Raw genomic sequence first — 53,648 nt, 5'->3', positions numbered from 1 at the left:
GTTTTTGAAGCTCTCTTGGATCTTGCAGGTTGTCTTTGGTGGCCAAAACGGGTTGTTGTTGTCTGGTAAAACCCGAAGATAAATGTCTTTTAACTGGATTTTCGATTTTATCAGAATAACCGAGCATTCGCATCCACTTAAGAATTTTCCCATGTTCTGTAGATTGACCCGTGTACTTGTTCCAAATCTCAACTTTAGAGTAATTCCCCGAAAGATATTCTTTGATCATTTCTTCCCGCTCAGCCCAACTCAGAGACCCTATTCCTCTCGTCTTTTTTTCTTTTTGTCGTTTCATAGTAGTTTACCTGGTGTAAACTCAATTCAGGACAAGTCACTGGGCTGGAGCCCCCTCGAATGGGCCTTCCCCCCAGAAGCCCTGTAGGATGCCGTAAAGCGCACCTCCGGGGCCAAATTCCAAGTCTACGAGCAGCCCGATATTCTCCAGCCCGATGCCGGAAGCCAGTTCCGTGGGAGTCAACGACTCCATCGTGAATGAAAAGACCTTGCTGTCTTCCGGAATGTGGGGAATTGGCCCGGCTTGACCGATGTAGACGGTGTTACCTTTCAATGCCAACCCGATCGGGACCACGTTGCCGAAGGCCACCAGCTCGCTGATCCCGCCGTCAAGGTCGACCTGCAGTACGCGGTTATGATGGCCATCGGTGACAATAAAGCCATCTTGATAAGTCTGTATTGCATACTGGAAGCCGGTCGCAACGAAAATATCCGTCTCCGGCGGATTGGCTTCTGACCAAGTGCCAAGATCAGCAATTACAGTAAAGCTGTTCGGTCCGTCCATCCGGTAGATGCCGACGATGTCGTCGCCTCCAAGATCCCAGGCAACGCCTGTAACCAAGGCGTATGCAGTCCCGCCGAGGAAGGCTACATCTACCACCCCGCTCCCTTGGTAGTAAGGATCAGGGTTTCTGGCCGGCAGGCCGCTGGCGAAAAGGCTGGTTTTGCCGCTCTTGCGGTCAACTCGCCAAATGCTGCCTGTGAGCGGCGCGGTGACATACAGATCAGAGCCGGGACCGATGGCACTACCCTGTAGCTCATCCAGGCCCGTGACCAATAGTTGGGTATTGATCTGACTTTGCTTTAATTGGTAAGCCAGATCTGGCTCACCATTTAAATCTACGAGATTGTTGATGCAGCCTCCCAAGCTACCAATAAGGATAATTGAGAGCGCAAGCGAAGTGACTACGCCGAAGAGATTTCTTGTCGGGGCCAGCTGTGGGTTAGATTGTTTTAGCATAATGGTTTTTTTATGGTTTAACTACATTAAAAATTAAAAAAAGACACCCGTGTGAGTGATGTTCGAGAATGTCGCGACGTAAGTGGTTTGTAAAGGAGCTTCAACAGCATTGTGTCTGGTTTTCCGTCCAATAGTGGAAAGACTTTTTTTGTGAGCCCTGGATTTATCAAGGGAAAGATTAGCGGTAAAAGTTATAAAGGAGCTAAGTCGAAGATCGAAATAAAAAATGCGATCCACCGGAAAGCCAAGACCTAATAGTCTTATTATCAATAAGATATAAAGTTAGTATAAATATCTGAACCTGAAAGAGGAAAGTTTAGTATGATTCAATAATAGTCACGGGAAAAATATTACGTCCTATTGATATCATCTAAAAGCCAATTTAAACGCCGCTACAAAAGATGATGGATAGTGTCAAGTTACTGTTTTGAGTAGAGTGGTTTTTTGGATCTAAGGGATGCTTTTTTCTCTTTAGTAGGTCTGGTTCTTCCTGAATCAATCTGATATCAGCATGTTGGTTTTGGTGTTCCATTGGAAAGAAAACATTGATTTACTTCAAAAAAAAAGGTCAAATTATCTTCGTCAAACGGAGTCAATGAAAGTATTGGAAACAGCAAAAAGAAAAACAATATCGTATACTTCGTACGGCTCGCACACCTCGTATTGTACGAATTGTCCGAGGATTGAAATTCGAAACCTTTCAATCGAATTTCAATTTGTTGATGCAAATTAACCTGTTCCCCTATTTGCCTCCTTTAACACGTAAATATCTAAAAATCAACGTTATAATATCGTCCTGTTCTTGCTACTTGGTAACTCCGAACAATTTTAACATTGTTCGGAGGTTTTTGTTTTTCAGGGGTTTCGATTTCGCAGTTTGATCGAACCCGATACTGTTAGGCTTTTTTTCAATCCGCTATTTTCAGCGACTGAATTAGCTCATTTTTAAATTCATACTGATACCTCAACACAATTGGACTACCGGGAAAAGTCCCTGAGATTTCAGCCTTCAAGATCTGTTCTTGTTCTGAAAATTCAAGCGGTTTCATCTTAGCCTGATATTCCCTGTTGGCTTTTTCGATCCACTTTTTGATTTCTTTTTTTCCGTGGTGCGTTTTCCCTTCGTCAAAAACTACGGCTGTTTCTGTAAAACAATCCGCATATGCTGTGCCGTCGAAATTGTTCTGAGCTTTTACAAGCTCCATGAGTACTGGTGGTAAGTTCATTGTGATTATTGTTTTGGTTAAAATTAAACCCGGATTTTGCGTTAGGTTTCGTTATGAGGACAGTAATCGCAATAAAATCAGGCTGTTTGGAGACTGAGGCATAGCACCGCTATGGTGAAGTCGAAAACAGTAACGTAGTAACTGATTTTGAAGCAATTACTGTCCGTAATAGAATTGCTAATGCATAATGCGGGTTAAATTGTTGGAATTGTTCCTCCGTCGATGACATACTCTGTTCCGGTCAAATAGCTGGCTCTTGGGGATACCAAAAAGCCGACAAATTCTGCGATATCTTTGGGTTGGGCAGGTCTTCCGATCGGAATTCCGCCTAACCCATCCATCACACTTTGAGTAGCCTCCTCGAGGGTCACATTCGAGCTTTTGGCTATTCGCTCCATCATTGCTTTTGAAGCCGTGGTGTTAATCCAACCCGGTGAGACCGTCAGGACACGAACGCCTTTTGGTGCAACCTCATTTGATAGGGCTTTGCTGTAGTTGATCAGACCTGCCTTGGCAGCAGCATAAGGAAGGGTAGAATCGTAAAGAGGCAATCTGCCCTGAATGGACGCGATGTGAATAATGACTCCGCTCCTCTGTTTGATCATCTGTGGCAAAAAGCCTCTGTCCAACCGAACCGGTGCGAGCAAATTGGTCTGAAGGGAGTGTATCCATTCCTCCTCAGACAAGGCGGCAAAGCCACCAGCTTTCGTTTCAGAACCGCCGAGGTTGTTTACTAAAATATCCAGTCCGCCAAATGTCGCCAATACTTCTTCTACCACTTTTTGGGTCCCTTCTGGTCTGCTTAGGTCCGCCGAAATGAAGTGAGTCCGCTCATTTGATTTTTCAGGGGCGTTTCTCGCGGTGATAATGACGGTAGCGCCGGCTTTTACCAATCGCTCTGCAATCGCTTTTCCGGCACCCTTCGTGCCTCCTGTGACCAGGGTTATTTTGCCTGATAATTCGTTGTTGAAATCGAAATGCTGCTCCATAAATGAATTTGTTTTGTGCAAATTTTGGTCTTATGTGCAGTGTAAACAAGTACGGTAAATCGATTCATATAGGGATAAATTTTTCCCCTATAGTCCATTTTGGTACATATGCCTACATTTAAACCATGAAGGATAGAAAGATTCCCCTAAACCTGAACTGTGGCCTTGATCTGGCTGGAGAAGTGCTTTTCGGCAAATGGAAAATACGTTTGCTTTGGTTTATCAATGAGGGTCATAAACGCCCGAGCGAACTCCAGCGCAAAATCCCAGATGCTTCCCGGCGGGTCTTGAACATTCAGTTGAAAGAACTGGAAGAGCATGGATTGGTGTCAAAAGTCATCTATCCGGTGGTGCCTCCAAAAGTGGAATATTCGCTGACGGATTTTGGGAAAACCCTGATTCCGGTAATCTCAGCCTTGGGCAATTGGGGGGACCAATATGAGGTACTTTTGAGGGCTCGCATCTTGGGTGAAATGGACACTTGATTTTCCAAGAAAGGCTAAAACACACGAAGTCGATGGCCCTCCGTGTGTTTATTGATTTACGCTTATTGCAAAACTGGATTAAAGTTCAATTCACCAGTAATCGACTGTGGACTGCAGATTATGATTTAGCGAACTTCTCCAACTCCAGATTGAATTTCTCGGCCTCTTCTACAAATAGCGCATGACCGCTATTTTCAAATCGGATGATGTACGAGTTTTTGATTCCCTGATTGAGTTCCTCGGCAAATGGGAAGGGACACAATTTGTCCTGAGTACCATGGAAGATCGCCACCGGTATTTCAATCTTTGCAAGTTCGGGGCGCAAGTCAAGATCCAATAAGGCTTTGATGGATTCTGTCATGGCATAAGGAGAGGATTCCAGATTGATGTCTTCCAGCCATTTTTCCACGTTCTTGGAAATATTACCTTCTTTAGCGGGGAATGCAGCTCCAAATCCGGCAATTAAATCCTGTCTGGCGGTCATGGTTTGTCCGACTAGTCCGTTGGCATCCGCTTCCGAAATCCCGTGTGGAGCCCCGTCTCTTTGCTTCCAGGAAGGTGCAGCGGCTCCGAACAAAGCTAGCTTGCTAATATGGGCAGCCTTGTATTTTGTCACATAGTGTATAACAACCGCCCCGCCCATAGAAAAGCCACCCAAAACGGCATTTTCAATTTTCAGTGTTTCCAACACCACTTTGATATCATCCGAAAAGACATCAAAGTCATACCTTCCATAAGGTTTGTCCGATTTTCCAAAGCCCCGCAGCGTAATTCCAATGACCCGGAAACCTTTCCGACTTAAATATTGGTACTAGTACTCATACATCGCATCGCTCAGGGGCCAGCCGTGGATCAAAACGATGGGTTGTCCTTCGCCAAGGTCGGTCACATGAAGTTTGACACCTTTTTCCACTTCGATGTACTCAGCCCGTCCGGCTGAGGCTTGGGGTCTTTTGGTTTGCGCCAGGAGGCTGGTGGTAAATAGAGCAGCAAGTATTCCGATTGCAAAAATTGTCTTTTTCATAGTGCTGTTGTTTTTAGCGGTCAGGATTCAAGGGTAGTTTGGCCGAGAGTGAAGCGAAAGATCTATGGCTTACCCAGCTGCCTTTCGCTTCATTTTTCACTTTTTTTATGAGTTGATGAATTCAAGAATATCAGCGTTGATCGTAGCTGCTTCGGTGGTTGGCATACCGTGGGAGAAACCCGGATAGATGATCAGTTTTCCGTTTTGAAGCAATTCAGCAGCTTTGACGGCCGTGGTTTTATAAGGAACTATCTGATCGTCGTCGCCATGTAAGACAAGCACCGGAACGGTTACACTTTTTAAATCCTCCGTGAAATCTGTTTCAGAAAACACCCGAATACAGTCGTATTGAGCTTTGATGCCGCCCATCATTCCCTGTCTCCACCAATTGTCCTGGATACCTTTTTTCACATCGGCACCTTCACGGTTGTAGCCAAAGAATGGGAAAGTGATGTCTTGATAAAATTGTGCTCTGTTGTGCTGCGTGTTGTGTCGGATGTCATCAAATACAGCCAATGGCACTCCTTCAGGATTGTTTTCGTCAGCAATCATATACGGCGTGATGGCACTGATCAAAACTACTTTCGCAACACGGTCATTGCCGTGGTTGGCAGCATATCTGATGGCTTCGCCACCACCGGTGGAGTGGCCAACGTGAATCACATTTTTCAGGTCCAAGTGTGCCACCAGTTCCGCTACATCGGCTGCATAGGTATCCATGTCATTTCCCTGAAAGGTTTGTGTGGAGCGACCATGGCCGCGTCGGTCATGTGCAATGACTCTAAAACCCTTTTCCAAAAAGAACATCATCTGCGCATCCCAATCGTCTGCCGTCAGGGGCCATCCATGGTGAAAGAAGATCGGCTGACCGCTTCCCAAATCTTTGAAATAAATCTCTGTTCCGTCTTTTACTGTGAGCTTGTTCATGGTTTTAAGTTTTTTTGTTGTGAGTAATAATTTGATGAAGCAAAGTTGGGGTGAATAGCGAGGGGCATCAATGGACGGATTTCTCCTTGAATTGCACTTTTTTCCCTTTCTTAAAAATGAGCCTCCCAATTCCCTCTTTCGCTAGTCAGGCTGTAGAGTTAAATAGAAAAAGCACGACCGAGTGGCCGTGCTTTTAGCTTTAACTTAGGGCTGTGATTATTCTCAGAATTGCTTCCGGAATGAAAGGGGAGACAGGCCGGTATGTTTTTGAAAAAAGCGGACGAAATAAGCGTCATCCTCATAATTTAGGCTGAAGGCGATTTCTTTGACAGTCATCTGGGTATGGGCCAGGAGGCGTTTGCTCTCCAGGATTATCCGGTCCTTGATAATGTCATTCGGGGTGCTTTTACTGATCAGCCCGATTTTCTTGCTCAGGTTTTTGGGAGTCACAAACAACAACTCGGCATAGTCAGCTACGGTGTGGTGTGTTTTGTAGTGTTGCTCCACCAATTTGCTGAACCTTCTCAAAAACTGCACATCCGATTGTTGATTCGTATCCGCCAGCTGGTGTTGTTGTTTCCAAATCCGGGTGGACTTGAGGATAATCAGCTTCAATAGAATCCGAAGCATCTCCTCCGTACTGAGGTCCTCACTTTTCATTTCCAATTGAATCTCCTGAATGATTTTCTGAATATCCTTGGATTGGCCTTCGTCCAAGGCGATAAATGGAATCTCAAAGACATTGTTGTACAAGATGCCATCGCAGGCGACCTCCTGATCGTGGATTTCGACGCAGTAGAAATCCCTGTTGAAATAGATCAACTGACCATCCACAGTCTCGCAGGGTTTTACAATCACCCGTGGATTGATAAACAGCAATGCATCCGTTTCCATCCTGAACTCCTTAAAATCAACCTGGATGATTGCTTCCTTCGGGATAAATAGAATTTTGATATGGTCGGCGAGGGAGGCTAGCAATCCTTCTTCAATCGCTTTCTTGCTGAAAGTCAGATTTCCAAATTGCTTGAATGAAAATTCTTTGAGCATGTTTCTAATTCGGGAAAATGAGTGGTTTGGCGTAACGTTCAAATTTAAATCAATGCGAAGGATTGAGGTAGATCAGGCTCCTTAATTCTTTCGGGATTTTATAAACTTTCCCGAAAATTCGGCCAATCGAAATTCATTTTCACCTTGTAGGGATGCTAGTGAAACCGCCCAATTGGACATGACAACTCGCTAAACGGGAACGTCTAAGAAGTCCACGGCCTATTGCGTTATTTTCGGTATGACCCAATCAAGGATCGACATATGGATCGAGGCAGGCTATAAGCTTCTGGCCAAAGAGGGCTTGGAGGGACTCAAGATAGAACGCCTTGCTAGGGTCCTTAACCTTAACAAATCTGGCTTTTATTACTATTTCGGAACCTTGGACTCCTTTGTAAAACAGCTGATTGAACACCATGTCGGTATGGCGAAAGCCATAGCAGAGGAAATTGCGATCTGTGACGACATCGACCCCGACCTCTTACTCTTGGTGATTAAGCATAAGATTTTTTTCCTCGCCGAATCTCAATTGTTGGTGAAAAACAGGCAGGTCGACTTGGACGCAGACGAGGCCGGCAAGATCATCAATGACGGTGTACGCTCCTTATGGGCTAAGATCACCGGGGAGCCCAATGATCCCAGAGTTTCATCTGCCTTGTTGAGTATGATTCGTCATTTTTTGTACGCACGTATTGACGAACGAAATCTGACCTACGAATTCATCCATCAATTGTCTGTCGAGACCAAAGAGGTGTTTGCCCAGATCAACTTGGGAAGAGACATCTCTTCTCCTGACAACAAAGCAGAAAGTTCTTCGAGGTAATTTCCGCCCCAGCCCGCTGATTTCATGCATTTGACACCCAAGTTAAGTTCTGAACGCTTCCGTCTAAATTTCGTCGGTGACAGGCACTAGCTTCACCGCTTCACTTCGAACAAACTCTTACTCCCATGAAAAAGATTCACCTCTTGTTTGTTGTCGGCTGTATTTTTTATGGTTGCCAGCAATCGGATCAAAAAGCGGAAACCCCGCCTGTTGCCGGTGAGCTTGACCGCACGGTACTTCCTATCAGGGAGCCAGTTCGGCAGACCTACACTGAGCTCGATGCACGGAATGTGACAGCTCCTGAGCGCTTTCAGGTAAAGGCGCCAAAAGATGCGCCCAATGTGGTGGTGATCTTGATCGATGATATCGGATTTGGGGCTTCCGATCACTTCGGCGGACCGATCGCGATGCCTGTTCTGGATCGGCTTGGCAAAAACGGAATTAGCTACAACCGGTTTCACACCACGGCACTGTGCTCACCCACGCGGGTTGCCTTGCTTACCGGATACAATCACCACAGCAATAATGCGGGTTCAATTATGGAAACCGGTACTTCCTTTCCGGGAAATACGGGTGTGCGGCCACAGAGTATTACTCCCATGGCGGAGGTACTTCGTCAAAATGGCTTTAGTACTGCCGCATTTGGCAAATACCACGAGACACCACCGTGGGAAATTTCGGTGTCCGGCTCCCTGGACCGCTGGCCGACTCATTCCGGATTCGACAAGTTCTACGGCTTCATCGGCGGAGAAACCAATCAATGGGCTCCCTTGGTCTATGACGGGACCACGCAGGTCGAACTCCCGGAAGATCCGAACTATCACTTCACAACTGATATGACCAACAATGCGATCAGCTGGGTAAGCTTCCAGCAGGCATTGACGCCGGACAAGCCGTTCTTCGTTTATTTTGCTACCGGCGCCAGCCACGCTCCGCACCATGCTCCCAAGGAATGGATAGACAAGTACAAAGGAAAGTTTGACGGTGGATGGGACAAGATGAGAGAGGAGACCCTAGAGCGTCAGATAGCACTTGGTATTGTTCCTCCGGGCACCAAGCTTGCTCCAAAGCCTGCTGATATCAAAGACTGGGAGACGCTCTCAGCAGATGAAAAGAAATTGTTTACGCGACAGATGGAGGCATACGCAGGCTTCTCTGCCCATACAGACCATGAGATCGGGCGTCTGGTTTCGGCTATCGAGGAGCTTGGTGAACTGGACAATACGCTGATCCTGTATGTGGTTGGTGACAACGGCACCAGCGCAGAAGGCCAGATGAACGGGATGTTTAATGAAATGTCATTCTTCAATGGTGTTCCGGAAACGGTCGAAGAAATGCTGAAGCATTACGATGAGTGGGGAAGCGAAAGCACCTATCCCCACATGGCCGCCGGATGGGCAGTAGCCTTGAATTCACCTTTTCAGTGGACAAAGCAAGTTGCTTCGGATTTCGGAGGAACCCGCAACGGTCTGGTGGCTCATTGGCCAAAAGGCATAAAAGCAAAAGGAGAAGTCCGTTCCCAGTTTACCCATGCTATCGACATCGCGCCGACTGTATTTGAAGTAGCGAATATTCCCGCTCCGAAGACAGTCAACGGCATTGCGCAGGATCCCATCGAGGGAACCAGCTTTGCTTATTCCTTCGACGATGCGGCAGCAAAGGAAAGACACACCGTCCAGTATTTTGAGATGTTTGGCAACCGCGCGATCTACGCCGACGGCTGGTATGCCAGGACAATCCACAGACCGGCATGGAAGCCAACACCTACCCAACCGCTGCTGGACGATCCATGGGAACTGTACAACACTAACGAAGACTTCAGCCTCGCCAACAATCTTGCGGAGCAAAATCCAGACAAGCTAAAGGAACTCCAGGACTTGTTTATGAAAGAAGGAGAAAAGTACCACGTGTTGCCCATCGATGACCGTCTGATGGAGAGAATGGTTGCTTCAAATGTCGGACGGCCTACTGTCATGGACGGAAGGACTTCGCTTACGCTGGGTGCAGGGATGAAGGGCATGGGCCCCGATATATTTATCAATACGCTCAACAAATCCTATACGATCACGGCAGAGATCGACGTCTCAGCTGACGGCAATGGGGTCATTGTCTGCCAAGGCGGGAGATTTGGTGGGTTTTCCCTGTATGTCAAGGCGGGCAAGCCGGCATTTAGCTATAATTATTTGGGGCAACAGAGCTATCACATTACCCCTTCGCAATCCATTAAGCCCGGCAAGCATACGGTCGTATTTGAATTTAAATATGACGGAGGGGGAGTAGGAAAAGGAGGACTTGGGACGCTATTGGTGGATGGTGCGAAGGTTGGTGAGGGACGCATTGAAAAAACCCAGGGCAGTATCTACTCCGTGGATGACTTGGCGGATGTGGGTACTGATGAGGGAACCAAGGTCGCTGACTACGGAGCATCGGCCAAGTTTAATGGCAAACTCGGCAAGGTGACGATCAAGACAGAGTAGCCAGTCGGGAAATGATCCCAATTTATGCCCCGCGGCTTCACGTTGCGGGGCATTTTGATTTTTAAAGAAACCACTCCGAAATGTGATTGAGCTTCATTTACGTTCTCCTGCCGTTTGTATAATCAATAGCGCCTCTCGCACATTGGTTTCTGACGTTGGTAAGAATAAGTACATCCTGGGGAGCTTGAAGCTTTTCAAGTTAAAATCTCTGGACGGCACCGTTTATTTTTAAAAAATAAACATATCTTCCTGTAAATTTTTCCTCCCATGGCAAAGGCAAAAAATGCAACGATCTGGACCGAAGCGGGCTATGAATTGTTTGCGCGTGAGGGCTTTGAGGCCATCCAGATTGAAAAGCTTGCCAGGTTACTACAGCTTAACAAATCAGGGTTCTACCATTATTTCGGTGATCTGGAGGTTTTTTTGGACGAGCTGCTCAGATTACACAGACAGAAGGCTAATCACTATTTGGCCGATATTCGCGAGGTCAAGACGATAGATCCCGAGTATTTTCAAATTGTAGTGAAGCACAAAGTGCCTGTGATGTTTCACATGCATCTTTTCCGGACCAAAAATAAGCCGGAGTTTACCGCACTAGCCCAAACGATTGACGAAGAGGAAGAGATAATCATGGGAGAACTCTGGACTGCTTATCTTGGATTTAAGGGTAGTTCGGAGGCGGCGATACGATATTTCAATCTGGTTCGCGATATGATAAATGCCCGCATGAGCTTTCAAAATCTTGATGTCGAATTCTTGAGAGTGGGTGTTACCGAGGCGAAACTAATCATTCAGAATTTGGCATTAATCCACGCAGAGGCCGAAACTGGCCAGATGCAGTTCTAAACAAAAGTCACTTTCCTCACCAACTGGATGCCAGACGCAGTGATAACAGCAAAAAACTCAATGTTGTGGCTTGAAGCGGGCTATGAACTCTTTGCAAATGAAGGGAGACAGGGTATCCAGATCGAACGACTGGCCAGGATAATTCAGCTGAACAAATCAGGATTTTACCACTACTTCTCTGATTTAGAGAGTTTCTGTGGAGAACTCGTCAAGTTACATGAGGAAAAGGTAGATCAATTTTTATTGGCTATTTCCAAAATCACAAAACTGGACCCTGATTACCTGCTGTTACTGGTGGAAAACGCCAGCATGGTGATGTTTCAGGTGCAACTCGTCCGGGACAAAGGCAATCGCTCATTTTATCAGGCAAGCCAGTTAATAGATCAGAAAATCAACAGCGCCTTAAGCCAGATATGGGGTGATTTCCTGGAGCTTGATGCAGACGCTGATCTGACGCTACGGTACTACACGATTGTACGCGACATGTTTTACGTCAGGGTCAGTTTTCAAAATCTTGACTATCAATTCTTACACAACATTGCTGCAGACGCCAAAAAGCTGGTCGCTCAGATGAGACTGCATCAATCCAAATTTCAAAGCCTTTAATTAGGACACTCTGGAGAGGGGCCTGCACCGATTTCTTTTTGCTGGACTTGTAGACGATCCCGTTTAAAATCTAACTGAGTAGGCGATTAGCTTTATCCGTCCAGATATTGCAGCACTTCGTTACAGCGGCAATTCCAGAAAATTTCCAAACCCACTCTAAGTAAATTAACATGAGAAGATTCCTTGCATTTTCATTTTTATGCATGTCAACAATAGCCTGCTCCAGCAAGCAAGAAGAAATCGAAAGGGAAAATATAGCCATCATCGAAAAGTATATCCAAGCTGTACAAAGCAAAGACACCGAGACGATGAGCGAGCTGCTGGCCGATGATTACATCGGGTACGGCCCTTCCTACTTTGACTCTACCAACAAGGAACAGGCGATCGCCAGTTGGAAAGATGTGGCGGAGAACCTATATGACAAGATTGAATATACCCGGACCGTCAACATCGCTGAAAAAGTCACCGAAGGTCCCAACCAGGGGGACTTTGTTTCCGACTGGGCCACCTTAAAAATCACTTATATGGATGGACGCGGGCCTGTGTTTTTGACCATCAATGCTGTCTACCGGCTAGAAGATGGGAAGATCAACCTAAGCCGTAGCTTTTACAACGAAGCGGATGTAATGCGGCAACTGGGTTACGAATGCTACGCACCCGAGTGATGGCGGTGATGTAAGCCCACCAGAAAAATTAAAATACAGGCAAATCAAGGCGAATGTCGGGATGGCCTTTAAAAATCAAACGATAAAATACATGCAAAAAATAGTTACAATCGCTCTGTTATTGTCATCCGGTCTCGCCTTTGGACAGGCCCCGGCCACGACGCCACATACTTCCTTTGCAAAAAGTCTGGGGATGTATGTCTTTCCGGCTAAAGATCAGGATCAGGCCACACAGGACAAGGACGATGCGGATTGCTACAAATGGGCAGTGGAGCAGTCGGGTGTCGATCCCCTAAATCCCACAAAAGTGGAGGCTGAGAAAGTCGATACCGCACCGGATGGAACGGCCGTCGTGGGTGCCGCCAGAGGTGCAGCTGCCGGAGTTGCCATAGGTGCCATTGCGGGTGACGCGGGCAAGGGTGCTGCGATCGGTGCAGTGGCTGGAGGGCTCGCGGGACGTCGGGCCAAAACCGTGGGTGACGCGCAGCAGCAAAAGGCCAACAATCAGGCTGCCTCACAAGCACAGACCGCGATGACCGACAGCTTTAAGAAAGCCTTTACAGCCTGCCTCGAAGGAAAGGGCTACACGGTTAAGTAGGAGTTCGGTTCCATACAGGGCAGCGGATCAATCCTGCAATCTCTGAAATCCCCGCAGACAGTTTCAGGAAAAGGGACTCGAAGTTAGCCTAGGACCGCTGACGGCAGGGCATGTCGGCAGTTTTGAGTCAGTCCGAAATTCGATAAATCTCATCAAATGGAAACAACTTTTAGACGGCTACTCTTAAGGACATTCTGCCTCCTCGCCTTGGGTATTCTTGCACCGCCTTTTCTCCTTGCTCAGGAAGTCGAGTCCAGCGAAGATACTGTCTGCGTCCAGCGGGACGTGGCCGATGCCATTAGAGGGGCATTAAACAGACCTCCAAAAGCTGACTCCACCGACTCCGGTTCTTTGCTCCTGATACCAATCATTGGCTCCAATCCGGCCACCGGCTTTATGCTGGGGGTTGGCGTCCAGTACGGCTTTAAAATGCCCGGCGATCAGACCAATTTTTCGATGCTCTCCGGGAGTGTCCAATTCACCTCCAAAAACCAAAAAATATTTCTTCTGAAGAACAATGTCTACACCAAAAACAACAACATCTTCTTTACAGGCGACTGGCGTTACCTGATATTTTCACAACCTACCTATGGGCTGGGTACCAACGCTCCCCAAGACGGAATCCTCGATTACCAATATAACCTGGGAGGTTTGGATACTTCGGTTGATTCACTGGCCCAACCCATGAATTATAACTTTATCCGGATACACCAGTCCGCTTCGTTCAGGATCTTGAGGCAACATCCTGGACTCTATGTGGGTCTGGGCTATGCACTGGATCACTATTCCAAGATCGAAGATCTGAAACTTCGCCTGGAACCCGGAGACTCGGTTATCACCAGTCACTACGGGTACAACACGCGCTATCAATTCAATACGGATAAGTATTACATATCGACCTTTAATCTGAATTTTATCTGGGATACCCGGGACAATATGATCAATCCGTATACCGGTCATTTTTTGATGCTCTCCTGGAGAGGTGGACCCAAGATGCTGGGCAACAAGGTTCCCGCAAGCTTCTTTTTTGCAGAATGGCGAAGCTTTCATTCGTTGTCAAAAAGAAATCCCCGGCATCTTCTGGCTTTTTGGTTGACGGGAGATTTTGGAAAGGCTGGAAAGTTTCCTTACATGATCCTACCTGCCACCTCCTATGATCAGCGCAGCCGTAGCGCAAGGGGCTACTCTCAGGGCCGTTTTCGGGGAAATAATCTGGTGTATGGGGAGGCAGAGTATCGTTTTCCGATTTCACAGTGCGGTGGCGTATGGGGCGGTGTTTTGTTTGTAAATGCCACCACGGCCAGCAATCCGGTGTCATCAGTGAAGCTTTTCGAATATGTCAAGCCGGGGTATGGTCTCGGGTTGCGTATGATGGTGGACAAGAAAACGCGCACCAACCTCGCCATTGATTTTGGATTTGGGGACAAATCTTCAGGCTTCTATCTGGCAGCCACGGAGACATTTTAAACCCAAAAGCTGCAATGAAATTATATATGTTATTCTAAGCTTGAACGCTGACTAGGTACTAGGCTCATGTTTTAGTGCTGTGCCTTTTTGTAGGAAGTTTAGGTAAGTTATCATTGGCCGAAATTTGTCAACGTGAGACTGATTTTTATCAGTTTTCTTGCGCTTATTTTATCTTCTTTTTGCAAACATTCGCTGTTTCGATTTCAACTTCTTTTTGCACTGATCCATGAAAAAATATTACCTATAAGGTTAAATAAAAATATGATAGTAATTCCTTATCATAGTATATAAATCCACAACCAAAACTACATTTTTATGTCCAACACAAAATCCACTTCCTCTCTCCTGGTCTTGGGGATTGCTGCTGTCCTACTAGACTCATGCAATCCGAAACCGGCCGAAACCACCGCCGACACCGCCGCTGTGGCGGACACCGTCAAAACAGCTCCCGCCTCCGCGCGTCCAGTCCATTGGGGCTATGCAGGCGAAGAAGGCCCAGCTGCTTGGGCAAGCCTAAGTCCCACCTACGCGCTCTGCGGCGAAGGCAAGGGACAATCCCCCATCAACATCGCAAAGACAGATGTCAAGGGTGGGGCAAACTGGAAAGTTGACTACAAGACCACCTCGTTACGAATCGCTCACAATGAGCACATGGATGACATCATCGACAATGGCCATACCATCCAGGTGACGGTAGACGAGGGAAGCACTTTTTCATTTGGTGACAAAGCATACGACCTGAAACAGTTTCACTTTCATACGCCAAGCGAGCATACGATAGATGGCAAAAACCTGCCGATGGAGATGCACTTGGTGCACCAGGGTGAGGATGGCAGTTTGGCGGTCGTCAGCGTCTTGTTTGAAGAAGGCAAGGTTGCCAACGAGAATTTCACCAAGATCATCGCCAATCTTCCCAATGCAAAGGGCGAGAATAAGCACATCACTGATGCCAACCTGGAGTTAAAAGCGCACCTGCCAAAAGACAACTTCGGTTACCATTACATCGGATCATTGACCACTCCGCCTTGCAGCGAAGGAGTACAATGGCTGGTATTGCGTGACAGGGTCTCATTGACTGCGGATCAGATCGCTGCGTTCTCTTCACGCATCGGACCAAACAACAGACCTACGCAGGACCTGAATGAGCGGACTGTCGAAGTGGATGATCTCGTAGGGCAGGTAAATCAATAAATTCCTATGAAATCTGTCATTATCCTTGCACTGACACTGATCGTGTGCGTGCAGGCAAGCGGCCAAGAGGCGGCAAAGGCTCCCGAAGAAGTACCGCCAGGCTGGTGGGCCATTCCCAAGACCTCCACGCGCTTTAAGATCGGTGGATACGTGAAGCTTGACCTCATACATGATTTCAATCCGATCGGGTCGCCGGACTATTTTGATGTATCGACCATCCCAACTGATGGATCAAAGGGAGAATCTACACACCTGCATGCGAAGGAATCACGCGTTTACTTGGATTTTCGTTCGCCCTCCAAAGTGGGTGAACTCCGTGCATACGTAGAAGGGGATTTTTATGGTACCAGCGGGGCATTTCGTCTGCGCCATGCCTTTGTGGAGATCAACAACGGAAAATGGCTCGCCGGGCAATGGTGGTCGAATTTCATGGACGAAACCATCATTCCGCCCACGCTTGACTTCGAAAAACCGGCTGCCTACGCTTTTGCTCGGCATGCCATGTTCCGTTGGAAGCAGGCGCTATCCAAAGACAGCTACCTCGCTATTGCCGTCGAGGAACCTAATACCAGAGCACAAACTCCTTCCGAACCCGGAAAATTTGAAAGTCCCCTGCCGGACCTGACCGCCCGATATCGGGTGACCAAAGATTGGGGACACGTTCAGGTGTCCGGGTTTGCCGCGCAACTGCGCTATCGTTATAGCGCCGGAGGATCAGACCAAGTGTCGCTTTTTGGCGGAAACGTCTCTGGGCAGTTTAATTTTCTCAAGAAAGACAAGGTCATCTATCAGGTGGTCTATGGCCCGGGTGTTGGCCGGTTCCGCGGGGGGTATTCGGCCGGTTTGGACGCAAATGGCAATCTGGAAGCCATCACCGATATGGGAGCTACGATCGGCATTCAGCATTTTTGGAACGACAGCTTTTCATCGCTTGCGGTGTACAACCAAGGCTCCAACGGCACTACCGACGGGCAGCCGTCTACCGACATCTCCCAGATGAATTACATGGCCGTCAATCTGCTTTGGCATTTCGTTGACAATGCTTTCGTGGGTTTGGAGTATCTGCGGGGAACCCGTGAGGATATCGATGAAACCGAGGGCACAGCCAACAGGCTTCAGTTTAGCGTCAAGTACACGTTTAACTGATGAAAAATTGGGATTCTTAGCCAAGTGATCTGGATAAGCGCTGCCAAGATGTTAATTTAGGAACATCGATTTCCGATCATTTGTCGCCTAAAACACGAATCATGACGCAGCTTTTCCAAAATCTCTTTGCATACAATTATCAGATCAATCAGGCCCTCGGCGACCGATTCAAGTCCTATGATTACCAGCTTGATCCGGAGATCATCAGACTTGCAAACCACCTGCTGAATGCACATCAGATCTGGTTGGACAGGATCGATGGAAGGAGTTCGTTAAAAAGCCCCTGGGACGATTTTCCCATTGAGACTTTTGCCTTTAGGAATCAGGAGCTCCATAGCCGGACTATGGAGCTGCCTGAATCCAGGGATCTCGAAGAAATTATCTCATTTAAGACTTTTGCGGGAATTCGGTTTGAAAAGAAACTCTCCGACATCTTGATCCATGTGGTCAACCATTCCACCTACCACCGCGGCCAGCTTGCGCTACTGATGCGAGGCCACGGCCTAGAGCCAGTTTCGTCGGATTATATCCACTGGGCGACCATCTGAGACGATGCTTAGTGGGAGTATGGACGCTTTGAGATTCGATAATTTTGCCTTCCACCCTCGAAATCGGAGGATTTGAGCCTGTAATCCTAATACCTGGAGAACAGGCTCCGAAAGCTAAGATTCAACTTGTTCATTACAGAGAATAGCTACCTCAAATATCATTTGCCTTCTCGCTCGTTTCTCTGATTTGTAAAGGCCTTTTGGTCACCTTCAAATCTCTGAAATAACCGATGGTGCCGATGTCCACGTAGAGTCCGACAAAACCTTTCTTGGTTTTACCCAGCATCTTATCCACGATAAAAGAAGAATGCTTCAGGTCATTGATGTAAAGCTCTGCCGTCTCTCCATTCACTTCAATCCGCATAGTGAACCACTCATCTAAGGCTACCGGGGCCGAACCTTCGTAGCGAAAAGGTGCGATCTTCCGTAAGGTGTCAAATTTGTAATCCGGATAGGAGAAATACTGCACCGTGTGATTTCTACGAAGTTGGTTGTCAGATCTGCCTACCTTGGGGCGGACATAGATGCTTTCAAAGGCAGAATCATCTTCCTGTACCCTAAAATACAGTCCAATGAACCCTGCAATTCCTGAATAGGGGGCAGGGACTTTCAGCTGGCTGTACATTTTGACCTCGATCGTCCCGTTTTCGAAGTCCTCCAGACCGAGTAGTCGGGCATAGTGTGGCTCATCGACGGTGGCCTCTACTCGGGTGGAATCAAACGGGATAGCATTCAGATCCCGTTCGATTCTCAGGGCTTTTTTGCCTTGAAAATCCACGATCTCACCCGTCACATTGTGCAGTTCAAACTCGTGGTTTTTGAGTTTTAGTCCTTGGGCGCTCGCACTAAAGGAGATGATTGCCAAGAGAAGAAGACTGGACAGTTTTTTCATTTGGATGATTTGTTAAAAGGTTAAAACAACTTCTCTTGGGGAGGAGTCGCACCGGCCAGTCGGATGTAGACCGTCGTCTGACCTCTGTGGTGGGTCTGGTGCTCAAAGCATTTTTCCAGAGCTGTACCTTTAGTCATTTCAAATTGTCCAAACAGAGTGGTGTTTTCGGCCAGTTTCTCAGGAGTCATGGTTTTGACATTGCTGATCACAAAGTCATACCCCGCCATCACGAGCTTGATGACGTTTTCTTTGCTTTGGTCTTCGGCTTTTTCAGAAGCTCCCATCCCGACTGGACTTGCAGCACCCGTGGCTGCAGATGCAAAGCCGTAATTGCCGTCGGTCAGGTGGAGCATCTGCTGGGCAAAGGTCCGCATTTCAGGTGTCGGCTTCAGGCTGTACTTGTCGGCCGGCATGGCTTCCAGGTATTCCAGTGTGTAGGCTTTGGCACGCTCCCAGTCTTTGACCAGGTCGTCGACGGAAGACTGGGCCTGTGCGGAAGTTCCCAATACAAGTAGGGTTAGGATAGAAAGTAAGATTTTCATGATGTTGGTGTTTAGAATTGTGGATACAAAGTTGAAGCCTTCCACAGCTTAACACCCTTAATCTACCTTAAGAAATAATCCTAACTATCCCGAAGGTCCTTTCTGATTTTGCTCAGAAACTCTGGCGTTATTCCCAGATAAGAGGCGACCTGAGTATTGGGCAGGCGGTTTTTTAGATGGGGATACTGTTCCAAAAAAGCCAAATAACGTTGCTCTGCGGTCGAGCTGAAATTCTGAAGTACCCTATTCTGAAGTTCGATGTATTTGTATTCGATCATCACCTTAAAAATCCGGTTGATCTTGGGGATATTGTTAAACAGTTCATACAAGCCAAGTTGAGGAATCCGGAGCACTTCGGAAGGTTCTAGGGCTTCGATATTCAACTGGCTGGTTTTTTGGCTGTAAAAACTTCCGATATCCGCTATCCAGTCCTTCTCTGACGCAAACTGGATGTTGTGCTCGAAGCCTTTGTCATCCACGCCAAACATCCGAAAGCAACCCGAAACCACAAAAAAGTAATCCTTGCAGACCTCTCCGGCCGTCAGAAGTTTGTGCTTTCGCTTGACCGTCTGGGGAACAAACTGCTCCTCAATCCTGTCTTTTTCCTCCTGCTTTAATGGAATAAAACTTTCCAGATGCAGTATAAGAGCAGATACTTTCATCTCTGATGTGGTGATTTTCGGAAAAGTAAGCAATCCTTAGACAAGAGTAAAAAACGATTTCAGGAGCGAAAAGCCGATCGGTTCCTTTTTAGCAAAAACCAAGAAGTGTTAAATGAAGATGTGGGTTAGGATTTTTAACTAAATGAATGGCAATGGTTTGACCGGTTTCTTTTTACTTCTATCAAAAATTGAGAACCAAAAGCTCAAGCAATTACTCCAAAGTAAGAACCTGTCAGTAGGGGTAGCGGCTGGTTCAGTTGTCCTACCCCTGGGAGATTGACGATGAAATCCAAAAAGAGCCCCTCAACTCATACTATCTAATGACTAATTTTTCTAAAATCCGCAGGATCATCCAAGTGTTTCATCAGTACGGCATCAGACTTTCCGGAGAAAGGAAATTCGATAATCTTTATCATGATCTGAAGATGGAACCGGTCTTTGTGATGGGATTGATCTTCGAACTGGAGCTGGCATCCCAGGTATACCTCAATGATGAAGACGTTTATTCGGTTCAGGAGCCCATCCAGATCATCGATAAGTTATTGTGAATGGAATAAGGTGCTGGTAACTTCAAAACCAACCGCATTGTGGTAGTACACGGCGAGGTTGTTGACTGGCAATTTCCTTTGCAGCAAAGGCGCTGCTGCGTTGGGGTTCCGCCATACCATCGTCATACATACGTCACATATACGTTGGGTTTTGTCCATATTTTCCCCCGAATGCTTTATTTTCCTTTGTTTCCAAATAGTCCACTTTGGGTCTGCCGACGTGGTTGGTGAGCATGTGGAACCATGAAACGCCAGGCTACCCACCTGACGTACCTTCGGCACGCGTTCCGTCAGTCAATTCATTCCGCCGCAACTCCCCCTTGAATTGTAATATTCAAAAGGAAGAAGAATCCTCTTCAAAGGGGCCAGGCTGCAGGAGGACAAACCGTAAGGAAACAGCCCGGTGGGCTGTTTTAGGTTTGGGCCAGGCTGCAGGAGGACAAACCGTAAGGAAACAGCCCGGTGGGCTGTTTTAGGTTTGGGCCAGGCTGCAGGGTAGGTGTGCAACAACCACTTTCTCCGTACCTCGGCATCAACAGCCAGCTACCCATGATATCCCTGCGCCGAGGTTGAAAATAAATTCATCTATTTTCCCAGGGTTGCGCCCTGGGCTATTCACAGTTGGACTCCTTCAGAGTCCGAATTTCAGTATCTACTAGAATTCTCCAACAGCTTCAGTCGACAACGTGAGAACTGACAACAGCGGCAGCCGACAACACTTAGCCCTTAACACCAAGCGCTACCCGCCAACAGCTTCGGCCGACAACCCGACGACGCGCAGCAGACGACCACCAACCTCCAATCTCCCTTCACTATACCCCATAGATACCTCCACGATACTCCCTAGATACTTGCATGATACCCCGTAGATACCCCGTAGATACCCCCATGATACCCCGTACATACCTGCATGATACTTGCATGTAGCTTGCACTTTTGTCCACGGATTCCACAATTCCAGTTCACCTTGCTCCTCGCCATTTGCCCTATCATAGGATTTGCAATCCTACAACCAAAAAATCCCTTCCAACTTCCCGCTCCTTACACCTGTACTGAGCTCGGTTGGTGAGCGTGTCGAACCATGTCGAAGTATCGGCATCGACCGCCTTTTCCAAGCTGTACTTCTGCGTCGAGGTCAATTGCCTTTTACCTTTTTTACCGTGGGCTACATGGTTCCCGAGCCTGTCCGCAACGAGCTTGTCGAAGTGTCGAGGGATGGCTACAAAGATTCCGCACCTACGGCGCTTTTTCCGCACTCGACAACGCTATACCTTGACAACAGCCTGACGGATAACAGTGCTCACCACATCCCGCATTCGTGCTGAGCCCCGTCGAAACATCTAACTTCGGTCATCCAACTACAGCTTCAGCGGACAACTCGACAACTGGACTCAATTTTCCAATTTTTCAATCTTTCAATTTTCCAATTCACCAACCCAACAACAGCGCAGCCTAAAAGCGGCACCAAAGCACCATCAAAGCAGCATCAAAGTAGCATCAAAGCTACATATAGTCTAGGTTTTGGATCACCGCGGCATTCATGTCAAGTCCACAGAATCCATAGATTCCACAGAGTCCATAGATTCCACAAAATCCACAGAATCCACGTTCGGTTTGATTTTCACTTTCCAGTCTTCAGATTTGTCATGTTTCACCAAAAAACAAATGGTACATGGAAAACAATCAACTTTCTAACACGACTACACGACAACAGCTCCGTGGACAACCTGACAACAATTACATCGGTCATCCAGCATCCGTCATCCCACATTTTAAACTCTTGTGTTGAGCTGAGTCGAAACACTAAACTCCCACCTCTAATTGGGAAACACAAAAGCAAGAACAGTCCGCAGACCCCAGTCGGCTTTGGACCCGGAAGGACCGCTCAGTGGAATCATCGGCATGATCGCCAACTGCACCGCCTGATTACCAAGCTTGGTCACTGCACTCACCGAGGGCGCATTTAAGGTGATCGTCGTGGTATTGCCCTCCCAATTTTGGGTAATTTCAAAATTGGCTCCAAGGCCCGCACCGCTTTTAAAGCTCTTGTTGAAAAAGGCCTGGATGTAAAACTGGCTCACGTCCGCACGGTCTGAGTTGCCTGCGACAGACCAGATCTGGTTTGCGATAAAGCCGATCGTCTTGCCTTCAAACTGCTTCAACATCAAGGCTGAAGGGCCAATTCCAAATTTTTCCGTCCCCAAAAATTCATTGGTGGCGGTCGGAACCAGAAACGCCGGACCGGCTCCCCAGGTAAAAGCTTTGCTGTGTTTGGGAGAGAAAAAAGCCGTAATGGTCGCATCACTCACCCCAAACTCACTGCTGTTTTCTTTGGTAACGTCGCGTTGATCCACGATGGGCACAATGAAGCGGGTGATCAGGTTCAGATCTTCGCTGATGGAGAAAGGGATCACCGGCTGCACGTTGATGACATACTTCGACCCATTATACGGCCCTATCCCATAAGTCATATTGTTTTGAAGTGGGACGCTGATCAGACTCGCCACCGGGTTGGCCAATTTGTCCGACAATTCCTGTGCGTTGGCCGCTGAAGCGGCCGATTCTTCCTGCGCATGAAGGACGGTGGAGGTCGTTGCGGAAATCAGAAACAGAAAAAACGCTGGTTTAAAGATTGATCTTTTATACATATGCCTTGGTTTAGTTTTAAAACAAAAATTTCAACTCACTGTTCGGAGTATTTTGAGGCTTTTGCCTTCTGTTTAATGAAAACCCGCCCGGTTTAGTCATGGGAAATCTTGCTTCACCTTTCGATGTCAACCAGTATCCAACTCGGCGAAACCACGAATCCCGCTTTTCCGGATGGGCTCAGGCTATTGGCTTCGTCGGAAAGAATTTGGTCCAAAGTATCAGCCAACAAACGGGCTATTAGAATTGAAAAGGCTTAAGCCTATCTATTTTTTCCGCATAAACGGCGCGCTGATCTATTATCTAAAGAGCTTAGGCTCCTAAATAAAGCTAAAGTCAGAGAACAGGATATTTTTTTCATAACCAATCGTATTTGAGATGGGTGATTTTTTTTTAATTCTCGTTTGCAAACACTTCCTTCCAGTCATCATTCATATCCACGATAAGCCAGTTGTATTTTGAGGCATCATCCAAACCTCTTTCCAGATGACCGATAGGTGAAGTTCTGTCGTAAGCCCATTCGCGGACTGAATCCGTATGGTGGACAATCATTCCAAAACGTGGATATCCTGATGCGGTCGTGGTCCATTGCAGCATTTCATAATCCCCGTCAGAATTACCCGCGGTGAATACCGGACGCTTGCCGATTTGGTTATAGATACCTACAGGTTTGCCTTTTCCATCATTCATCAAATCCAATTCAGCTTGGCGGACGATCCGGGGCGTATCATTTACCACTTCGTAGGTTGATCGCATCACAGTGCCGATGACCTGCTCACAGGGGATTCCATAGGTCTTCTCGGTCCAGGCACACATAAACCCTTCCTCTCCCCCGGAGACGATAAATGTTTTGTATTCATTTGCCCTTAGATATTTGAGCAACTCCAGCATGGGCTGGAAGATCATCTCTGTGTAGGGACGGTCAAATTTCTGATGCTTTGCTGTGGCTATCCATCTTTTGGTTTCGGCCTCGAACTCCTCGCTACTCATCCCAGTCTGTGTGGCTGCAACAAGTTGCATCAGGGCTTTTTCCCCTCCGGCCAGGGCAGACTTCATGTCACCTTTCAAAATAAAACTGAAAGGCTCCTGATCTTTCCATTCCGGATGTTGCGGAGCCAGCTCCTTAATCCGGTCAAGAGCGAAGATGAATTGGAAATACATGGGCTGCTCGCTCCAAAGTGTTCCGTCATTATCGAAGCAGGCAATGCGGTCGGTGACGGGAATAAAATCAGCAGATCCTTGGGTTGTGGTCTTTGTCACAAAATCAACGATGGCTTTTTTGGAGGCTCCTTCATTCTAGGAATGGAGTGGATCTGTTGCGACGTTGGTTGAGTCGGCAGCTGCAGTTTCAGATGAATCTGATCGTTGGCACGACATCATTACGAATAGTAATAAGAAACTGGAGATAAGTGTGGATAGAATTTTCATAGCAATTTGATTATGTGTAAACCCCTATTCTATTTCACTTCTTCAAAATCCCCTGGCTTCCAGCTTCCATCAAATGCAGCTTCTTCCGGCCCGTAGATACGTATGTATACAAACCATCCTTTGCCAGGTATGGTCTTGATCCATTGTTTTTCCTTTCCGGCAGGAACAGTGGGGCCAAAATACAAGTCTACTGAAGGATCATTTTCAAAATCTTTCAATTCAAACATGGAACGCAACGCAGCAAAACCCTGATCGGTATCAATCTGGCTTCTTGTGTCTGAATCATAGACAGTAACAGACCAAAACAACTTGCCTGGCACGGGTTGTGGAATCGTAAGCTTATATGTTTTTGCACCATCAACATAAGCACCTGTGTTATCGCGCAGTCCTAACCAGTAAAGCGAACCAAAGCCAGCTTGCCTCCTGAACATAGCTGGGGAAGCTCCAATAGCCTGGTAAAACCAAACTTCTCTTGCGTCAAGATCAACATAAAACGGTGCATCAAAGTCTCCGTTCTCCGGTCTGAGACCTACCCATTCCCACTGCCGATCATTCCATACAACACGATCCGGTCTGCGATCAGCAAAAGACTGAACACGCATTTGACTGTTAGCCATCTTTGCGGCTTTTTCAAGAATACCTTTCATGCGCGCATCGGGATTAAATGGTTGCCCTTTTGCAATGCCTAGCGCAGCTAGTTCTCCGTAGTAGGCACGATAACCTTCATACGCAGGCTCGCGATCGATGACTTGATGAAGCACTTCCCAATATTTGAAGTTGGTTTCCCAATTTAACGGTGTAGTATTCTGAGGCTTTCCTGTCAGGTCAAGCCAATGAATGGAAGAAGCGCTTGCAGGAGAATTCAGCGGATAAAATTTTATTGTTTTGATCCGCTCCATAGCGCCTGTGACATCTCCCTCCACCGGCAATGAACGTATGCCAACGGTTAGATTGTTGGAAGAAGCTTTCCATACATGATACCCGTTTGGAATTTTCCCGGTGTAACCCGGAGGAAGAATTATATGCTTTCCACCTTTTCCAGCGTCCGGTCCAGGTATACCCATATCGGCAACCCATCGTTGGTTGACATCCATGGCCACTACAATCAGTGGGCCTGCAGGAATGTCGATCACAAATGGACCGGCAGATAGATCCAGTAAGATGGGACCATATGGTGTATCCGAATTTAATGTGTATCCGATTTGCTGAGGCTTCGTATCAAGTGTACCAGAAACTGTATTGGGTAGTACCTTCAATTCGGCATTACCGCGAATGAGTCCTTCTCCCGAAACTGTAGGATAGAAAAACTTATATGTCTGGATCGCCCGATTGAGGTCAGCATCATCGTAGGCTTTTTGAATGGTTTCCTGTGTTGGATAACCGTTAATGAACTCATAGGTTGACGTGGTATCTTTGTCTTTTTCTGAGACTTCTTTGTCAACAGTTGTGTTTTGATTGCAAGCTGCGAGCAAAACACACGCACCAAGTAAAATGAAATTTGCTTTCATAGGACACACATAATTTTTTATTTCAATTCCACGGTAATTTTTTCAATTTTTCCCGGATAGGTAAAAGGAAGCTTGTATGTGAAGTCCACCGCAGAGCCAACGTCAGTTCCTACGTCCAGACCTTCAGAGATTGAAAATTGGATGGGAATGGTTTTTTCCAGCCGACCGCTGGCTACCTTCGTGCCGTTGGCCGTCATGGTTATCGTTCCGCCCTTACCCATGCCTCCTCCATCGTATACAAAATCAACTACGAGTTTTACTTTGCCCGATGGCAAGGCCTCTTTACCGGTAAAGGTGAACCGTTCAGCAGCTAAAAAATTGTAAACAAAAACAGGCTTGCCTTCACGTAGGTAAACTCCATAACCGCCTTCCAGCCCACCATGTGTAACAATCATTCCACTTTGCTTTCCTGACACTTCGAAGTCTGCTGTGATAGTCCAGGATTTATTGATCATGTTGGGAGATGCGGCATCCGGCAATCCAACAGTACCCGGAAAGTATGTCATTGTTTTGCGATTGCCCATCAGTGTTGGACGTCCCATCGCTTCGGCATTGAACCGGACTGTTCCTCGCCAGTCGAGCGGTAGTACATTATACCTGGCAGCTTCTGCCCACCACAGATCCTGCAACTCTCTTAACTTCTCAGGATTTTCTGATGCCAAATCTTTTGATTGAGAAAAATCTTCCTCAATGTTATACAGCTCCCACTTCTGCTTATCCGGATCGAATTCACTGCGGTTGGGGTTCCATGGGGCAAATGACGGTGCTGAAGCCATCCAACCCTGGTGATAGATTCCCCGATTTAATGCCAACTCAAAATACTGGGTAGTACGGGTGGGCTTAGCCTGGGCGTTGGTCATGGATTCAAGGAAACTTTGACCTTCAATAGGTTTTTGTTGAATACCGTTAAGAACATAGGGCGCAGTAATGCCAGCTGCTTCGTACAGCGTTGGCACAATGTCAATCGTGTGAATGAAGGGATCACGGATGCCACCTTTCTCTTTGATTTTTGCGGGCCATGAGATGATCATGGGATTACGTGTACCTCCAAAATGGCTTGCAACCTGTTTGGTCCATTGGAAAGGTGTGTTCATGGCATGGGCCCAGGCACTTGGGAAATGATTGAAATGCTTGGGTCCCCCCAATTCATCAATCACCTTCAAATTATCCTGCCATTTTTCAAGGAAGCCGTTGAAGAAAAGGTTTTCGTTCAATGATCCCTCCAGACCGCCCTCAGCACTCGACCCGTTATCTCCTGCGATGTAGATAATAATCGTATTGTCAGCGTCAGGTAATTGCTTAACGGCATCGATGATCCTGCCCATTTCATAATCGCAGTGTGCGCCATACGCTGCAAAAACCTCCATCATGTGGGCGTATAACCTTTTCTGATCTGCATTGAGTGATTCCCATGCAGGCAATCCTGGAGAGCGTTCGGTCAATACTGTATTTTCAGGGATTACACCCAGTTTTTTCTGTTGCTCAAATGTTACTTCCCTGTACTTATCCCATCCTTCATCGAACTTCCCTTTGAATTTTTTTATCCAGGATTCAGGTGCATGATGTGGCGCATGCGTAGCACCTGGAGCAATGTACAGGAAATAAGGTCTGTCAGGTGCTATACTTTTCACTTGACGCACCCAGGCAATAGCCTTGTCAGAAATATCTGTGGTAAGATGATAATTTGGATCTGTAGATGCCGGGACGAGATTGTGATTTTCATACAAAACCGGATTCCAGTGGTTCATGTCACCGGCGTTGAATCCATAAAAGTAATCGAAGCCAAGGCCATTTGCCCAGCGGTCAAATGGACCGGCCTGACTCAGTTCCCAAGTAGGCGTGTTGTGATTCTTACCAATCCATGCAGTCATGTAACCATTCTGACGCAGCACTTCTGCTATTGTACCGGTATTTTTTGGAAGCACACAGGTGTATCCGTCATATCCGGTCGCGGCTTCCGTAATCCCTGCAAAAGAAGTAGAGTGGTGGTTGCGTCCGGTGATCAGGGCAGCGCGGGTCGGAGAACATAATGCAGTGGTGTGAAATCTGTTATAGCGCAGCCCTTCTGCAGCAAGCTTGTCCATTGTCGGGGATGGAACACCACCGCCAAATGTGCTGAACTGACCAAAACCAGCATCATCAAGCAATATCATAACTATGTTTGGAGCCCCTTTGGGTGCTTCAATAGGTCTAGGAAATTGTGCAGGATCAGAATCCAGATATGTTCTTCCTACATTTCCTTTAAAATGAAAATCCGGTCTTGGCAATACTTCAGGTGTGCCTTTTTTATCCTGGGCATTGAGCTGGCATTGTTCAAACAACAGCGATAGAAGAAACAGGACCTTAACTATTCGAAAAGTTTTCATGAATCTGTTATTAAAATGAATACCATTTGAAAGATTTAGTGTCTTTGAGATTTCACCTCAAAGACACAAATTTCATTTAACGATCAAATTAATTCTGCTTTTTAGAATCTTCCTTTTTCTGAGCGGGAGCAGGTTTCTGCTCTTGTAGTAACATCGGGAAGTGTTCCTTGATTTCTTCCTTCACTTGGTTCCTTTTTAGCACCTCTTCGATGATGACGGCAGGATTGAAGCTGGGTGGATAGGATCGGGAGGGAAATTCCTGAAGAGAAGCGGCAAACTCCCCAACGGCCTCCATTCCCATATAAACTTGCGGCACGTGATTCATCAACCAGTCCCAATACGTATTGGAAGTAATGTCAGCACGCTCAAAAGGATCCTGCATCAGGTTGTAGAGCTTGGTCAAACGTAACTCGGTGAAGGGTTCTGCCCATAGTCCCATAGTGCCTAGCATACGTTGCTCTGCAAAACTCATCTTCCATTCACCCTGGCGCAAAGCCACTAACAAAGCATCATCATCCGTATAAAAAAAGGTTGAGCGGGCGCTCTTTACTTTATTGCTTGTTCCAATTGTGCCACTGACACTGGTCAGGAATTTCGATTGATCATAGCCGTCTAGGTGTACTTTATAATTGATGCCGTTAGCAGTGTAGCCGGTTTTTAGCTTGTTTACCATATCCGGTTCACCGGCTATTGAAGTAAGAGTGGGTATCCAGTCGTTATGGCTCATCAATTCATTTGTTACTGTGCCGGCCTTGATATGTCCGGGCCAGCGTGCCAAGCACGGAACCCGGAATGCACCTTCCCAGTTGGTATTCTTTTCAGAACGGAAGGGGGTCATGGCGCCATCGGGCCAGGTATTCATATGCGGTCCGTTGTCGGAAGAGTACACCACAATGGTATTGTCTGCTATCCCCAAATCATCGAGGGCTTTCAAAAGTTGCCCAACAGTCAAATCATGTTCAATCATGCCATCCAGGTATTCACTGTCGCCATATCCATATTTTCCCCGATTTTCTTCTCTCACGTGTGTACGTAAATGCATACGGGTTCCATTCCACCAAACAAAGAAGGGCTTGCCTGCGGCATGTTGTCTTTTAATGAAATCTATAGCTGCAGCTGAGGTTTCATCGTCAATAGTTTCCATGCGCTTTTTTGTTAAGGCGCCTGTATCTTCTATTTTTTGCTTGCCTACTTTGCCAAAGCGAGGGTCTTCTGTTGGATCATCCACATTGGTAGCGACAGTTTTCAACACACCGCGAGGACCCCATTTTGCTTTGAACGCAGGATCTTTGGGATAGTCCGGCAATTCAGGTTCCTCCTCAGCATTGAGATGGTAGAGGTTACCGAAAAACTCGTCGAAGCCATTCACTGTCGGCAGGGATTCGTTTCGGTCTCCCAAATGGTTTTTGCCAAATTGACCTGTGGCATACCCCAAGTTCTTCATGAGTCCACCGATTGAGGGATCCAATTGGTTCATACCCATTGGCGCTCCCGGGAACCCAACTTTGGTGAGACCGGATCGGATTCCGTGCTGGCCCGTTAGGAATGCTGCCCGGCCCGCGGTACAACTTTGTTCTCCATAATAGTGGAGAAACCGTATGCCCTCTTCTGCAATACGGTCGATATTTGGAGTGGTATAGCCCATCAACCCATCACTGTATGCGCTGATGTTGCTGATGCCGATGTCATCACCCCAGATGACGAGGACGTTGGGCTTTTCCTGTGCGAAGACAGCCCCGATGGTGGGAAATAGCATTCCCACGACGGCGATAGCATTTAAAAACTTCTTGTTCATAAAAAGAGGTGTTGGTTAGATTCGATAAAGATAAACAGTGTATGAATTTTAATTATAAAAATTGGTCTCTCATAGTCTGTTGCTGTATATTTTTGGTTTAGCGAAGAAAAAATGTTCAGAAAATAGGAAATAAACCAAGAGGACTTTTCCGAAATACACTGGAAAGCGTATCCTTTTTATCTTAAAGAAATAGAGACCTAGGTCAGGAGCGATCGGGTTTTTGTTTTCGGCTCTACCTCAGATCGACTCCTGTTTATCAGTAGATTTTTTTAAAGAAGTGAACACTTTTTGAATTGGCTACCCTCACACAGCCTATACTGATATGTCGGATTGCCCGGAAGATTTGGTTTACGTGGGAGAAGGATTCCCAGGATTTTTGAGGAAAAGAAGCGGGAAGAGCTTTGTCTACCTGGACAAAAAAGGCCAAAAAATCGCTCAAAAGAAGGTTTTGGAGCGGATCGCACAGCTGGTCATTCCGCCGATGTGGGAGGATGTCTGGATCTGCAAAGACGCCAAAGGCCACGTCCAAGTGACTGGCTACGATGCGCGCGGCAGGAAGCAATACATCTACCACTCCGACTGGGTGACCTACCGACAGAGCACCAAGTATGGAAGATTAGAGGAGTTTGGGAAAAAACTTCCACAAATGCGCAAGGCAATCGAACAGGACGTCCGAAAAAAAGGCTGGCCCAGAGAAAAGATTTTGGCGCTCACGGTCATGATGCTGGACGAATACTACATCCGCATCGGCAACAAATATTACGAGCATGAAAACAAGACCTACGGCCTGACGACCCTGCGCAGGAAACATATTGTACAGGAGAATGGAAAGCTGTACCTCCACTACAAAGCCAAGAGCGGCAAGGAGCGACGGCTCCAAGTAGCGAGCAAGCGCTTGATCAACCTGATCAAAAAGATGTCCGAACTGCCGGGCTACGAGATCTTCAAATATCAGAACGGCGACGGAACCTATCATTCCCTTAGATCCAAAGATGTAAACCAGTACTTGGTTGAGATCTCTGGAGAGCCATTTTCGGCCAAGGATTTCAGGACTTGGGGCGGGACTGTCCTGGCACTCGACCACTATGCTGAGAGTGTGGAAGAGGTCGAAAACTTTCCCAACCGAAAACTCGAACCCACGATCGTCAAGAAAGTAGCCGAAGTGCTGGGTAACACCACCGCGGTCTGCCGCAAATACTACATCCATCCCGCGGTGATGCAGGTATTGCTCGACGGCACGCTCGGGCGATTTCAAAAGCTAAAATTGAAAGGCGTGACTGATCCGGATCAGCTTTCGGATAATGAACAGACCGTGTTGAAGATCTTGAATAAATCTTCTAAGCCATCCTGATCTTCTCTTCCTCCAGATCGATGTAGAGGAGAAATTCCCGGATGGTTTCTTCGTCTATCTCAGGCTTGGATTTGTTCATTTCCAAGAGTGACTGGCGCAACCTTTCCAAAAGAGCAAGGATGAGTTCCTTGTCCTCACCGGTGATTTTCAGACTTTCACCTGTATCGGATTCACCACTCCAGAGCGACAGGAAGTTTTGTATAACCGGATTTTGTCTCCAGTTGCTGACATGGGACTCTGCGAGAAAAGCACGGGACTCTCTGACCAGATTTTTCCGGATCAGATTCTCTGTCTCTTCCTGCGGAAGGTGATCGCCAAAGTCCGGCAGCTTGACCTTTTGGATCAAGATCGGCAAGGTCAACCCCTGAACTATCAAGGTCAACAGGATGACAACAAAGGTGATAAAGAGGATGAGGTTTCGGTGAGGAAACAAACTTCCGTCTGCCAAGGTCAAAGGGATGGACAATGCTGCTGCCAATGAAACCACTCCTCTCATCCCCGTCCACCCGAGGATCAGAGGAGTCACGGGACCTGGGTTTCTCCGGTCCGCGACGGCAGCAAACCGACCCACTACCATTGTGACAATGACCGCTCCATAAGCTGCCAGTATCCTTCCCAAGATCAACACAAGCGTGATGAGTACGCCGTACCAAGTTGCTTCTGAGAAGCTGATGCCTTCTTCTCTCAATCCGGAAGTAATCTCCGGCAGATCAAGTCCTATCAGCAGGAAGACCAATCCATTGAGTAGAAAAACCAAACTCTGCCACACATGCTCCGCACGTAATCTGGACGACGCCGGTAAGAAACTGTGTCGATGGTAGGAAAGAAACAAGCCTCCGCTGACGACAGACAACACCCCGGAGCTATGTACCTCCTCGGCCAAAATATACATGGTGTAGGGAGCTATCAGCGTGAAGATGATATCCATGTTTACATCCGTGGGGAGCCAGGTTTGCACTTTCTTGAATACGAATCCTACCAACAGCCCGATTCCCAAGCCTCCTGCTATCATCCAGCCAAAACTCAGTGCCGCTTCCTGCCAGACAAACTGCCCCGTTGCCACCGCGATCAGTGCAAACCGGAAAATGATCAGCGAGGAGGCGTCGTTTAGCAAGCTTTCCCCTTCCAAAATGGTAGCCAGCCGTCTCGGGACCTTGACGAATTTCAGGATGGCGGAGGCACTTACTGCGTCAGGAGGCGAGACAATCCCTCCCAACAGAAAGCCCAGTGCCAATGAAAAACCTGGAATCATATAGTTAGCCACAAGTGCTACCGTACTGGCGGAAAGGAAAACGACCACGAACGCAAAACTTCCGATAATCCTCCTCCAGTGCCAGAGTTCTTTCCAGGAGATCGCCCAGGCAGCCTCATAGAGCAAAGGAGGCAGAAAGATCACAAAGATCAATTCGGGCTCGATGCTGATCGAAGGGACCCCCGGAATGAAACTGAGGAGTAAGCCCGCAACCACCAACAATACAGGGTATGCTACTTTGATCGCATTGCCGATCATCACCAGCAGCATAATAAGGAAGATCAATACCAGATAGAAGGGGAAAAGCTCCAGCATAAGGTGATTTCAGTTACAATCAATTCATCCTGTATCCAGTGGACAGGGGAGGAACGAGTGGGTTTTACAGGACGATGTTATTCGTTGGAGTTATCGGATCGGGAAGGGGACTTTCGTCCAGCATATCTCTCATATCGATCTCAACGGTTCGGCTGATCTGGGTGATAGGCACGTCATTCGCACTACCCTCAAATGGATTGACAGCGCTTTCTCCCACAGCATCCAACACGTGAAAAACCCAAGCGGCGACGGCCGAAAAGGGGATGTTGAACCAGATCGTGTAGCCTTCGAGAAAAGTGCCCTGCCCGATTTGACTGTATTCTCTCAGGAGTCCAAAGGGAAGCAGCAAGATGAAGATGATCATCAGGTAAGTGGTGACTGACGCAAAATTGCGTGGATAAGGAAAGTTTTTGATCCGCTCGGCCTTTCCTTGGGCATCGGTGAATTTTACAATTGAGTTTTGGAGCTCCATCCACTGGATGTCTGTTAGTGCCCCTGTTTTCCTCAGAGATGCCAACGTTTCGGATTGCAGCGCAGTCAATTGTGTCGCCCGGTTCTTTTTCGAGAGAATATAATCCAATTCCTCCTTGGACAGGTACTTCGCGAGCTCCTCTTCAATCTTATGCTCCCACTCGTACACCCGGTAGTGCCCGTTCAAAAATTCCCGATTGCTGCTCGTGTTCATGTTCTCCCAAGTTCTGGGCTCCCGGAGCTGAAACCGCAGTGCGGTCAGCCAGGCAAAATGCCGGTAAAACATGACCTTGACCAATTCGGAATCTTTGCCTCCCAGTGCGTCCCTCACGGTGTAGGCAAAACTTCTGCTATCATTGATGATTGCGCCATAGATCTGCCGTGCTTCCCAGATTCTCCCATAGCTGGCGTTGTTTTTAAATCCGACGATGAAGGCCAAGGATGTACCCAAAATCGCTATCGGTTGCCACGGAAATGCAAGGAACGTAAGTCCTGATGCATATAATACCGTGGGTATAGTCGAGATCACAAGGATCAACAGCGTATCTCTCAGCGTCCATCTAAAAAATTCGAGTGGGGTATAACGTCTTCCGGTGTGCATCCAAATGATCTTAGAAAGTTCTGAAATTTTTTAAGCCTCGCGGGCGGGTGTCAACTTAGATGGAGAATTGTTTTCGAGCTTAAAAGAATCGAGGCTTAATTCAGCCTTACCAGTTTATTGTATTTATTCCGGTATTCGTTGGGTGTGAGGCCGGTGATTTTTTTGAAGACAGTTCGGAAAGCCTTCGAATCGGTGTAGCCCACGTCCCACATGACTTCGTTGATGTTTTTGAGGCTGGATTCGAAACTTCTCTTGGCCACTTCGATCTTCACGCGCTGCACATACTCCAATACCGAATTGTTGGTGACCCGCTTAAAGCGTCTTTCAAAACTCCTCCTCCCCACAGCTACCTCGTCGGCCAAATCATCCACGGATATCCGCTCAGCAAAGCGATCCTCGATGATCTCCTGAGCCTTTCTGATTTCCAGATCAGGATGCTCTTTTTGGCCTCTGAAGATGGCAAAAGTCGCTTGGGTACTCCGGTCGATATCGATAGCAAAGTACTTCGAAAGCAGAATCGCCATCTCTCGGTCCACATATTTTTCGACCAGGTGGAGCAACAGATTCCAGTAGGAATTTGCGCCCCCGCTGGAGTAGATGCCAGCCTCCTCGGTGACGATACTCCCGTCGAGCACTTCCACCAGCGGAAACTGATTCCTGAAGCGGTCTATGAATCCCCAGTGTGTCGAGCAGCGTTTCCCGTCCAGCATTCCCGTGGAAGCCAGAAAGAAAGCGCCTACGCAGAGTGACGCGATTTCAGAGCCTGCGTCGTATTGTTGCTTTATCCAAGGGGCAAAAGGCATGTTTGCTTCAATTGCCATATCGAAGTCCCCAAACAACGGAGGAATGACGATCAGATCGGCATCACCGGGGTTTTCAAGGGTGTATTCGGGGTTTAAGACAAAACCCGGGAATCCAGGCCGGACTTCTGAGTGGAGTCCCAAGAGCTTCACGTCAAAAAATGGCTCTTGCCCATTTAGGCCCAAAAAATGATTGACTGTATTGAAGCAGTATTGCGCGCCCGCGATAGCCTGGACCACACTGCCCTCCATGGCCAATATCCTGATTTTTTTCATCCTTCCAATTTATAAAAACTTGTCGCAAAAGCCCCTTTCCTTGTCAGGTTTCACCCAATTCTTCTTTTATAAGTTCGTTATGTTTGTAGTGTTCTGATAACCAAAAACAAACTCAATGATGACTACCAAATCAAAGATCACCGTTGCGGCAGAGATTGCCGCTCCGGTCAACCAAGTTTGGACCGCGTACAATTCTCCCCGGCACATTGTTAAGTGGAATTGCGCCTCTCCAGATTGGCATTCTCCATCAGCCACCAACGAGCTGGAGCCGGGGGGAAGTTTCTCTTACCGCATGGAGGCCAAAGACGGCTCTATGGGCTTCGATTTCGAAGGAGTATTTCAGGAAGTAAAACCCAACGAGTTGGTCAGCTATGTGATGGGGGACGGAAGAGGAGCCGAGGTCGTATTTGAAGACAAAGGAGACAAAACCCTCGTCACGGTGACTTTTGACGCAGAGGAGATGAACTCCGAGGAAATGCAGCGCGAAGGCTGGCAATCGATCCTGGACAATTTCAAGAAGCATGTGGAAGGCTTTCAACACGACTCCATGCACTTTGAGATCGAAATCGACGCGCCCGTTTCCAAAGTTTTTGATATTATGCTTTCCGACGAAACCTACCGGGACTGGACTGAGGCATTTCATCCCGGATCCTATTTTCAGGGTGACTGGACCAAAGGTTCGAAGATTCTTTTTCTTGGTCCAGGCGGTCCGGATGGCAAAGAAGGCGGGATGGTCTCCAGAATCGCTGACCGAGTCACCAATAAGTATATATCCATCGAGCATCTGGGACTATACGCCGATGGAAAAGAAATAACAGAAGGGCCGGAAGTGGCAGGATTTGACGGAGCTACCGAGAATTACAGCTTCGTGGACCTGGGAGGAAAGACTCTGTTGAAAATCGACATGGAATCAGGAGGCGAGTACAAAGAGATGTTTGAACAAATGTGGCCAAAAGCACTCCAGCGGCTGAAAGAAATCTGCGAGCAATAGAATCGGAAGCCATGAAATCGCTCTATCCCTGTATCTGGATGAACAACGACGCGGCCGAAGCGGCGGAATTTTATTGTTCGGTATTTCCTGAAGCCAAGATCGAAGACAGCAATCCGATGGTGACCATGTGGTCTTCCATGGGTGAAAAGTTTATGCTTCTGAACGGCGGTCCGATGTTCAAACCTACCCCGAGCATCTCGTTTTATTCTATTTTTCCGGACGAAAGTCAGCTCCAGCAGATCTGGGATAAGCTGGCAGACGGAGGAATGATCATGATGCGGTTGGACTCCTATCCCTGGTCTAAAAAGTACGGGTGGCTGCAGGATAAATATGGAGTCTGCTGGCAGGTGGAAAGCAACGTTCCGGCTGGTGAAGCCCAAAAGTACATACCGGCTTTGATGTTTACCGGAGAGCAGTTTGGCAGAGCCGAAGAAGCGATGGAATTGTACACGTCGGTTTTCCCGGATGCTTCAACTGGCTTTATCTCCAGATATGGAGACGATGCCGGAGACCAAGCGGGCAAGATCAACCATGCACAGTTTTTCCTAAACGGACAGCGGTTTGCAGCGATGGATAGTTCGCTGGACCATAAGTTCAATTTCACGGAGGGATTGTCACTGGTCATCCCCTGTGACAATCAGCAGGAGATCGATTTTTTCTGGGAAAAGCTGACTGAAGGCGGTCAGGAGAGTCAATGTGGCTGGCTGAAAGACAAGTTTGGGGTGAGTTGGCAGGTGGTGCCGACGAACTTGGGACAGCTACTAGCGGACCCGGAAAGAGGCCCACGTGTGGTGGAAGCCTTCATGAAGATGAAGAAGTTTGATATAGCGACCCTGGAGAATGCCTGAAACAAAAATCCCGACCAATTGGCCGGGATTTTTGTTTAGCGTCTTTTGAATTTGTCGAGTGAATAGGCGCCACCTCCGGTCAGCAAGAGGCTGATGAATATGACGCAAAAGAGCAGTGGCAGCTCTTTTCTCCCAAACGGATCGTCCCAATGTGCATAAAACGCCGCTACCAGCATCGTGATGATGAGCGGTATCACGGCGAGTCTCGTTTTGAATCCGACGATGACCAAGATGGCACAAATCACCTCTGCAAAAGTCGCAAGGCCGAGTGAGATGACCGGACCCAGACCAAATGGATCTGCAAACTTGATCTCGGCTCCGCCGAAGAGACGCTGCAGTTTGGGGATTCCGTGTGTGAGGATAAGGCCACCGGATCCAACACGGAGGAGAAGCAGGGCCAGAGAGGATTGGAAGTCACGTTTCATGGAGGCTCATAATTGGTTTGAGTTAAAACTAATAAAGAACCCTTTAGACTCCCAACCTTTTTACACCAGCGTCAGGTAAGTTTTGCGGAGATCATCCGGTCTTTTCCATTCAAATCCTGATGGATTTTCACCGATTCATAACCGATATCTGTCAATAATTCGGCGACTTCTTTGGCATATCCCTCGTAGATTTCGAAGTAGATTTTTCCTCCAGGCCGGAGCATTTGTTTGCCTTTCTCTCCAATCACGCGATAGAAGAGGAGCGGATCCTCATCCCGTACAAACAGCGCGATCCAAGGCTCATGTGCCAGGACATTCTCATGCATTTGTTCTTTGTCCGACTCAGGCACATACGGAGGATTGGAGACCAAGATATCCAAATCGCTGATGGAAGGAGTCTGGAGTAAAATGTCGCAATGTTCAAATTTGACGTTGGCAAACAGCCGTTCGGCGTTTCGTTTGGCGATCTGAAGAGCAGCTTCAGAGATGTCGAGCCCATAGACTTCAGGAACCTTCATGTCCAGCGCCAGCGTGATGGGGATGCATCCGGTGCCGGTGCCGATGTCCATGATTTTCAGTCCAGGCATCGGATTTTCTTTGATGATCAGATGCACCAATTCCTCCGTTTCGTTGCGGGGGATTAGCGTGTCCGGACTGACCATGAACTCCCTGCCGTAAAAGGGCCCGTAACCCAGGATGTACTGGATGGGTTCTCCTGTTTTCAGCCGTTCGAAATCAGCAAGCAAGTCAGGTGATAGTTTTTCCTCTTCCACCGAAAGCATCACATCCACTCGTTTCATCCCCAGATGATGTTCCAGCAGCCAATAGACCAAGTTTTCGGCTTCTGCTACCTCGTATTGGGTCAGTTGAGCGGACCAGTTTTTGATTAATTGTTGAAAGGTAATCGGCATGTCCAAAGGTAATCAGGCGAGCTGAAATTAGGGAGGATTTTAAGGCACAGACGACATAGGAGCTTTTCCTCGACAAATCCAATTACCTTTGTACCCAATATTTTCCCCCATGAAGCTACATAACAATACCATCCGCGGAGTCCATACCGCGCTTGCGGCCATATTTGAAGAAGGGCAGTATGCCGACAAAGTAATCGAGCGCACGCTCAAATCCAATCCAAAATGGGGTGCTCGTGACCGCTCATTCATTGCCGAAACTACCTATGAAATGGTGCGATGGTGGAGACTGATTAACTACCTGAGCCCATCGAAGGAGTATTGGGATCTTTTTGGTACGTACTGGCTGATGCAGGGAAATGATCTGCCCGAGTGGGAAGAATTTGCCCGCATCAATCCCGATAAACTCAAAGGCAAATACGAATCGATCACCGATCCGGCACTTTTGGAGTCCATTCCGGAGTGGTTGCAAAAGCTTGGCTCAGCAGAATTGGGCGAAAAATGGGAGGCCGAGATTCACGCCCTCAACGAGGAAGCAGAGGTTGTCCTTCGCGTAAATACGTTAAAAACTACCCGGGAAAAGCTCAAAAACCAATTGCTGGCGGATGGCATCGATACCTATATCGTCAAAGGGTATCCTGACGCCTTGATCTTGGAAGAAAGACAAAATGTATTTCGCCACCCGGCATTCAAAGAAGGACTTTTCGAAGTTCAGGATGCCAGTTCACAGTTGGTTGCAGCAGCGTTGGCGGTCGAGCCGGGTATGCGCGTGATCGATGCGTGTGCAGGCGCCGGAGGGAAATCCCTGCATTTGGCGGCCTTGATGGAGAACAAAGGGAAAATCCTTTGCCTGGACGTGGAGGATTGGAAGCTGCAGCAGGCCAAACTTCGGGCAAGGAGGGATGGGGTTTCCATCATTGAGCCAAAGACCATCGAAGGCACCAAGACGATCAAGCGCCTGAAAGAATCTGCTGATCGGTTGTTGCTGGACGTGCCTTGCTCAGGACTTGGTGTATTGAGGAGAAATCCGGACACCAAGTGGAAGCTAAGCCTGGAATCCATTGAGAAAGTCCGCCAAACTCAGCAGGAAATCCTGCAGAGCTATCCGTCCATGCTCAAGCCGGGCGGCCAATTGGTCTATGCGACCTGCAGCATCTTGCCTTCGGAAAATGAACTTCAGGTTCAGAAGTTTCTGGAAAGCGAAGCGGGCAAAGATTTTGAACTGATCGAAGACCAAAAAGTCCTGGCTCAGGAAAATGGATTTGACGGGTTTTATATTGCCCGAATGATGAAAAAGGCCAACTGATTCAAATCAGAACCTCTTTAAAATTATAGAAAATCAGTCTTAAGCCCCGCCCCGAACGAGTATTTCGGTCAAGGGTTTCGGACTGATTTGTTGTTTTTGGGCCAATTGTTCCAAAACATATTCTAAAAACAAGATCAGGAAACGGTCGTTTCCACATTTATTTTTGTTTTTCGCTGGCATGGCATAGGTTTTTGTTTGTAACTTTGACGGGCAAATAGGGTTACCTACAACCAATATTTGCCATGAATCGAAACTCCTCGAAGTTCCTTTACGAAGCCCTCACCTACGATGACGTGCTTCTTGTCCCGGGTTATTCTGAAGTGCTCCCACGCGAGACCAACACTTCCACCCAGCTCACCAAAAAAATCAGATTGAACATTCCGCTCGTGTCCGCTGCAATGGATACAGTCACCGAGGCAGAACTGGCAATTGCCATTGCCTTGGAAGGTGGCCTTGGATTTATCCATAAAAATATGTCCATCGACAAGCAGGCTGCGCAGGTTCGCAAAGTGAAGCGTTCGCAGGCTGGCATGATCCTCGATCCGATCACCCTTCACATCGACTCCAAGGTGCGTGATGCAGAGACGATCATGAGAGAGTATCATATCGGAGGTATTCCCGTGGTAGACGGAGACAAAGTGCTGAAAGGCATCATAACCAACCGGGACCTTCGATTTATCAAAGATCAGAATCGCCTGATCCGTGATATCATGACCAAAGACAACCTGATCACAGCCAAGTCAGGGATATCACTGGAGCAAGCCGAGGAAATCCTCCAAGAATACAAAATCGAGAAGCTTCCAATCGTCGATGACGAAATGAAGCTGACAGGACTAATTACCTACAAGGATATTCTGAAAAGAAGAGACAAACCCAACGCCTGTAAAGACGAATACGGTCGTCTCAGAGTGGGAGCGGCTGTCGGCGTGACAGCAGACATCGAAGAAAGAGTCGAAGCGTTGAAAAATGCAGGCGTCGATGTGGTATCGATCGATACTGCCCATGGACATTCCAAAGGCGTAATCGATACTTGCAAAAGAATCAAAGCGGCGTTTCCTGATCTTGAGGTGATCGTCGGAAACATCGCGACGCCGGAAGCCGCTGTGGCTTTGGCAGAAGCAGGTGCCGATGCGGTCAAAGTTGGAGTTGGTCCCGGTTCCATCTGTACCACGCGTATCATCGCCGGGGTGGGCGTACCCCAGCTTTCGGCTGTTTTCGAATGCGCTGAAGCATTGAAAGGCACCGGAGTTCCGGTGATAGCCGATGGCGGAATCCGCTATTCCGGAGACTTGGTCAAAGCAATAGCTGCGGGCGGAAGCTCCATCATGGTCGGTTCACTTCTCGCCGGAACAGAAGAGGCTCCTGGAGAGATGATCATCTTCGAAGGAAGAAAATTCAAATCGTACCGTGGCATGGGTTCCCTGGAGGCGATGGAATCCGGCTCCAAAGACCGATACTTCCAAGATGCGGAAGATAACATCAAAAAGCTGGTTCCAGAAGGAATTGTGGGACGCGTTCCGTATAAAGGGCTTGTATCTGAGGTGCTCTACCAATTGGTCGGCGGTCTTCAAGCTGGAATGGGCTACTGCGGCACCAAGACCATCGAAGACCTTCAAAACGACGGAAAATTCGTGAAGATCACCGCGGCTGGCGTGAAAGAATCCCACCCGCACGACGTTAGCGTCACTCGGGAAGCTCCTAACTATAGCTTGAAATCATAAAAAATAAAAACCGGCCCAGGCCGGTTTTTTTGTGTTATTACTCCCCAAGGGTTTGAGATCCCTTGGGGAGTTCTTGAATACTATTTTTTTGGATGTCCGGCGTTGTCCTGCTTCTCCAGATGCTGGACTTCTCTATTTTTCACATTGTGAAATTTGTAGATAAGTTTATTCTTTATTAGTACAGAAAGACTTTTATAAGAATTGCCCCACATTTTGGCGTTGTCCTGCTTCTCCAGAAGCTGGACTTCTCTATTTTCATATTGTGAAAAATGCATCTTCGATCTCCCGTCTCCTGCCTTCCCTCTGGTTTCACTGATTAACCTCAAAACTCACATCCCATTCTTCTTTAATCTTCACCCAATGGTTAAAGTCTTTGTGGAGCGGATTGATCAGGAGGTTGTGTTCTCCGGCGTTGTCCTGCTTCTCCAGAAGCTGGACTTCTCTATTTTTCATATTGTGAAAAATGTATCTTCAGTCTCCCGTCTCATGCCTTCCCCCTGGTTTCACTGATTCACTTCAAAACTCACGTCCCATTCTTCTTTGATCTTCACCCAATTGTTGAAGTCTTTGTGAAGCGGATTGATCAAAAGGTTGTGTTCTTTTGGATAGCTTTTCAATGGAATGCGGCAGGAGGGTATCTTCAAGACCGGTGAGATCATTCCTTTTGCCCACATGGTGCCAAATTCCTGAGTGGAGCGCGGGTACGGTCGGTTTTTCCAGTCGATTGGCAGAAAACCAGTGTCGAGTTCAGGCACGGATTCTTCGATTGACAGCACCGCCAGTTTCCACACGCTCTGAGTGACCACGGGTCCCTTGATGCTGAGCAATTCGAGGAAATTCAGCGAACTGGCGGAGCAGGCGTATATCATTGGCGTTCCAAATTCATTCCAGCGACCAAAACCCATCCCATAGCTTAACCCAGTTCTGCCAGGTAGTGACTCAAAAAGACGAAAATAATCCATCAATCAGAGGATGTTGCCCCAAGAGATCGCTTCCAAGGCCTGATCCACGACGACGATCTGATAGGGATTCTTAAGCAATGTGGCGGGCTTTTGACCATTCAAGGCAAGATTGGGGGTCTGAAGCCATTGAGAAAGTAAGTCGGCTGAGCCGAATATTCGAATGCCTTTTGCGATAATCTGATCCATCTCCAAGAGGTTTTTGGTGAGCGCTTTGCTGAGCTTTCGGTCTTCTTTTTTCCAGCGGAATAGCGTACTCGGGTCGATCTCCATCACCTCTGCAATGTCATGAGTGGTGAAATCAAGAAAATCGAAGAATTCGCCCGTCTCCTGAAAATCCAAGACTACGTCGCCGTACGGCTCTCTCGGCTCCTGAACCTGCATCACCTGCGAAGTGAAGAAATGATAGGGCCGTAACCCAGTCTCCAAATCCATGGAAGCTGATCCGGGTAGATTGATCTTCCAAGTCTGTCCCATAGCTTTATCTTTCCCTTAAGTTACTTATTTTCTCAAATAAAACAAACAATTATCTCAATTGAGAGTATTATTTTTTATTTAGAATATCGTTGACGATGGATATCGCGTGGACGATGCTGTTTTCGATGAAAAATTCTCGGGTATTCAATCCTCCGCACACGACTCCGGCGAGATACACTCCCGGCACGTTGGATTCTTGATTGGCCTGGTCGTAGCAGGGCTGCCTCTTATCGTCCAGGCTAAGCTCGACACCCAGTTGGTCCAGCAATGAAAAATTCGGTTTGTACCCGGTCATGGCCAGTACCCAATCGTTTTCAAGGATTGTGTCGCCCTCGGGTGTGGCTATCACCACGTCTCTTTCCCGGATCTCTTTCACCTTGGAATGGGTAAAAGCCCGGATCGAACCTTCTTTGATTCGGTTCATGATGTCGGGTCTGACCCAATATTTGACATTCTCATCGACCTCGTCGCCCAGCAGGACCATGCTCACCTCGGCTCCTTTTCTCCAGCATTCCAGCGCCGCGTCCACAGCGGAATTCGCGCCTCCGACTACCAACACTTTTTGATTGATAAATGGCCACGGCTCTTTATAATAATGCAGGACCTTAGGAAGGTCTTCTCCCGGCACATTCATCAGATTTGGGAGGTCATAGAAGCCGGTGGCTAGTACGATGTTTTTGCTATTGTAATCCGCCTTGGAGGTTATGATTTCAAAAAGATCACCGACCTTTTTTAAAGTCTCCACTCCCTCATAGAGGTTGACTTTTAGCTTGTAGTGAAAGTAAACCCGGCGGTAATACTCCAACGCCTCAGTTCTGGTAGGTTTGACGCCAACTGACATGAAGGGAATGTCAGCCATCTCCAGCCGATCCGAGGTCGAAAAGAAAGTCATGTTGACCGGGTAGTTGTAGATCGAATTGGTCAGTGCTCCTTTTTCCAAGATGAGGTAGTCCAATCCGGCCTTTCCCGCTTCAATCCCGCAGGCTAGGCCAATCGGCCCTCCTCCGATGATGATGAGATCGTATGTTTTTTCCATGGTTAGGTTTGAAAGCTGAAAGAAATGTCGCGATGGTTCTCAAGATCCCAGTCGAAGCTTCGCTCTCTGACCTGAGTCCATCCGCTCTTGTTTGTTAAAACAGATGTGGCCGAAACAGTTCCATAGCTCGGAGGCATTCGGATCAGTTGCGCTGAGAGCGAGATCTCCATCGGCTCCGGAACGCCCGTGGCAGGGAGTGTTTCAGCGGGATATGTGAGGGGTGATTTTAAGATCGAGAGAAGGGTGTCATTGGTGGTCTCTGACGAGATCAATTCGGCAAGTTGGCTTTTTGCCAGCTCGACTTTTGGCCAGGGATCATTGATCAGTCCGTTGCTCAGTCCGTGGATTCCCGGCTGGATTTCCTGAATCCCTTCACCGTAGTTGCTGAGGTAGAACAGCTTCTGCCCATCAGAGACCAGCAGATTGAATCCGTCGTATCGATGCTGGTCTTGGTGGACCGATTCAAGATAAGCCTCAGGGCCAATAGATCCTTCTAGGTAATTCTGAACGAGCTTTCCGCGGCTGATCTCTCCTGGATGAGTTCGGTGAAAATCCCGGTAATTAGTCAGCAGAGACCATTTCCCACTTGGGTGAAAGCCCATCCAAGTCCCTCCGCCACGCAGATCTTTGCCTGCATAGATGCCGCTTTCCCATTGGTGCAGCGGGGCGGTCGGACGGTCAAAAAACTCATCGCGGTTAGCGGAAATCAGAAGTGGATAGTCTGGATAGACTTGCCAGGAAAATGCAACGAGACACATGATTTAAAGGTATAGAAAAGGGCTGTCTTCTGGACAGCCCTTTTTGGGTGAATTAACCAACTTTCGCCTCCTCGAGACGCTTATAATCTGTGTAGCCCTTTTCTCCCGGCGTGTAGAAGGTGTTTTGATCCCACTCGGCCCAGTCCGCATTTTCAGCGATTCGCTCCGGTAAGTCCGGATTTGAGATAAACGGTTTGCCGAAAGCAACTGCGTCTGCCAATCCGGCTTCAATCACTTCATTGCCGCTTTTTTGGTCAAAAGCGCTATTGATTACCAAGGTTCCTTTGTAGATCGGTCGATATCGTTTGGCGATATTTTGCTCCGCAAAAGGAACCTCGCTTACATCAGTGAATGGCTCCGATAGATGCAAATACGCCAGGTCGTAGTCATTTAATCTGTTGATGATGTAATCAAAGGTCGGAATCGTGTCTTTGTCCAAAGTCATCCCAAACACGCCATGAAGCGACGGATTGAGACGTAAACCGATTCGGTTTTCGGGCATTACTTCTTTGATGGCATCAATGACTTCGAAAAGTAAGCGAGCTCTGTTTTCCATGCTCCCACCGTATTCATCTGTTCGGTGATTGGAAGAAGTATTGAAAAACTGGTGGAACAAATAGCCATTGGAAGAGTGGATTTCCACACCGTCGAAACCGGCTTCCACCGCGTTTTTTGCAGCGTTTTTAAAGTCCTCAATGGTCTGCTTGATTTCTTCCAAAGTCATTGCTCTCGCAGTAACAGTGTCCTTGAATCCGTTTGGTGTAAACGATTTTGAATTCGGATTGGTAGCAGAAGCTGACACTGGTAGTTCACCGCCGTGAAAATCCGGATGAGACATGCGCCCCACGTGCCAGAGCTGGATAAAGATGTGCCCGTCGGCTTCGTGAACTGCCTTGGCCACCCCTTTCCATGCTTCGGTCTGAGCCGCGGAATAGATGCCCGGCGTGTTGATGTACCCAACTGCCTGAGGGGAAACTTGGGATCCTTCGGAGATGATCAGCCCAGCTGATGCCCGTTGCCTGTAATATTCTTCATGGAGTTCAAAGACTTTGTTTTCAGGATTGGCTGCTCTACTTCTGGTCATTGGAGCCATCCAAACTCTGTTTTTTAGATTCAGACTGCCGACTGTGATAGGTTGTAAAAGTGGTTGACTAGTGTCCATACTTGTTGGTTTAGATTTACGTGTATATACAACTAATTGAAAGTGTAGATGGTTCGGCTTGCTATGAAAATATTTGATCACATGACTTTCTGCCTGCGGTTCTAGTCCGACTTCTTTTGAATAATGGTGCTATCGGCAGTCATTTTAAAGACAATCAACGCCAGCCGGAGCAGACTTTTCGGTTCTTATTTTTCAGATCCATGCGACGGGAGTGGTGTGTTGATTAAGACGATAGAGTCAAAATCCTGCCAGCAGAATTCCTATTGCTCACAAAACCAGCACTTAACAAATTTTAATACGATAATTGTCGTACTTATTTTGAAATTACGATTGACTTCGTATAACTTTGGTACGAAAGATATCGTAAGTACTGACATGAGCAAGCCAACAGAAGCAGAATTGGAAATTTTGGCCCTTTTATGGGAAATGAAAGAGGCGAGTGTGCGGCAGATTCATGAGCGTCTCGCGGAGACCAAGGAGACTGGCTACACGACCACCCTGAAGATCATGCAGATCATGCATGCTAAGGGGATGGTGCTCCGGGATGAAGAAAACAGATCCCATATCTATCGACCTGCCACCAATCAAAAGGACACCCAAAATTCCCTTTTGAAAAACTTGATGAGTACCGCCTTTGGAGGTTCTTCCAAAACCTTGGTCATGCAGGCCTTGGGTCAGGAAAATCCCTCGAAGGATGAAATAGATGAAATCAGAGCATTTTTAGACCAACTTGAAAACAAGCCGAAATGAAAATTTTAATCGACTGGATCCCCGATAATTTACTTCAGGCGCTGGGCTGGACCTTGGTCCATTCGCTTTGGCAGCTGGTTTTGATCGCCTCCTTGCTTTGGGTGGTGATGAAGGTGCTGCACCGCGCACGGCCTGCCGTCAAGTACGGCATGGCTGTAGGTGCTCTGACGCTTTCTCTGGCTGTGTCTGTTGGTACTTTTATCTATGAATATCAGCCAGCAGGATCTTCCGTGCCGATGGTTTCTAGCGCGGATCTCCAGCGTATTCTGGCCAACCCTTCCCTTCTCCAAGCTGAAGTTGGGATCGAATCCGGTATCGACCGGGCGAGTTTTTGGATTGAGCAAAATATCCCCTTGTTGGTCAACTTCTGGTTTTTGGGAGCGCTCCTGTTTTTGTTCCGATTGGTGAACAGTCTGTCTGAGATTCGGAGTCTTCGCAAATCATCCAGCCCGGTTACTGATTTCCAGCTGCAAAAAGTTCTTTACCGCTTGGCGGGCAAGATGGGGATCGATGGAGAGGTGCAACTCCGGGTGAGTACGTTTGGAGCTTCTCCCCTGACATTTGGTACTTTGAAACCCGTCATCCTTTTCCCGGCCGGATTGCTTTTTCAGCTTTCGCCGGCACAGCTCGAAGCGATCATTGCTCACGAACTGGCGCATGTGAAGCGGAACGACTACCTCGTTAACCTGCTCCTTTCCGGTCTGGAAGTTCTTTTCTTCTTTCATCCTTGCTACTGGTGGATGAATACAACAGTCAAAGAATTGAGGGAAAATGCCGCTGACGATCTCGTGATGAAAGCAGGCATTGAACCCAAAACACTCGCAACCAGCCTTGCTGAGGTACTCCATTTTGCGAAGCAAAATCCCCCCGAACTGGCCTTGGCAGCCGGAAAAAACCGGAATCCAACGCTACAACGAATCAAAAGGATACTCGGCTATCCATCCCAAAACTATCCACAAACCCCTATTATCTCTATCCCCATGCTACTTACTCTATTCCTCAGCGTCGGCCTGATGGCAAGTGCCCAGCAAGACGCCCCAAACCACACAGGTCCGGTTAACTCTAAAACGTCTGTCGTTGGAGTTGAGCCTGCATTTTCAGCTTTCGCAGCCCAGGACACCATCAAAAAATCCAAGCAATCAGAGCCAAAAGCGCCCTCTTCTGCCGATGGCAACCACACGATGGTGTTCACCAACGATGAAGGAGAGACCTATCGAATCCAGGGAGATCTCTTGATCTCGGGAGGTGATACGGTCAAGCTCTCTCCGAAGGCTAAGGCTGCGTTGGATAATCTTCAGGCGTTTGACTATGAAAATATGCCGAAACTGGATATGCCAATGGCTCCTGTTTTCCCGGCCGACTTTGCCCTGGCACCCATGCCTGCGTTTGATTTTGCCATGACCATGCCGGTGATGGCGCCTATGTCCCCTATGGCTCCGATGGACATGACTACATTTCCGATGCCTGCAATGGACTTCGTAATGCCCGTCATGCCTGCGATGGATATGGACTTTGATTTTGAATTTGACCAGAACTTGGCTCCCTTCAATTTCTCTTTTGACACGACGAAAATGAGCAAGGAAGAAAAGGAAAAGTGGGCAAAGAAGATGGATGCCAGCGCCAAAGAATGGGCTAAAAAAGCCGAAGAAGCTGCCAAGGAATGGGAGAAAAATTCAGCAGAATGGGAGGCAAAATTCGAAAAGGATTTTGAGCCGAAACTCAAGGAGTTTGAAGCTAAAATGGAAGAATGGCAGGCTGCAAATGGCCCAAAGATGAAAGAGTTTGAAGCTAGAATGGAGGAATGGCAGGCTGCTAACGGCCCTAAGATGGAGGAATTTGAAGCTAAAATGCAAGAGTGGCAGGCTGCAAATGGGCCTAAGATGGAGGAGTTTGAGCAGAAGATGAAGGAATGGGAAGCTGCCCAAGGACCCAAGATGAAGGAATTTGAGCTACAGATGAAAGAGTGGGAGACGGCTCAAAAACCGAAGATGGAGGAGTTCGAGCGAAAGATGGAAGCGTGGCAAAAGGAACACCAGATCAAAATGGATGAATTCCAAAAGTTGCTTAAAGAAGAACTCAAGAAAGACAATAACTAATAATTGTGTGTTGATGCATCAGAAAGACCTGTCCAGATGGACAGGTTTTTTTGTGCCTTAGACGGACGTCAAAAAGAAATGTCATATTGGACTCGTATTCGAGTCTCGTCACTTTGGGATAGGGTGTTGTCTTGGAACAAAAAGCGTGTTAACTCCGCCGTGAGTTTGTTTTTATGCCCAGCAAAGAAATAATTGAACGCCAAGGCAAGCTCTGATTGACGATTTTCGGGGATACTCAGGTCGGGTCTGTATTGAGCAAAACGCGTAGCGATTTCCAGTTTTTCCGGCCAAAATTCCAGCGCTTGATGGACGAAATATCCGGCTTGGATATAGTAACCTCCAAGATCAGTGGTGAGGTTGGTCTGATTGTTTAGAATATATTTTTTATGAAATTCGGAAGCGTAGGAGAAGCCTTTGAAGTCGAATGCGGTTTCCACTTGAAACTGATTGACGGTATATTGCCCCGGAAGTCCGTCCTCAAATCCTTCCAGATAGCCTCCTCCCGCTTGTGAGAATCGTGTGTAAGGGCTGGTGTTGGTCACAGCGGCGAATGCCAACAGAGCGGCGGGAAGCTCCGAAATCTCCATGTCCCCGCCCTCAAAAGGAACGGGTCTTCCAAGAAGATTCCATTGGAGCCGTCCGAAATACATCAGCTTAGAGTCATCGTTGCTACTAGCTCCTCGCCCTGTCCCTGTGAGCATCGCCACCCAATAGTCGAAATTGGCAATGCCACCCCCGTCCAGATTTCCGTAGATGGTCATCCCCTGCTGCCTGTCGAGCGTAAAGGCCCTGTTGATCAGGGAGCGTTCGACCAGCTGCTGCTCGCCGGAACTGATGAACCGCTCACGTGTAAACTCTACCTTCCACTGCCCAAATTTGAAGTTCAAGAAAGGCCATTTTTCCACCATCACTCTGAAATCAAGCAAGTTGCTCTGACTGAGTTCGTATTCGAAGTAGTATTTCAACCAGGGGCGGTATGCGTGGCCGCCGATCTTGAGACGGGCTCGGTTGATCTTAAAAAGCCGCTGATTTTGATCGTCGAAATCGTCGAAGGTTACTGGGTTTTGATCCGAAGGGCTGGCAAATCTGAATTGTAGCCGACTTGCAAATTGAAGTAAGAAATTGCCATCAGACGTGCTGAATTCGAACCCCTTAGAGGAATGCCGAATGTTTGCTTGCCGGATGACAGAATCTTGACTTTCCTGACTAAAGGCGGGAAGGGAAATGATTGATACTAAAAAGGCGAAAGCGAAAAAATGTTTGGGCATCAGTAGGAGCAAAACGGTTTTCTAAAGATAAAAAAAAGCAAGATTCATTCTGCGAATGTCCTATTGCAATGGAGTTGAAGGTTGTTTTGGGTGAGTTTATATGAAACGCCTGCCTGACAAATCTAACGCTTTGTAACCTTTTGCATTAAAAGCGCAGCCCACGTTTGCCCACTCTCGTACGAACGGCATAATCAGTAAAATCTAGTCGACGTACGACGGTTTTATTTTGTTAGACATCACTCGACGACGCCACCTTCGGTGGAGTCAAAACCTGCCTCAACGGTTCGTTTTTCAAGTTTATTGTCTTCCACAGCCCAAAAGATAACCTCCTGAAACTCAATAAAACTTTATTGGAAATTTTCCCAAAACTATTGGGATGGACCAATCTTTTGGCTACTTTTAATTCAAAGTGGGAAAAAGTGGGAGAAAGTGGGAGAAAGTGAAATCCATTTTCTTACTTTTGTCTTTACGGTAAACTCTATTTAATCGAGTCCAAATCATGTTCAACAGTCAGTACGAAGTAAAGCTAGATCCCAAAGGGCGTCTGGTTTTGCCCTCCAAGATCAAGGGGGCAATTCCGGAGGCTAACGGGACGACTTTGATGCTTCGGATGGCAGAGGACAAGTGCTTGGCACTGTATCCGATGGTAGAGTACAAGAAGCTCGAGAGTCAGATCAAATCCCTGAACATCAACAATCCTGAGCAGCGGATGCTCCAGCGCTCTTTTTTCAATTCCATCGTGGAGGTGGACTTGGACAGCACTGGGAGATTGTTGATTCCGAAGCTTTACCAAACCTATGCCAGTTTGGAAAAGGATGTGGTGGTCGTGGGCATGGGGACTAGAATTGAACTCTGGAATCCTGACACCTACCTCAAGAACATTATTGTAGATCCGGCGGACTTGTCCAGCCTGATGGAAAAGTATCTCTCCTGAAGCTATGACTGAGTCTGTGTACCATATCCCAGTGATGCTCGCCCAATGCACTGAAGCTTTGGCTATCAATCCCAACGGAACCTACGTCGATGTGACGTTCGGGGGCGGGGGACATTCCAGAGAGATTTTGAAGCATCTGGATAAGGGGCATCTCTACGGCTTTGATCAGGATGAAGACGCGTTGGCAAATGTCCCTCAGGATGACCGCTTCACGATCGTGCAGGCCAATTTCAGGGATATCAAGCGCTATCTCAGGCTACACGGGGTCAAGCAGGTCGACGGAATTTTGGCGGATTTGGGGATTTCATCTCACCAGATCGATGAGCCGGGTAGAGGTTTTTCCACTCGATTCAGCGGCAATCTGGATATGCGGATGAATCAATCCGCTGAGACCAGCGCCAAAGAAGTGCTGAATACCTATGATGAGGGAGCTCTCCATAAGATTCTGGGGATGTATGGAGAAGTGAAAAATGCCAAGACGCTCGCTCAGGCCATCGTCTCTGAGCGGGGGAACAGGCCGTTTGAAACGACCGAAGGCTTCACGGCTTTTCTGAAAAATTACGCTCCTCGGGGCAAGGACTTCAAGTATTACGCGCAGGTCTTTCAGGCTCTGCGGATCGAAGTAAACGATGAGATGGGTGCACTGGAGGAAATGCTCCTTAGCGCCGTGGACCTACTGAAGCCGGGAGGAAGGCTCGTTGTGATGAGCTATCACAGCCTGGAGGATCGGCTCGTGAAAAATCTGATCGCCAAAGGCAAGTTTCAAGGCGAAGTCGAAAAGGATTTCTACGGAAACCTGATCAGGCCTTTGGAGCCGATATCGAGAGGGGCAATCGTAGCCGATGAGGCTGAGGTTGCGGCCAATCCGAGAGCAAGAAGTGCAAAGTTGAGGATCGCAGAAAAAACAGGAAAATGAGTCAGAACACCTTCAAGAAAAAGCTAAAGGCCGGAAACGCTCCCAAGAGCGGACCGGGGAAGACGCTTTTTACCTGGATAGAAGAGAAGCTTGATGTGAAAGGAATCTTGGGGGAAGGGGTGCCGGTGCAGCTGGTTCCTCCCGTTGGGTTTTTGGTATTGCTGGCATTGATCTACATCTACAGCAATCACCGGACGGAAAACATGACCCGCAAGATCGAAAAAGCCCAACAGGAAGTGGAGGATCTCCGTGCGGACGTCACCACCCTGGAGGCAGAATACATGCAAAGCAGCATGCAGTCAGAAGTGGCTAAGCGAGTTGCAAAGCTCGACATCTATGAATTGAATCAACCGCCGATCAAAATCGAGGTAGAAAAGTGAATATAAAACGCTCCATAGTGCTCCGTGTAAGGGTGGTCTTCATCCTGGTTGCTTTGGTTGCCTGCGCGATCCCTTACAAGGTCGCTGTGGTGCAGCTGAAGGAAGGAGAGAAATGGCGCGCAAAAGCGGAGCAGGTAAACTTTCAATTCCGCGAAGTCCCAGCTACACGCGGAAATATCTATGCGACGGACGGTAGCCTACTGGCGACCAGCTTGCCTTTTTACCGCGTGGCGATAGATCCGACCATGGCCAAGGACGCCAAGTTCAAGTCGGGCATTGACTCACTTGCCAGAAAGCTTTCTGCATTTTACAAAGACAAGTCAGCGACCGCATACAAGCGGATGATCCAAGACGCCCGAGGCGACAAGAAGCGCTACCTCGTGCTGAACAGACAGCAGATCGGCTATCAGGATATGCAAAAGATGACTTCCTGGCCCATCTTCCGCGAAGGTCGATTGGGTGGGGGAATCATCTTCGAGAAAGTTGAAAAGCGCTACCGCCCCTTCAATTCGCTGGCGAGCCGCACAGTCGGTACCGTAAACGAAAAAGATCAGGGGGCCGGGATCGAATACAGCTTCAACAATTATCTGAAAGGAAAAGACGGAAAGGCCCTTTTTCAAAGACTGGCAGGCGGAAGCTGGAAGCCGGTTTTTGACGCTGAAGACATCAAGCCGGACAACGGCTACGACGTGTTTACAACCTTGGATGTGAACATCCAGGATGTCGCAGAGACCGCGCTGAGAAGACAATTGACCGATCGAGAAGCAGCGTTCGGCTCCGTCATCGTGATGGAGGTAAAGACTGGCCACATCAAGGCAATGTCCAACCTGCAGCGTAACAAAAGCGGCATAGGCTACTCCGAAAGCTACAACTATGCGGTGGGAGACATTGGAAGTACCGAGCCCGGCTCAACTTTCAAGCTGCTCTCCATGCTGGCACTGCTGGAAGAGAACAAGATCAGCTTAAATGAGAAGATCGAGACCGGTAATGGCGCCCATCGATTCTACAATCAGACGATGTACGATGCCAAAAACGGCGGTTTTGGAACGATCACTATCCGGGAAGCTTTTGAGAAATCCTCGAACGTAGCCATCTCCAAGCTCGTCGATCTGCACTTTGGCTCCAGCCCATCCAAGTTTATGGCTTACATGGACAAGGTGGGATTTGCCGAGCCGTTTGATCTTCAGTTGGCGGGCGAAGGGAAGCCGTTTTTCAAAAAACCGGGAACAAAAACCTGGTACGGGACCTCACTTCCATGGATTTCCATCGGCTATGAATCGAAGCTGAATCCGATTCACACGCTTGCCTTCTACAACGCAGTCGCAAACGACGGGGTAATGATGAAGCCGATCTTTGTCACGGCAGTAGGACGGGGAAATACACAGGTGGAGACATTCGAGCCGCAGGTTTTGCGTAGTCAGATCGCTTCCGAAAAGACCATAAAGCAACTTCAGGAATTGCTGGAGGGCGTCGTGACCCGAGGAACCGCCCGAAATATTTTAAACGAAAACTACAGCATTGCCGGCAAGACCGGCACCGCTCAGAAGATTGTCAACGGCCGATATACCGAGACGTACTACACCAGTTTTGCCGGCTACTTCCCGGCCGATCGTCCGAAGTATAGCATGATCGTCGTGATCGACAGCCCAAATGGCTTTGCTGCGTATGGGGGAGATGTTTCCGCTCCTGTGTTCAAGGAAATCGCGGACCGCATCTACGCCCTGGACATGGAACTGAATCCGGTGGATCAATCTAAGATCTTCCGTGCGGAAGACGAAACCAACAAGATGCCCTACATCAGCGCGGGTAAAAGCGAGGAGCTGCAGGGAATCTTTGAGACACTGGGAATCAAGGTAGCCGGCCCTACAGGCGAAGACTGGGTGATGCCGGCGAAGATTGCGGAGAAATTCGCAATGAAACTGAACGACACAGAAAAGCCCGTG

The 53,648-nt window shown here is 47.8% G+C and carries 50 protein-coding genes and 1 pseudogene (1 of these 51 only partly in view); 23 read left to right on the top strand and 28 right to left on the bottom strand.

Annotated features, from left to right (window positions below):
• From G459_RS0112770 to G459_RS0112750, 4 genes are all read right to left on the bottom strand, one after another.
• A partial coding sequence (locus G459_RS0112770; protein ID WP_026968009.1) for a hypothetical protein occupies positions 1-295 on the bottom strand: 295 nt, incomplete at its 3' end.
• Positions 296-331: 36 nt separating this feature from the next.
• Entirely contained in the window at positions 332-1,255 is a 924-nt protein-coding gene (locus G459_RS0112765) for a hypothetical protein (protein ID WP_026968008.1), read from the bottom strand.
• 908 nt (positions 1,256-2,163) lie between these two features.
• Entirely contained in the window at positions 2,164-2,481 is a 318-nt protein-coding gene (locus tag G459_RS0112755) for a hypothetical protein (protein WP_026968007.1), read from the bottom strand.
• A 194-nt stretch (positions 2,482-2,675) separates the two neighbouring features.
• Entirely contained in the window at positions 2,676-3,470 is a 795-nt protein-coding gene (locus G459_RS0112750) for an SDR family oxidoreductase (protein WP_026968006.1), read from the bottom strand.
• A 125-nt stretch (positions 3,471-3,595) separates the two neighbouring features.
• On the opposite strand from G459_RS0112750, the gene G459_RS0112745 reads away from it, so the two are divergent.
• Positions 3,596-3,955 carry a winged helix-turn-helix transcriptional regulator gene (locus G459_RS0112745; protein ID WP_026968005.1) on the top strand — a complete coding sequence of 120 codons (360 nt, stop codon included), beginning with the start codon at positions 3,596-3,598 and terminating at the stop codon, positions 3,953-3,955.
• Positions 3,956-4,073: 118 nt separating this feature from the next.
• Here the strand turns inward: G459_RS0112745 and G459_RS27390 are convergent.
• From G459_RS27390 to G459_RS0112730, 4 genes and pseudogenes are all read right to left on the bottom strand, one after another.
• Positions 4,074-4,751, bottom strand: a pseudogene (locus G459_RS27390) (alpha/beta fold hydrolase); the annotation flags it as partial.
• Positions 4,752-4,766: 15 nt separating this feature from the next.
• Positions 4,767-4,979: an alpha/beta fold hydrolase gene (locus tag G459_RS30405; RefSeq protein WP_245588178.1), complete on the bottom strand. Its 213-nt coding sequence runs from the start codon at positions 4,977-4,979 to the stop codon at positions 4,767-4,769.
• A gap of 105 nt (positions 4,980-5,084) precedes the next feature.
• Complete coding sequence (locus G459_RS0112735; protein ID WP_026968004.1) at positions 5,085-5,906, bottom strand: alpha/beta fold hydrolase; 822 nt, start codon at positions 5,904-5,906, stop codon at positions 5,085-5,087.
• 222 nt (positions 5,907-6,128) lie between these two features.
• On the bottom strand, positions 6,129-6,953 hold the full coding sequence (locus G459_RS0112730) for a helix-turn-helix domain-containing protein (protein WP_035455828.1): 825 nt from the start codon (positions 6,951-6,953) through the stop codon (positions 6,129-6,131).
• A gap of 238 nt (positions 6,954-7,191) precedes the next feature.
• Between G459_RS0112730 and G459_RS0112725 the strand changes: the two genes are divergently transcribed.
• The 10 genes from G459_RS0112725 (at position 7,192) to G459_RS0112680 (ending at position 17,317) form a co-directional block, all read left to right on the top strand.
• Complete coding sequence (locus G459_RS0112725) at positions 7,192-7,773, top strand: TetR/AcrR family transcriptional regulator (RefSeq protein WP_026968002.1); 582 nt, start codon at positions 7,192-7,194, stop codon at positions 7,771-7,773.
• Between the two features lie 125 nt (positions 7,774-7,898).
• Entirely contained in the window at positions 7,899-10,250 is a 2,352-nt protein-coding gene (locus tag G459_RS0112720; protein ID WP_026968001.1) for an arylsulfatase, read from the top strand.
• Between the two features lie 267 nt (positions 10,251-10,517).
• Complete coding sequence (locus tag G459_RS28960; RefSeq protein ID WP_051315199.1) at positions 10,518-11,096, top strand: TetR/AcrR family transcriptional regulator; 579 nt, start codon at positions 10,518-10,520, stop codon at positions 11,094-11,096.
• 60 nt (positions 11,097-11,156) lie between these two features.
• On the top strand, positions 11,157-11,702 hold the full coding sequence (locus G459_RS0112710; protein WP_169725025.1) for a TetR/AcrR family transcriptional regulator: 546 nt from the start codon (positions 11,157-11,159) through the stop codon (positions 11,700-11,702).
• Positions 11,703-11,905: 203 nt separating this feature from the next.
• Complete coding sequence (locus G459_RS0112705) at positions 11,906-12,367, top strand: nuclear transport factor 2 family protein (protein ID WP_026967999.1); 462 nt, start codon at positions 11,906-11,908, stop codon at positions 12,365-12,367.
• A gap of 91 nt (positions 12,368-12,458) precedes the next feature.
• Positions 12,459-12,965, top strand: a complete 507-nt coding sequence (locus G459_RS0112700; RefSeq protein ID WP_084454482.1) for a glycine zipper family protein — start codon at positions 12,459-12,461, stop codon at positions 12,963-12,965.
• Between the two features lie 156 nt (positions 12,966-13,121).
• Positions 13,122-14,432: a BamA/TamA family outer membrane protein gene (locus G459_RS0112695; protein WP_026967997.1), complete on the top strand. Its 1,311-nt coding sequence runs from the start codon at positions 13,122-13,124 to the stop codon at positions 14,430-14,432.
• A 315-nt stretch (positions 14,433-14,747) separates the two neighbouring features.
• Positions 14,748-15,623, top strand: a complete 876-nt coding sequence (locus tag G459_RS0112690; RefSeq protein ID WP_051315198.1) for a carbonic anhydrase — start codon at positions 14,748-14,750, stop codon at positions 15,621-15,623.
• A gap of 6 nt (positions 15,624-15,629) precedes the next feature.
• Complete coding sequence (locus G459_RS0112685; protein WP_026967995.1) at positions 15,630-16,769, top strand: DcaP family trimeric outer membrane transporter; 1,140 nt, start codon at positions 15,630-15,632, stop codon at positions 16,767-16,769.
• Positions 16,770-16,870: 101 nt separating this feature from the next.
• Complete coding sequence (locus G459_RS0112680; RefSeq protein WP_026967994.1) at positions 16,871-17,317, top strand: DinB family protein; 447 nt, start codon at positions 16,871-16,873, stop codon at positions 17,315-17,317.
• 151 nt (positions 17,318-17,468) lie between these two features.
• Here G459_RS0112680 and G459_RS27380 read toward each other — a convergent pair whose 3' ends face one another.
• From G459_RS27380 to G459_RS0112665, 3 genes are all read right to left on the bottom strand, one after another.
• On the bottom strand, positions 17,469-18,209 hold the full coding sequence (locus G459_RS27380) for a 3-keto-alpha-glucoside-1,2-lyase-like domain-containing protein (RefSeq protein ID WP_051315197.1): 741 nt from the start codon (positions 18,207-18,209) through the stop codon (positions 17,469-17,471).
• A gap of 20 nt (positions 18,210-18,229) precedes the next feature.
• Positions 18,230-18,751 carry a DinB family protein gene (locus G459_RS0112670; protein ID WP_026967993.1) on the bottom strand — a complete coding sequence of 174 codons (522 nt, stop codon included), beginning with the start codon at positions 18,749-18,751 and terminating at the stop codon, positions 18,230-18,232.
• An 80-nt stretch (positions 18,752-18,831) separates the two neighbouring features.
• Complete coding sequence (locus G459_RS0112665) at positions 18,832-19,413, bottom strand: Crp/Fnr family transcriptional regulator (protein WP_051315196.1); 582 nt, start codon at positions 19,411-19,413, stop codon at positions 18,832-18,834.
• A 320-nt stretch (positions 19,414-19,733) separates the two neighbouring features.
• Between G459_RS0112665 and G459_RS0112660 the strand changes: the two genes are divergently transcribed.
• On the top strand, positions 19,734-19,961 hold the full coding sequence (locus G459_RS0112660; protein WP_026967991.1) for a hypothetical protein: 228 nt from the start codon (positions 19,734-19,736) through the stop codon (positions 19,959-19,961).
• Positions 19,962-21,778: 1,817 nt separating this feature from the next.
• Here the strand turns inward: G459_RS0112660 and G459_RS0112645 are convergent.
• The 5 genes from G459_RS0112645 to G459_RS0112620 all read right to left on the bottom strand — a co-directional run bounded on the left by G459_RS0112645 (position 21,779) and on the right by G459_RS0112620 (position 29,704).
• Complete coding sequence (locus G459_RS0112645) at positions 21,779-22,609, bottom strand: hypothetical protein (RefSeq protein ID WP_051315195.1); 831 nt, start codon at positions 22,607-22,609, stop codon at positions 21,779-21,781.
• A 391-nt stretch (positions 22,610-23,000) separates the two neighbouring features.
• Positions 23,001-23,867, bottom strand: a complete 867-nt coding sequence (locus G459_RS27370; RefSeq protein WP_245588177.1) for an HAD family hydrolase — start codon at positions 23,865-23,867, stop codon at positions 23,001-23,003.
• Positions 23,868-24,064: 197 nt separating this feature from the next.
• Complete coding sequence (locus tag G459_RS0112630) at positions 24,065-25,543, bottom strand: DUF1254 domain-containing protein (protein WP_026967988.1); 1,479 nt, start codon at positions 25,541-25,543, stop codon at positions 24,065-24,067.
• A 17-nt stretch (positions 25,544-25,560) separates the two neighbouring features.
• Positions 25,561-27,909 (bottom strand): arylsulfatase, encoded by a 2,349-nt coding sequence (locus G459_RS0112625; RefSeq protein WP_035455820.1) that lies wholly within the window; start codon positions 27,907-27,909, stop codon positions 25,561-25,563.
• Positions 27,910-27,997: 88 nt separating this feature from the next.
• A complete protein-coding gene (locus G459_RS0112620; RefSeq protein ID WP_026967986.1) occupies positions 27,998-29,704 on the bottom strand; it encodes an arylsulfatase in 1,707 nt (568 codons plus the stop codon).
• Positions 29,705-30,026: 322 nt separating this feature from the next.
• Here G459_RS0112620 and G459_RS0112615 point away from each other — a divergent pair, with 322 nt between their 5' ends.
• A complete protein-coding gene (locus tag G459_RS0112615; RefSeq protein WP_026967985.1) occupies positions 30,027-31,055 on the top strand; it encodes a DNA topoisomerase IB in 1,029 nt (342 codons plus the stop codon).
• Here the strand turns inward: G459_RS0112615 and G459_RS0112610 are convergent.
• The 3 genes from G459_RS0112610 to G459_RS0112600 form a co-directional block, all read right to left on the bottom strand.
• Positions 31,042-32,622: a Na+/H+ antiporter gene (locus tag G459_RS0112610; protein WP_026967984.1), complete on the bottom strand. Its 1,581-nt coding sequence runs from the start codon at positions 32,620-32,622 to the stop codon at positions 31,042-31,044. The two genes, G459_RS0112615 and G459_RS0112610, sit on opposite strands and share 14 nt — an antisense overlap.
• Positions 32,623-32,686: 64 nt before the next feature.
• Positions 32,687-33,694 (bottom strand): bestrophin family protein, encoded by a 1,008-nt coding sequence (locus G459_RS0112605; protein WP_026967983.1) that lies wholly within the window; start codon positions 33,692-33,694, stop codon positions 32,687-32,689.
• Between the two features lie 95 nt (positions 33,695-33,789).
• The gene (locus G459_RS0112600; RefSeq protein WP_026967982.1) at positions 33,790-34,770 is read right to left on the bottom strand and encodes a GlxA family transcriptional regulator; all 981 of its coding nucleotides are present in this window, start codon (positions 34,768-34,770) and stop codon (positions 33,790-33,792) included.
• 115 nt (positions 34,771-34,885) lie between these two features.
• Here G459_RS0112600 and G459_RS0112595 point away from each other — a divergent pair, with 115 nt between their 5' ends.
• On the top strand, positions 34,886-35,761 hold the full coding sequence (locus tag G459_RS0112595; protein WP_026967981.1) for an SRPBCC family protein: 876 nt from the start codon (positions 34,886-34,888) through the stop codon (positions 35,759-35,761).
• Between the two features lie 11 nt (positions 35,762-35,772).
• Positions 35,773-36,609, top strand: coding sequence for a VOC family protein (locus tag G459_RS0112590; RefSeq protein WP_026967980.1), 837 nt, complete (start codon positions 35,773-35,775; stop codon positions 36,607-36,609).
• 35 nt (positions 36,610-36,644) lie between these two features.
• Here the strand turns inward: G459_RS0112590 and G459_RS0112585 are convergent, their stop codons facing one another.
• Together G459_RS0112585 and prmC are read right to left on the bottom strand one after the other, a co-directional pair.
• The gene (locus tag G459_RS0112585) at positions 36,645-37,034 is read right to left on the bottom strand and encodes a DoxX family protein (RefSeq protein ID WP_026967979.1); all 390 of its coding nucleotides are present in this window, start codon (positions 37,032-37,034) and stop codon (positions 36,645-36,647) included.
• Positions 37,035-37,105: 71 nt separating this feature from the next.
• Entirely contained in the window at positions 37,106-37,945 is an 840-nt protein-coding gene (gene prmC, locus G459_RS0112580; protein ID WP_035455818.1) for a peptide chain release factor N(5)-glutamine methyltransferase, read from the bottom strand.
• Positions 37,946-38,054: 109 nt separating this feature from the next.
• Between prmC and G459_RS0112575 the strand changes: the two genes are divergently transcribed.
• Positions 38,055-39,248, top strand: coding sequence for an RsmB/NOP family class I SAM-dependent RNA methyltransferase (locus G459_RS0112575; protein ID WP_026967977.1), 1,194 nt, complete (start codon positions 38,055-38,057; stop codon positions 39,246-39,248).
• Between the two features lie 242 nt (positions 39,249-39,490).
• Positions 39,491-40,969 (top strand): IMP dehydrogenase, encoded by a 1,479-nt coding sequence (gene guaB, locus G459_RS0112565; RefSeq protein WP_026967976.1) that lies wholly within the window; start codon positions 39,491-39,493, stop codon positions 40,967-40,969.
• A gap of 309 nt (positions 40,970-41,278) precedes the next feature.
• Here the strand turns inward: guaB and G459_RS29855 are convergent, their stop codons facing one another.
• From G459_RS29855 to G459_RS0112530, 6 genes are all read right to left on the bottom strand, one after another.
• Complete coding sequence (locus G459_RS29855; RefSeq protein WP_157373326.1) at positions 41,279-41,422, bottom strand: hypothetical protein; 144 nt, start codon at positions 41,420-41,422, stop codon at positions 41,279-41,281.
• Between the two features lie 50 nt (positions 41,423-41,472).
• Positions 41,473-41,931, bottom strand: a complete 459-nt coding sequence (locus G459_RS0112550) for an RES family NAD+ phosphorylase (RefSeq protein WP_026967974.1) — start codon at positions 41,929-41,931, stop codon at positions 41,473-41,475.
• A gap of 3 nt (positions 41,932-41,934) precedes the next feature.
• Positions 41,935-42,405, bottom strand: a complete 471-nt coding sequence (locus G459_RS27365) for an MbcA/ParS/Xre antitoxin family protein (protein WP_051315194.1) — start codon at positions 42,403-42,405, stop codon at positions 41,935-41,937.
• A gap of 67 nt (positions 42,406-42,472) precedes the next feature.
• Entirely contained in the window at positions 42,473-43,441 is a 969-nt protein-coding gene (locus G459_RS0112540) for a YpdA family putative bacillithiol disulfide reductase (protein WP_026967973.1), read from the bottom strand.
• Between the two features lie 2 nt (positions 43,442-43,443).
• Positions 43,444-44,199 (bottom strand): NRDE family protein, encoded by a 756-nt coding sequence (locus G459_RS0112535; protein WP_026967972.1) that lies wholly within the window; start codon positions 44,197-44,199, stop codon positions 43,444-43,446.
• 52 nt (positions 44,200-44,251) lie between these two features.
• Positions 44,252-45,361 (bottom strand): alkene reductase, encoded by a 1,110-nt coding sequence (locus G459_RS0112530; RefSeq protein WP_026967971.1) that lies wholly within the window; start codon positions 45,359-45,361, stop codon positions 44,252-44,254.
• A 375-nt stretch (positions 45,362-45,736) separates the two neighbouring features.
• Between G459_RS0112530 and G459_RS0112525 the strand changes: the two genes are divergently transcribed.
• Positions 45,737-46,111: a BlaI/MecI/CopY family transcriptional regulator gene (locus G459_RS0112525; protein WP_026967970.1), complete on the top strand. Its 375-nt coding sequence runs from the start codon at positions 45,737-45,739 to the stop codon at positions 46,109-46,111.
• On the top strand, positions 46,108-48,207 hold the full coding sequence (locus tag G459_RS0112520) for a M56 family metallopeptidase (RefSeq protein WP_026967969.1): 2,100 nt from the start codon (positions 46,108-46,110) through the stop codon (positions 48,205-48,207). Before G459_RS0112525 ends, G459_RS0112520 begins: the two co-directional genes overlap by 4 nt.
• Positions 48,208-48,275: 68 nt before the next feature.
• Here the strand turns inward: G459_RS0112520 and G459_RS0112515 are convergent, their stop codons facing one another.
• A complete protein-coding gene (locus G459_RS0112515; RefSeq protein ID WP_026967968.1) occupies positions 48,276-49,475 on the bottom strand; it encodes a porin in 1,200 nt (399 codons plus the stop codon).
• Between the two features lie 499 nt (positions 49,476-49,974).
• Between G459_RS0112515 and mraZ the strand changes: the two genes are divergently transcribed.
• The 4 genes in view from mraZ to G459_RS0112495 are tightly spaced (at most 4 nt apart) and all read left to right on the top strand, a layout consistent with a single transcriptional unit that may run on beyond the window.
• Positions 49,975-50,409 carry a division/cell wall cluster transcriptional repressor MraZ gene (gene mraZ, locus G459_RS0112510; protein ID WP_026967967.1) on the top strand — a complete coding sequence of 145 codons (435 nt, stop codon included), beginning with the start codon at positions 49,975-49,977 and terminating at the stop codon, positions 50,407-50,409.
• Positions 50,410-50,413: 4 nt separating this feature from the next.
• A complete protein-coding gene (gene rsmH, locus G459_RS0112505; RefSeq protein WP_026967966.1) occupies positions 50,414-51,325 on the top strand; it encodes a 16S rRNA (cytosine(1402)-N(4))-methyltransferase RsmH in 912 nt (303 codons plus the stop codon).
• Positions 51,322-51,705, top strand: coding sequence for an FtsL-like putative cell division protein (locus tag G459_RS0112500; RefSeq protein ID WP_026967965.1), 384 nt, complete (start codon positions 51,322-51,324; stop codon positions 51,703-51,705). Before rsmH ends, G459_RS0112500 begins: the two co-directional genes overlap by 4 nt.
• A protein-coding gene (locus G459_RS0112495) for a penicillin-binding protein (protein ID WP_026967964.1) crosses the window boundary here: on the top strand, positions 51,702-53,648 show its 5' portion. The gene runs 162 nt beyond the window's last position; 1,947 of the gene's 2,109 nt are visible here — the first part of the coding sequence; its start codon is at positions 51,702-51,704; its stop codon lies beyond the right edge, outside the window. The genes G459_RS0112500 and G459_RS0112495 overlap by 4 nt, the downstream gene beginning before the upstream one ends.

Origin of the sequence: Algoriphagus terrigena DSM 22685 (genome assembly GCF_000429445.1) — a bacterium.
Lineage (GTDB): Bacteria > Bacteroidota > Bacteroidia > Cytophagales > Cyclobacteriaceae > Algoriphagus > Algoriphagus terrigena.
Note: the sequence above shows the minus strand (reverse complement) of the source record. Positions and strands in the feature narration are given on the sequence as shown.

Coding starts and splice junctions, on each gene's coding strand:
- G459_RS0112665 (WP_051315196.1), bottom strand. CDS start 19,413: ATGAAAGTATCTGCTCTTATACTGCATCTGGAAAGTTTTATTCCATTA.
- G459_RS0112620 (WP_026967986.1), bottom strand. CDS start 29,704: ATGAACAAGAAGTTTTTAAATGCTATCGCCGTCGTGGGAATGCTATTT.
- G459_RS0112540 (WP_026967973.1), bottom strand. CDS start 43,441: ATGGAAAAAACATACGATCTCATCATCATCGGAGGAGGGCCGATTGGC.
- mraZ (WP_026967967.1), top strand. CDS start 49,975: ATGTTCAACAGTCAGTACGAAGTAAAGCTAGATCCCAAAGGGCGTCTG.
- G459_RS30405 (WP_245588178.1), bottom strand. CDS start 4,979: ATGAAAAAGACAATTTTTGCAATCGGAATACTTGCTGCTCTATTTACC.
- G459_RS0112720 (WP_026968001.1), top strand. CDS start 7,899: ATGAAAAAGATTCACCTCTTGTTTGTTGTCGGCTGTATTTTTTATGGT.
- G459_RS0112520 (WP_026967969.1), top strand. CDS start 46,108: ATGAAAATTTTAATCGACTGGATCCCCGATAATTTACTTCAGGCGCTG.
- prmC (WP_035455818.1), bottom strand. CDS start 37,945: ATGCCGATTACCTTTCAACAATTAATCAAAAACTGGTCCGCTCAACTG.
- G459_RS0112595 (WP_026967981.1), top strand. CDS start 34,886: ATGATGACTACCAAATCAAAGATCACCGTTGCGGCAGAGATTGCCGCT.
- G459_RS27365 (WP_051315194.1), bottom strand. CDS start 42,405: ATGGGACAGACTTGGAAGATCAATCTACCCGGATCAGCTTCCATGGAT.
- G459_RS0112695 (WP_026967997.1), top strand. CDS start 13,122: ATGGAAACAACTTTTAGACGGCTACTCTTAAGGACATTCTGCCTCCTC.
- G459_RS0112750 (WP_026968006.1), bottom strand. CDS start 3,470: ATGGAGCAGCATTTCGATTTCAACAACGAATTATCAGGCAAAATAACC.
- G459_RS0112615 (WP_026967985.1), top strand. CDS start 30,027: ATGTCGGATTGCCCGGAAGATTTGGTTTACGTGGGAGAAGGATTCCCA.
- G459_RS0112610 (WP_026967984.1), bottom strand. CDS start 32,622: ATGCTGGAGCTTTTCCCCTTCTATCTGGTATTGATCTTCCTTATTATG.
- G459_RS0112660 (WP_026967991.1), top strand. CDS start 19,734: ATGACTAATTTTTCTAAAATCCGCAGGATCATCCAAGTGTTTCATCAG.
- G459_RS0112765 (WP_026968008.1), bottom strand. CDS start 1,255: ATGCTAAAACAATCTAACCCACAGCTGGCCCCGACAAGAAATCTCTTC.
- G459_RS0112725 (WP_026968002.1), top strand. CDS start 7,192: ATGACCCAATCAAGGATCGACATATGGATCGAGGCAGGCTATAAGCTT.
- G459_RS0112670 (WP_026967993.1), bottom strand. CDS start 18,751: ATGAAAATCTTACTTTCTATCCTAACCCTACTTGTATTGGGAACTTCC.
- G459_RS0112680 (WP_026967994.1), top strand. CDS start 16,871: ATGACGCAGCTTTTCCAAAATCTCTTTGCATACAATTATCAGATCAAT.
- G459_RS0112705 (WP_026967999.1), top strand. CDS start 11,906: ATGTCAACAATAGCCTGCTCCAGCAAGCAAGAAGAAATCGAAAGGGAA.
- G459_RS0112690 (WP_051315198.1), top strand. CDS start 14,748: ATGTCCAACACAAAATCCACTTCCTCTCTCCTGGTCTTGGGGATTGCT.
- G459_RS0112590 (WP_026967980.1), top strand. CDS start 35,773: ATGAAATCGCTCTATCCCTGTATCTGGATGAACAACGACGCGGCCGAA.
- G459_RS0112525 (WP_026967970.1), top strand. CDS start 45,737: ATGAGCAAGCCAACAGAAGCAGAATTGGAAATTTTGGCCCTTTTATGG.
- G459_RS0112630 (WP_026967988.1), bottom strand. CDS start 25,543: ATGAAAGCAAATTTCATTTTACTTGGTGCGTGTGTTTTGCTCGCAGCT.
- G459_RS0112710 (WP_169725025.1), top strand. CDS start 11,157: ATGTTGTGGCTTGAAGCGGGCTATGAACTCTTTGCAAATGAAGGGAGA.
- G459_RS28960 (WP_051315199.1), top strand. CDS start 10,518: ATGGCAAAGGCAAAAAATGCAACGATCTGGACCGAAGCGGGCTATGAA.
- G459_RS0112575 (WP_026967977.1), top strand. CDS start 38,055: ATGAAGCTACATAACAATACCATCCGCGGAGTCCATACCGCGCTTGCG.
- rsmH (WP_026967966.1), top strand. CDS start 50,414: ATGACTGAGTCTGTGTACCATATCCCAGTGATGCTCGCCCAATGCACT.
- G459_RS0112600 (WP_026967982.1), bottom strand. CDS start 34,770: ATGAAAAAAATCAGGATATTGGCCATGGAGGGCAGTGTGGTCCAGGCT.
- G459_RS0112585 (WP_026967979.1), bottom strand. CDS start 37,034: ATGAAACGTGACTTCCAATCCTCTCTGGCCCTGCTTCTCCTCCGTGTT.
- G459_RS0112605 (WP_026967983.1), bottom strand. CDS start 33,694: ATGCACACCGGAAGACGTTATACCCCACTCGAATTTTTTAGATGGACG.
- G459_RS0112515 (WP_026967968.1), bottom strand. CDS start 49,475: ATGCCCAAACATTTTTTCGCTTTCGCCTTTTTAGTATCAATCATTTCC.
- G459_RS0112645 (WP_051315195.1), bottom strand. CDS start 22,609: ATGTATAAAAGATCAATCTTTAAACCAGCGTTTTTTCTGTTTCTGATT.
- G459_RS0112535 (WP_026967972.1), bottom strand. CDS start 44,199: ATGTGTCTCGTTGCATTTTCCTGGCAAGTCTATCCAGACTATCCACTT.
- G459_RS0112745 (WP_026968005.1), top strand. CDS start 3,596: ATGAAGGATAGAAAGATTCCCCTAAACCTGAACTGTGGCCTTGATCTG.
- G459_RS0112530 (WP_026967971.1), bottom strand. CDS start 45,361: ATGGACACTAGTCAACCACTTTTACAACCTATCACAGTCGGCAGTCTG.
- G459_RS0112730 (WP_035455828.1), bottom strand. CDS start 6,953: ATGCTCAAAGAATTTTCATTCAAGCAATTTGGAAATCTGACTTTCAGC.
- G459_RS0112755 (WP_026968007.1), bottom strand. CDS start 2,481: ATGAACTTACCACCAGTACTCATGGAGCTTGTAAAAGCTCAGAACAAT.
- G459_RS0112625 (WP_035455820.1), bottom strand. CDS start 27,909: ATGAAAACTTTTCGAATAGTTAAGGTCCTGTTTCTTCTATCGCTGTTG.
- G459_RS29855 (WP_157373326.1), bottom strand. CDS start 41,422: ATGAAAAATAGAGAAGTCCAGCTTCTGGAGAAGCAGGACAACGCCGGA.
- G459_RS0112500 (WP_026967965.1), top strand. CDS start 51,322: ATGAGTCAGAACACCTTCAAGAAAAAGCTAAAGGCCGGAAACGCTCCC.
- G459_RS0112685 (WP_026967995.1), top strand. CDS start 15,630: ATGAAATCTGTCATTATCCTTGCACTGACACTGATCGTGTGCGTGCAG.
- G459_RS0112700 (WP_084454482.1), top strand. CDS start 12,459: ATGCAAAAAATAGTTACAATCGCTCTGTTATTGTCATCCGGTCTCGCC.
- guaB (WP_026967976.1), top strand. CDS start 39,491: ATGAATCGAAACTCCTCGAAGTTCCTTTACGAAGCCCTCACCTACGAT.
- G459_RS0112550 (WP_026967974.1), bottom strand. CDS start 41,931: ATGGATTATTTTCGTCTTTTTGAGTCACTACCTGGCAGAACTGGGTTA.
- G459_RS27380 (WP_051315197.1), bottom strand. CDS start 18,209: ATGAAAAAACTGTCCAGTCTTCTTCTCTTGGCAATCATCTCCTTTAGT.
- G459_RS0112735 (WP_026968004.1), bottom strand. CDS start 5,906: ATGAACAAGCTCACAGTAAAAGACGGAACAGAGATTTATTTCAAAGAT.